This window comes from Nonomuraea ferruginea (assembly GCF_039540635.1).
GTDB classification, from domain to species: domain Bacteria; phylum Actinomycetota; class Actinomycetes; order Streptosporangiales; family Streptosporangiaceae; genus Nonomuraea; species Nonomuraea ferruginea.
Genome location: NZ_BAABFD010000026.1, coordinates 1 through 56,493 on the forward strand (window position 1 = coordinate 1; position 56,493 = coordinate 56,493).

Below are 56,493 nucleotides of genomic sequence, written 5' to 3' on the forward strand. Positions count from 1 at the left end.
GGCCGCTGGCGAACCCTCCAGCACATCACCGTCAGCCCCAGCCGAATCGGCGACATCGCCCGCGCGGCACTTGTCCTCACCCGTTTCGAGCACGACTACCTGCCGGCAATTCGCTGAGATCACGTCACTGATCGCGAAAGCGTACCATTCGCGTGAGCGAGTCTGCGGAGTTGAAGAACTCGAATCATTTGCCGTCTTCGCCTTCGCTTCGATTCCGCTAGGCCACACCGTTTTTCAGGAGCGGAACCCTCAGCTCAGTCAGTCACGGCAAAAGACCTGCACTCGTCCTGGCGTGCGGCGAGCAGGCCGGCCGCGAGCCCACTGCAACCGGCAAGAAGCAGCAGCCCGGACAGGTACATCGCCCACGGGCTGATGCCGCTGCCGACGAACTCCACCGCGAGCCACACCCACAGCACCGGGCCGACCCATCGCGGATGCACGTGCGAACGGAAGTGGGCGATCGACAGCAGCAGCATGCCCACCACGGTGCCGACCACACCGATCAGGAGGAACGGGACGATCAGGGCCGACTGCTCCTGCGCGGCGATCAGCTGGGAGTAGGCGTCACGGTGGGCGGGCTCATCGGCCATCACGACCTGGGTGAGCGTCCAACCGCCGGCTACGGTGTGGCCGAACGCGCCGAGCACCCCGAACACGCCACCGATGATCGTGAGTCGCGGGAACCTCGGCCGCAGCCAGGCGACCAGCCCCACGACCGCGACCGCGAACGGCAGTTGGGACCAGAGGAACATCTGGGCGGCGGCCGACGCGCCCGCACGCGCGTCGGCGATCGTGGCGAGCCACTGCGCCCGGTCATCGGGCAGCTCGGGCTGTAGGGCCATGAAGCCGACGCTGAGCAGGGCAAACGCGAGGAGGCAGACCGCTATGAGAATGCGAAGGTGTCGTGTCATGTGCGACAGTCAAGTCTGAGCGGCTCGTCACTGTAGTCGGCCGAGAGTGGTCAGCGGTGTCAACTTCGGGCTGATGTCTTCGACCTGCTCGTCCCCTACAGTTGACCCCCATGGACGTGTGGTGGCGCCGGACCGCCGATGTCGGCCTGTGTCTGGCCGTACTCGTCACGGGCCTCACCGAGATATGGCTTCCGCTCGGATCGCGGCAGGGCGACGGGGATCCGCTCGCGACGAGCGTGCAGGTGCTGGTCGTCACGGCTTCGCTGTGGTGGCGGCGCACCCACCCGATCCCGACGACCGCCGTGACGATTGTCGGGCTGTGCGCCTCGGCCCAGCTTGGGTTCCTGCTGTTCTTCGGGCAGTTCGTGCCGTTCCTGATCGCCGTGTTCTCGGTGGCGCGCCATGGCAAGGGACGCGAGCCGTGGATCGGTGCGGCCATGGCCGGTGCGGCCCTCATCTACGCCGACCTGTTCATCGATCTGCTCGGCGGGTTCGGCGAAATGCTGTACCACTGGGGTGTCGTGGGCGTCTGCTTCGCCTTCGGCCGCTGGCAGTCGATCATGGCCAGTCACGCCCGGTCCTCTCAGCGGCGGGCGGTGGCGGCCGAGGTCGCCGCAGCCGAACAGGCGGCACAGGCCGTCATCGAGGAACGCACCCGCATCGCCCGCGAACTGCATGACATCGTCGCACACGCGGTGAGCGTGATGGTGGTACAGGCAGGCGCGGCCGAACAGATGGTCACCGACGACCCCGACCGGGTGCGCCGTACTCTCGCCACTATCCGACGCACCGGCAACGGCGCCCTCGCTGAAATGCGACGGGTAGTCACCATGCTTCGCGACACCGACGAGGTCGGCCTGCTCTCACCCCAGCCCGGACTGTCGGGCCTGCAGACACTGGTCGACGACGCTCGGAAATCCGGGCTTCCCGTGGAGTTCACCGTGGCCGGGGCGCCGCGGGCGCTGCCCGCCGGCCTCGACCTCGCAGCATTCCGGATCGTGCAGGAGGCACTGACCAACGCGCGCCGCCACGCCAACGCCGCCACCGAGGTCAGCGTGGGAGTGACATTCAGCGCCGACGAGCTGCGCATCGACGTACGTGACGACGGCTGCGGACGCCCGGGCACCGCCGGAACCGGACACGGCCTGATCGGAATGCGGGAACGGGCGGCGCTGTACGGTGGAACGCTGCAAGCCGCCCCACTGCCCGACCGCGGGTTCGCCGTCGCCGCTGTCCTTCCCCTGGAACCGGCATGACCCGCGTGTTGATCGTCGACGACCAGGCGCTTCTACGGGAAGGCTTCCGACTCATCCTCGAAAGAGGCGGCCTGGAGGTCGTCGCCGAGGCCAGAGACGGAGTCGAAGCCGTCACCGCCTGTGCCGAACACCGCCCCGACGTCGTCCTCATGGACGTACGGATGCCCCGGCTGGACGGCATCGAAGCCACCCGGCGGATCGTTGCGCGGCAGCCCGGCGTCCGCGTGATGGCGCTGACCACCTTCGATCTCGATGAATATGTGTACGGCGCCCTGCGGGCGGGCGCCAGCGGGTTCCTCCTCAAAGACGTCCCTCCCGATGACCTGGTGCACGCGGTGCGCGTCGTGGCCCGGGGCGAGGCGATGCTCGCTCCCAAGCTCACCCGCCGGCTACTCGACCGGTTCGCCACAGCGCCTTCCACCAGCCCAGCTCCGCTGCCCAACGTGACCGAACGAGAAGCGGCCGTGCTGCGGCAGGTCGCACGAGGTCGATCGAACGCCGAGATCGCCGGCGCACTGTTCCTCACCGAGGCCACGGTCAAGACCTACGTCTCCCGTCTGCTGACCAAGCTGAACCTCCGCGACCGTGTGCAACTCGCAGTCCTCGCGTACGAATCAGGCCTGGTCCAAGCCGGCGACCGAGGCTGGGACGCATAGCCCGTCACATCGGGCTCGTTTCACAGCGCGATCGCCTCCGGCCCGAGCAACGCCTTGACGTCGGCGGCGAAGCTGGGCTCGGCCGTCTTCGTCGTAGCCTCCGAGAAGACGATTCGCCAAGGCCCACCGCCACGCTGCCTGACGACTCGCTCCCACGCCGGGCCAGATGCTCAGTTGCCACGCCGGCCGCCCGGGCTGGACTGACCACACGCCCCACGTTCTGCGTCCTTGGGCGCCTGCCCTCGGGCGAGCAGCGCGATCCCCCAACGATCATGTACAAACAGCCGCAGAGCCATCGAGCACAGCAGAACCACCTACACGCGGACCCGCTTCGCGTGCTCCAGGGCGATTGCCGCGAGCCACAGCCAGGCGAGGACCGCCGCCACGTAGAAGGCGACCCCCGTCGGGATCAGCACCGCCATGCCCGAGACGATGAGCACGGGCAGGGCCACGCCGGTCGCGATCGAGACGACCTGCCAGAGGCGGGCGCGCTCGCGGCCGTACGCCCGCCCGAACACGAACGTCGCGGCGATCAGCGAGCCGAACGCGAGGTTGAAGGCGACGGAGTGCATGATCGCGGTGGTGGTCATCACCGGCTGCAGATCCTGAGGAGTGCCCTCGGGGAAGCCGAGGCCCGCGGGTGCGGGGAAGATCCCGGCCAAGATCAGGCCGGCGCCGAAGATCGCGGTGAGGACGGGACCGGCGACCGTGCGCGGCCGGCCGGCCCGCGCCTCGCGCAGCCCGATCGCCAGCGCGATGACCGCGATCCCGCTGATGACGAAGGTGCTCGCCATCAGCCAGCCGCGGTCGCCGAGGCTGAGCATGCTGATCGCGTGTCTGGTCAGATCGAAGGCCGGCCGGGAGATCGCTTCGACTGTCGCGACGGCCATGAACAGGGCGGCCGCGAACGGTCCGAGGGCGAGGGGGAAGCGGGCGCTGGTCATGGGTCGATCCCTTCGGGGTGGATGGTGAAGGTCCTGTGCGATCACCGACATTTATTTTTGTCCATAAGATGATTGTTGTCTAGACAAAAACTTCATGTCGCTGCAGACTGTCCGCCATGAGATCGGAGCTCGCCCATGAGTAGGGACTTTCGGATCGAGCGGGAGAGCGAACTGCCCGCTGAGCCAGAGGACGTCTGGCACGCGGTGACGCGCGACTCCGCCGCCTGGTCGATCCCGCTGGACCTGTCCCGGAGCACCGTCGTGGTGTGGGAACCGCCCAGCCGGGGGGTGCTGCGGACGGAGATCGGCGACTGGTTCAACCAGATCGCGTTCGACATCACCCCGTCCCCGGGCGGCTCGTACCTCCGGTACGTGCACAGCGGCATCTTCGTCGACGACTGGGAGAGCGAGTACGAAGGGGCGCGCCGCCACACCGAGCTGTACACGCACACCCTCAGCCAGTACCTCAGGTACTTCCGTGGCCGGAGCTTCCGACGTTTCGAGGCGCTCGCGCCGAAGTCGTCGATCACCGCCGACGCCCTCGACAGGATCCGCTCCGCCTGGGGTATCGCGGCGGACACGCCCACCGGCTCCGAGCTCACCCTGCCCGTGCCCGGCGCCGCCGCCAAGGCCGGGGTGCTCGACTTCCACGACGACGCCTTCATCGGCGTGCGCACCGAGGACGCCCTCTACCGCGCCTTCGGCCGCAACCGCTTCGGCTCCCCGGTGGCCGTCGGCGTGTACGAGTACGGCGTTCAGACCCGCTCCGAGCGAGAATCGTCCCACGCGTGGACCGTCTGGCTGCGTGATCTCTACGGAGCGGCAGCCGCACCATGAGCCTTCACTCACGCGGTGCACCTCGTGGGGCTGGATCGCCGCCGTCGTGTTCCTCGGGCGCGCCTCACTCTGCGGCACCGGACCGCCGAACACGGTCGATGACCGGGGCGCCCCGGCCGGTGGGGCGGGCCTGACATCCCGGGGTGCTGTGTCGTCGGACTGGTGACAAGCCCAGATCCCACGATGGGGAGTGATGAGTGACGATGGCCGCGCACCGTGAGGTAGACGAAGCCGAGATCGAGCGGCTGGTCGAGACGATCGTCGAAGGAATCCGGGCCAAGGATCTCGAGACCCTGAGGCGGCTTTACGCGACGGACGTCGTCTCCTTCGACGTCGAGCCGCCGCTGCAGCATGTGGGGATCGAGGCGAAGATGGCGAACTGGACGAAGGCGTTCACGTTCTTCCGGGATGTGGATTACGAGCTTCGCGACCTGACGCTCACCGTTGGCGATGACGTGGCGTTCGGCCACGCTTTCGGTCGGCTCAGCGGCACGCTGGAGAACGGGACGGCGACGAAGGGCATGTGGGTCCGGGCCACGTTCTGCTTCCGGAAGACCGACGACCATTGGGTCGTCGCGCACGACCAGGTCTCTGTGCCGTTCGACGTCGCCAGCGGCAGAGCCGCGGCCGACCTTGAGCCCTGACGAGTCGCCGAAGCGCACCTGTCCGTGCAGGCGGACGCGCCCGGCCGGATGGTGAAGGGTTCGTGGCGGCACGATGAGACCTGGCCGCGGGACCAGAGTGCCCGGCGCCGGTGTGGCGCCGGGCACTCTCCGGGGCGGCGACGTCTCGCACGCCTGCGGTGACGGCTTCTGTGGCTCAGAATCCGATGGTCTCGCGGAGCAGCAGGACGGTGCCGCGTCCGGGCTGGGGTTCCGCGTTGAGGATGAGCAGGCGGTTGGGGGCGCTGGGCGCGCCGTAGGCCTTCATGGCGCGGTCGTTCTCCAGCGGGAGGCAGTGGTCTTCGACGCGGCGCAGCGCGGTGGGCAGGTCGGACACCACCTTCTGCGCCCCGACGATCCAGATCGCGTGGGCTGCGGCGCCGGCGTAGCCGGGCAGCTGGCTTCCGGTGGCCGAGGCGACCACGAGGGAGCCGGTTTCGGTGACCGCGGCGACACTGCCCACGATGACGTCGGGGGTGGACATGAGCCGCCAGATCTCGCGCATCTGGGTGGCGCGGTCCATGGCCAGGCCGCGTGGCTTGACGGCGTCGTAGCGCCCGCTGGTGTTGATGTCCTCCTCGATGCCGGACAGGCGGAGCGTCTCGCTGGCCCCGGTGAACACGCTGGCGCCCTCGGGTATCAGCTCTTTGACGCGGGTACGCGCGGCGGCGCCGTCGTCGAGGATTTCCACGGTGAAGCCGTGGTCCGTCAGCGCGGCGGCCGCCCGCTCCAGGCGCTGCGCGGATGCCGGGTGGGTGAACGGTGCTGCCGGCGTTGAGGTGGTCATGAAGCTTCCTGTTCGCTGGATGACGTGTTCGTCTCGGCAGTACGACGACGCAGTCCCCGCGAATGTGAGGTGACGTGCCGACCTCACAGTTCGGCGCGCTGTCTCGTCGAACAATGAGGGCAGCTGCGACCGAGGGAGCCGTCGACACCATGACCACCCGATCCGAGCCAGGACACGGCCTGAGTGCGCTCATGAGCGAGCGGCGTCAGTTGATCAACCTCGCCTACCGGCTCCTGGGCTCCCTGGCCGAGGCGGAGGATGTCGTACAGGAGACCTACGCCCGCTGGTACGCCATGTCCCGGCAGCAGCAGGACGCCATCGAGTCCCCCGGCGCCTGGCTGACGAGGGTCGCCGGGCGCATCTGCCTGGACGTGCTCGGCTCGGCGCGCGCGAGGCGGGAGCGGTATGTGGGCGAGTGGATCCCCGAGCCGCTGCCCGAGCGTACGGAGTGGATCAGCGGGCGGCCGGGCGGTGCGACCGTCGACCCGGCCGACCGGGTCACCCTGGACGAGTCGGTCAACATGGCCTTCATGGTCGTGCTCGAATCGATGACCCCGGCCGAACGCGTCTCGTTCATCCTGCACGATGTCTTCTGCCACTCCTTCGCCGAAGTGGCCGAGATCGTCGGCCGGACTCCGGCGGCATGCCGCCAGCTGGCCTCCTCCGCCCGCCGCCGCATTCGCGAATCGCGGAGCCCCGCGAGTCCGACAGCCCAGCAGGCCGGCATCGTCAAGGACTTCAAGCAGGCGTGGGAGGCCAAGGACATCGACGCCCTGATCCGCCTGCTCGACCCCGACGCCACGGCGATCGCCGACGGCGGCGGCCTCGCCACCACCTTCCTGCATCCCATCGAAGGCGGCGGGCAGGTCGCGCGCGCCTTGGTCGAGATCGCCGATCAGAAGCCCGGCGACGTGACGATCCTGGAGCGTACGGTCAACGGTCAGCCCGGTCTGGTGGCTCAGCAAAACGGCGTCACCGTGACGGTGTTCGCGTTCGAGGTCGCGGGCGACCGGATCAAGCGGATCTGGGCCGTACGCAACCCCCAGAAACTCCGTCACTGGACGAGCTGAGGCGCGTCTCGGCCAGGGCGGCGGGGCCCTGGACGGTTCACTTGCCGTCGATCAAAAGCTGGGCGGACGTGACCGGTGTGATCTCCTTCAGGTATTTGTTCGCCAGCAGCCAGCTCACCGGGACCTCGTCGTCCGTCTGCGGGAGTTCGGGGAAGTATCTGCTGATCACGTGATACTGCGTGCCGCCGCCCGGCATCTGGAACGCGGGCGCGGCCGGGCCCACCTCGACGCGGAACGACTTGAGAACTCGGAACGCGTGATAGTTGCACAGGTGCTGGGGGTCATCGGGGTTGGTGTTCAGGTTACGCGGCGGCAGCCCTCGCCTGATGTACAGGTCGCCCATCGGCGCCAGGAACGACCCCGAATAGCCGCCGAACCGGTCGAGTTTCATGCCGGCCTGCAGGAAGGTCGTCTTACGCAGCAGCCGGCCGTTCGGGAAATCGCCGGAACGGCCGAAGCCGGCGTCGGGCGGGAAGCGGTAGTTGTTCGTGGTGTAGTCCCAGTAGCGCGAGAGGAAATGCTGCGGGGAAAGCTCGCCCAGCGGCACGTAGCCGCGCAGGATCGCGCCCAGATGACCGGTCCTCGGGAGGACGGTCGGCCCGAGGTCGGGGTCGCCGGTGATGTAAGGAGGTCCGCAGACCCGGTGGCCGGCCGGGGGACGGGAATCGTCCTTGCCCGGGGGCGGCGACGGGCGGACCAGCCGGGTCTCGGACTGGACGGCGCTCTCGGCGTGCGCGGCCACGCCGCCCATGCCGCCCATGGCGCCCAACATCGTGCATATCGCGGCGGCCAGCATGGCGCCCCGTCGGTTGTACCGCATGACTTTCCCGTCGATCCTGGATGGCGAACGAATGAGAACTGATCACCAGCGAATCGACGACGCACCGGATCGCGGCGCGGCACAGCTCATTTCTGTTTGGCTGACTGCTACGGCGGTCTTCGGCTGTCCGCATATAGTGATCGGCTTCTACATTCCCGCCATCGTCGGAATCGGAATCTCGGGCAGCATCATGAGAAAGGCAAAGAATGATCCGATAAAAGCGACAAGACTGCCATATAAAGAAATTCTCGACATGCGATGGTTTGTCTGCAATGTCTTGATATGCACCGGCCAGGCTGCGAACTCAAGGATCCGGCCGGCATTCTCCGAAATTCAGCGGCCGGATTGAGCGGCGGCCATGATGCCGTGCACGGCCTGGCTGATGCGGGCGGCGGCCTGGTCGGGGTCCGGGCGGCCGGCGTCGAGCCAGGTGATGACGGCTTCCAGGGTGAAGGCAGGGATCAGGTTCGCTGCCCAGTCGAGCCACGGCCCCGCGGGGATAGCTCGGGCGAGGTTGCGGTGGGCGATCTCGCGGGAGGCGGCCTGGATGGTGTCGATCAGCTCGCGGAAGTCGGGCTCGCGGGCGGCGTGGCGGAACAGCAGCCGGAATCCGTCGGGGTCCGCCTCGGCGGCGCGCAGCAGGGCGGGGATGGAGCTTTCGTCGAAGTGGTCGGCGCCGGTGGCCTCGGCCAGTCGCGCGCACGCGCGGTCCAGCACGGCCCAATAGAGGTCGGCCTTGGAGTCGAAGTGCCGATACAGCATCGCCCGGGTCAGCTCGGCCTCGGCGGCGATGTCGTCCAGGCCGGTGGCGACATATCCGGCGCGAGCGAAGGCGCGGGTGGCCGCGTCCAGGATCTGCTCACGCCGCTCCGCGCGGCGCAACCTGCGCACCGGCCGAGCCGGCCCGGCGTCATGGTCGCTCATCCCACCTCCACTTGTATAAGGCAGAGTATACATCTAGCTTAATAGACACCGGAGTATACAAAGCTGCGTTTACCTCATGGAGGAGTCATGTCGTCCGCCCCCGCTCAGCTCCCCTACGACCAGCCCGGCCCTCTACGACCGCCACCGCTGCTGCGCCGGCTGCAGGCCTCGGGCCCCATCCACGCCATCCGCACCGCCGTCGGCGACCCCGGCTGGCAGGTGACCGGGTACGAGGAGGTACGCGCCCTGCTGGACGACCCCCGACTGGGCCGTGCCCACCCCGAGCCCGAACACGCCTCCCGCACCGGCGAATCAGAGCTGTTCGGCGGCCCCCTCGGCGGCTTCGACACCGAGCAGGCCGACCACCGCAGGATGCGCTCGCTGCTGCAGCCGCACTTCTCGCCCAGGCGGATGCGCGCACTGCGCGGCCGAGTCGAGACGCTCACCACCCGGCTGCTCGACGAGCTGGCCGCCGCCGGGCCGCCCGCCGACCTGCACGCCGCGCTGGCGCTGCCGCTGCCGATCACGGTCATCTGTGAGCTGCTCGGCGTCCCGTACGAAGAGCGCGAGCAGTTTCGCGGCTGGACGCAGGAAGCCGCTGACATCACCGACCGGGCCCGCTCGGCTCAGGGGCTGGGCTCGTTGTTCACCTACGGGCGGCAGTTGGTGGCCCGCAAGCGCGCCACCGGTGATGCGGACGCGGACGTGATCTCCCGGCTGGCCGCCACCGACGGGGTGAGCGACGACGAGGCCGCCGCGATGGGCATGTTCCTGCTGTTCGCCGGGCACGAGACCACGGTCACCGCGATCGGCCGGGGCGTGCTGTGGATGCTGTCCACGCCCGGCCAGTGGCGGGCCCTGGTAGATGACCCGTCCCGGATCGACGCCGCGGTGGAGGAGATCCTGCGCGCCCCGAACCTCGGCGGCGGCGGCATCCCCCGCTACGCCCGGGAGGACCTGGACATCTCCGGCGTCCACGTCCGGGCCGGGGACCTGGTGCTGCTGGACACCGGCGCGGCCAACCACGACCCTGCTGTCTTCGCCGACCCTGACCGGTTCGATCTCCACCGGCCCGCGGTGCCGCACCTGACCTTCGGCCACGGCGCCCGCTACTGCGTCGGCGCGCCGCTCGCCCGGATCGAGCTGCAGGTGGTCTTCTCCCAGCTCGCCGCTCGCTTCCCCACCCTGGAGCTGGGCTGCCCGGTGGCGGAGCTGACCTTCGACACCCGCACGCTGACCGGCGGGCTGACCGCTCTGCCGGTGGCCTGGTGACCGGCATGAGCGCGGCGAAGGCCATGGACGAGCGCGGCATGACCGAACGCCGCCGCGAGCTGCTGGCCGGCCTCGGCGGCGAGGTGGTCGAGGTCGGCGCCGGGCACGGCGTCAACTTCACGCACTACCCGGCCGAGGTGACGCGGGTGGTGGCGGTGGAGCCGGAGCCGCGCCTGCGCGAGCGGGCCGCCGCTGCCGAGACGGCCGTCCCCGTGGACGTGGTGCCCGGCGTCGCCGGGCACCTGCCGGTGGCCGACGCGAGTGTGGACGGCGTGGTGTTCTGCATGGTGCTGTGCTCGCTGCCCGACGTCGGTGCGGCGCTGACCGAGGCGCGGCGGGTGCTCAAGCCCGGCGGGCAGTTGCGTTTCCTGGAGCATGAGCGCGCCGGCACGTCCGGCCTGGCCAGGGTGCAGGACGTGCTGGATGCCACCATCTGGCCGCTCATGGTCGGCGGCTGCCATCTTGGCCGGGACGCCGAGGCCGCGATCCGGCGGGCCGGGTTCCGCGTCGATCGTCTGGATCGTTTCCTGTTCCCTCCGGCGCGTACTCCGTTCTCCTTCCACCTCCTCGGTACGGCCGTGCGGGCGGGCGATGAGTGAGCGGTGTGCGCAAGGTCGTCATCGGTACGGGCGAGCTTCAGTGATCCAGCGGGCGGCGAGCAGGCCGGAGGCGGCGGTGAGGATGGCGGCGGCGATGACGGTGGCGTTCAGGCCGAAGGCGTCGGCCAGGAGGCCGGCGAGCAGGGCGCCGGCGGCGTAGCCGATGTCGCGCCAGAACCGGTAGGTGCCCAGGGCATTGGCGCGCCAGGCGGGATGGGCGTGGTCGGAGACGGAGGCGATCAGCGCCGGGTAGACCATGGCGGTGCCCAGCCCGAGCGCGACAGCGGACAGGATCCCGGCCAGCAAGGGACGTTCGAGCAGGACCAGGGCGAGGACGAACCCAGCCGCCTGGACGAGCATGCCGGACACGATGAGGGGTTTGCGGCCGATGCGGTCGGCCAGATGTCCGGTGGGTATCTGGCCGAGGCCCCACAGGATCGGATACAGGCCCTTGATCAGGCCGACGGCGGCCAGGCCGAGACCGTGCTCGGTGAACAGCAGCGGGAACACGCCCCAGGTCAGGCCGTCGTTGAGGTTGTTGACCAGCCCGGCCTGGCTGGCGCCGCGCAGCGAGCGCTCGCGCCAGGAGGTGCGGGCGAACGTGGCGACCGGCCCGATGCGCTCTCCGTCCGGCAGCGGCTTGGGGTGCTGAGCGAGCTCCAGGGCGACGTGCGCGGCGGTGTCGCGGACGACCACCGACAACGCCAGGCCGGCGACGACGAAGACGACGCCGATCAGCTCGGGTGCCGGACGCAGCCCGTAGACGGTGGCCAGGTAGCCGGTCAGCAGCGCGGTGACGCCGACCGCGGTGTAGCCGGCGGCCTCGTTCAGCCCGGTGGCCAGGCCGCGGCGGGCCGGGCCGACCAGGTCGATCTTCATGTTGACCGTCATCGACCAGGCCAGTCCCTGGTTGAGGCCGAGCAGCAGGTTCGCCGCCACGATCCACCACCACGACGGCCCCCACGCCAGCATGAACGGCACCGGCGTGCCGATCAGCCATCCGGCGACCAGGAGTTGTTTGCGGGAGAAGCGCGCGGTCAGCGCACCGGCGGCCAGGTTCGTGGCCGCCTTGGTCAGGCCGAAGGCGATGATGAAGGAGAACACCGCCAGGTCACTGGTCAGGCCGAAAACCTCGGTGCCGATCAGTGGCACGGTGGTGCGCTCCAGCCCGACCAGCCCGCCGACGCAGACGTTGACGATCACGAGCAGGGTGAACTGCAACCAGTTCTCGGCCAGCCCGAGCCGCACTGGGGGGATGGTGCCGGTGCTCACCGAGCACCGGCGGCGTCAACGGTGTCGAGCCGCAGGCCGTGGGCGGCGGCATACTCGGCCGGGCCTCCGTCCAGGACGGTCACACCGGTGTGGCCGGCTCGTTCCAGCAGGCTCGCGGCCGTCATGGCGCGCTCGCCGTGCCCGCAGGCCACCACCGCGCCGGCCGGGGCGTCCGCGGCGTGCTCGGCGAGTTCGCCGAGTTCGAGGTGCAGGGCACCGGGCACGTGCCCGGCGGCGTACTCGGCCTCCTGCCGGACATCGAGGTAAGGGCCGTCCGGCGCCTGGTCGGCGGTGACGAACGCGGTGCCGACGGCCTGCCCGCCTGCCTCCAGCCAGGCGGGCAGGCCGCCGCTGAGGTGTCCGGCCAGCCGCTCGTAGCCGATCTTGTATGCCTGCCAGACGACCTCGGCGGGGTCCTGTCCGTCATCGATGACGAAGGCCAGGGGCGCGGTGTCGGGCAGCAGCCAGCCCAGCCAGGTGGCGAACTGCTCGCGCAGCGGGATGGACAGCGATCCGGGGATGTGACCTGCCGCGAACTCGGCGGCGGGGCGGCCGGCCAGCAGTCGCTTGACGAAGGTGTTCTCGTCGGGCGCGGCCAGCAGCGGGTTGGTGCGTTTCTGGGCGCCGATGGTGGTGGTGCGCTCGGTGCCGGGCGGGGCCGAGCAGAACGAGCCCGCGCCGTGGGTGAGCCATACCGCGGTCGCCTCCGGCAGAGCCGCCAGCCGCCGCATCGAGTGGTACTGGGCGCGCGCCAGTTCCTCGGTGCGGTCGGCGCCCAGCAGGTCGGTGCGGGCGGCGGAGTTCACGATCAGCGACCCGCCGGTGAACACGCCGAGCTCCTGGCCGCCGTCCAGGAGCAGGAACGACAGGTGCTCGTCGGTGTGGCCGGGCGTGGCCAGGGCACGCAACCGCAACCCGCCCAGATCGACCTCGTCACCGTCAGCCAGGCCACGGTGCGGGAACGCGCGCTGCCCTGAGGCCGAGGCCAGCACGATGGCACCGGCATCATGGCCGAGTTGTACGGCGCCGGACAGGAAGTCGGCATGCAGGTGCGTATCGGCCGCGAAGGCGACCGTCAGGTCGCGCCGACGGGCCGCGGCATACAGCGCGCGCAGGTCACGACAGGCGTCCACGGCCAGCGCGCGCCCGTCGCCCAGGTCGACCAGGTAGGCGCTGTTGCCCAGCCCGTGGTCCACCAGTGGTATCAAATGATCTTCGGTGAGACCCACGATGTCCTCCATGGCCCATTGACCTGTTGTACCGTATTCCATAGATTAATGGAGGAGTGGACGATGGACGCAACCCCGGCCCAGGCCAAGGCTCGGCTGTATGACGCGTTCGCGGCCAGCGGCAAGGCGCTGGCCAGCGGAAAACGGCTGGAACTGCTCGACCTGCTCGCCCAGGGAGAACGCACCGTGGAGGCCCTGGCCAAGGCCGCCGGGCTGAACCTGACCACCGCCTCGGCCCACCTGCAGACGCTCAAGCAGGCCGGATTCGTCGCCACCCGTCGCGACGGCGTGCGTATCCACTACCGGCTCGCCGGCGACGACGTCGCCCGGTTGTTCGCGCTGCTGCGCAAGGTCGCCGAGAACCATCAGGCCGCCGTCCCCCCGACCCGGGACGCCTACCTCGGCCGGGACGGTGCGGCGGAGGTCACTCGCGCGGAGCTGCGCGCCCGCCTCCAGGCAGGAGGCGTCGTGGTGCTCGATGTCCGGCCGGTGGAGGAATACCTGGCCGGCCACATCCCCGGGGCCGTCTCCATCCCCGTCGCCGAACTGGCCGACCGGATGAACGAGCTGCCCGAGGGCTGCGAGATCGTCGTTTATTGCCGCGGCGAATACTGCGTGTTCGCCTACGACGCAGTCCGCCTGCTGACCGACCGCGGACGGCACGCGGTCCGCCTGGCCGACGGCATGCTCGAATGGCGGCTGGCCGAGATGCCCGTCGACGCCGGGGAGCTGACATGAGCGAAGCGCCCGGACCGCACGAGCACGCGAACGCCGCCCCGGTGGTGCTGGACGGCGGTGACCGCCGCTGCGTCCACCTGCTGATCGAGCTGAGCCGCCTGGTGGCCGGCCTGCCCTCGGGCCGCGTCGTCCACCTGATCGCCACCGACCCGGCCGCCCCGATCGATCTGCCTGCCTGGTGCCACTTGACCGGTCATCGCTACCTCGGCGCTCTCACCAGCCGCGGTCGTCCCGCCTACGCCATCAGCGTCCGCGCCGACGCCCGCCGTACCGAGCCGCATGCCCCGTGGCGGTCGGCCACAGCCCCACGGTCAGGAGCGTCGCCGGGTGAGACGCCGGCCCTTGAGGAACAAGAGCGTGCCGACCGGGGTGAACACCAGGCCCAGTGCGCCGGTGATCAGCGGGGCCAGGAACGCCGACCAGAACGAGGAGATCCGCGCGTCGGACGGGTCGGCCGGGTCGTAGGCGACGGGCACGCTCTCGCCCTCCGCGTAGGCCGGTGGGTTGCTGCCCGTGGAGCTCTGGAACGAGTACTGCCTGCCGTCGACCGTGAACTCCACGGTCGGAAACCAGGTGGTGCTGCGGCGGATGTAACCGTCGGAGTTCCGGGTCGTGCTGGTCCGTGCGGTCAGCTCCACCACGGTCCCGTCCGTTCGCTGGGCCGAGGCCAGGAAGCTCGCCGTGGAGGCGGCCAGCGCGATGGTGACGCAGAGCAGGACCAGACCGATCAGGCCGAAGATTCCGCCGACGAGAGTGAAGAGCCGTCCGTTGTGCATGGGACGAGTGTGCCAATACCGGTGCCGGGCGCGCTGCCCCCTGTTGTCGCAGTCGGGCAGCGCCACATGGCCGGCTAGCGTTGCGGGCGCCGGCCCAGCTTGTCGGTCCAGCCGAACTCCTCGAAGGTGACACGGACCGTGTCCTCGTCCTTCTCCGCCACCGAGTACTCCAGCAGTTCCGCCGTGTCCTCGTCGACGACGAGCTGGAACTCGTACCCGTCGTCGCTCTCGACCGCCAGGCCGACCCCCGCGCGCCCGGTGGCGTCCGCGACCTCGCCGTGGGAGGTGATGCCGGGCTGGTCGGCGAGGATACGGAAGATGGCCGCCCGGGTGCCGGGTGTGGTCGGGGCGGTCATCAGGTCGACGGTGGTCTGCCACAGGTAGAGGTCGAACTCCTTGTGGGGGTCCGGCAGTTTCGCGAACTGGGCGCGCAGGCGGCCGGCCAGCGCCTTCTTCGACGTGGGCAGGTCGCCGACGTTCTGCATGGTGATGTCCATGTTGGGGATCGACAGGGGCCGCGGAAGGTTGTCGTCGACGCTCTTGGGCTTGTCCTCCGCCAGTTTCGGCGAGCCCTCCTCCTTCCACTTGGCCTCGTCCTGCGGTGAGGGGAAGACGACCTCGCGGTCACTGCTCTTCACGCGGTGGGTGCCGCCGATCCGCTTCGGCCGCCACCGTTCCTCGGACTCGACGATGTACGCCCGGTACGGGGGCCCGTCGGGCTGGATGCTCTTGCGCAGGTTCTCCAGCTTCTTGTTGTACTTCTCGTTGATCGCCACCAGCTCGTCGTCCTCGGCGCCGGTCCTGTCGACCTCCGCCTGCTCCTGGAGCTGGAGCTTCCGCGCCTCGGTCCAGAACTCCTCCGGCAGGTGGGCGGTGGGATGGGTCGTACGCTGTCGCACGTACCAGTAGTCGCCGGTCGCGGCGGGCTCGCGCAGTGCGGTGGCCGCGGCGGCGAGCAGGAAGGATCGGGCGTCGATCCGGGTGGCCGGCGACGCCCCCGTGCCGCCGGTCGTGCTCTCCGGGGTGCTCGAAGCCGCGACCGGAGGGGTGTCGCCGGCGGGCGTGCCGGACAGCACGCCGGTGGAGACGACGACCGCTCCGGCGGCGACCGCGGCGACCGCGCCGGTGGCCAGGAGGAACAGGGGACGTCTCGGCGCGGGTGCCGGGTTCCGGGTGCTGCTGAACGTTCGGGCGAGGTCCTCGCGGCGGCGCCGCCGGTAGCTCGCCTCGGCGAGTTCGTCCAGCTCATCGGGCCTGAGCCGGGCGACCATACGGTCGGTCATGTCTTCCCCCACGGGTGTCAGCTCTCCTCGGCGAAGTGGCCGCGCGTCTGTCGCATCGGCCGTCGCGCGGCTCCCATTTCCTGGCGCAGCCTGCTGTCGAGCCGCTTGCGCGCCCGGTGCAGCCGGACGTTGAACGCTCGCGCCGAGCAGCCCATGACCGTCGCGGCCTGGTCGGGCGTCAGGCCGTACCAGGTGGCCAGGATCATCGCCTCCACGTCCTTCTCGGGAAGGGCGCGCAAGGCGGAGATGGCCTGCTCCCGGTCCACCACGTGCTCGGCGACGTCCCAGGCGACGTGCTCCTGCTCACTGGTCAGCTTGGCGATCCGCTCGACCAGGTCCTCGCGCCGGTACCGCACGTCACGCTGCTTGGCGAGTTTGTTGCGGGCGACGCCGAGCAGCCACGGCAGCACCTGCTCGGGCAACTCGTCGAGCCGCCGCCAGGCCACGAGGAACGTCTCGCTGCACACGTCCTCGGCCACGCCCTGTTCGACGCGGAGCAGCACATAGCCCAGCACGTTCCGGTAGTACCGGTCGTACAGCAGGGTGAATCGTTCTTCGGGATCGTCCACACCCAGTAGTCCCGCCGGCCGCCGCTCGATTACCGCCGGGCCCGGACTTGTTCCAGCCGCCTGATCATTCGCTCGTGGAGATGTCGAGAACGGCGCCGTCCGGGGTGTGCGCCTTGACGCGGAACTCGGTGGTCTTCCCGCCGGTCATGCCGAAACGGCCGGTGCCTCCCGCGCCGATGACCATGTAGCCGGTATCCCGGACGATCGACAGTCCGTTGTCCGCAGCGGAGAGCAGGTATCTTCCACCATTGACGGAGACCATGACCGGCTTGGACACCTTGATCTGGCACGTGCCGTCCCGGCAGGCGGCGAGGTCTCCGCCGTCCTCGGCGGACGGCAGAGGAGTGGCGCCGGGTTCACCGGACGAGGTCAGCGGCTCGCACTGAGGAGCCAGATCGTAAGAGGCGAGGAGTTCCGGATGACCGGCGACCAGATCGGGCAGGTCCGCCGCGGGCTCCAGCCCGGCCGTCGCCCGGGACACCTGCCTGACCTGCTTCTTCAGCTGACCGACGGGGAGCTGCATCAGGAAGAACCGGTCCCCTTCGGGTAGTTTCGCGCGCGCTTTCTTGACTCTGGAGGCCAGGCTCGCGCGGTACTCGTCCACGGCCGGGATGCCGGTGGCGGGGACTTCGGCGAGCGCGTCCCGCGTCCGGTCCAGACGCGTCCCGGCGGAGGAGATGTACTCCGCCAATCGTGACCCGAGGAACGGGGCGAATCGCGGATCCCCTGTCAGCGGATCGTCGAACGGATCCGCCCGCAGGGACGCCATGGAATCCCTGATGGGGCACATTCTGGCGGCCCAGCCGACCAGCGCCCGGGTCGGCGCGGAGACGTTCGCCTTCGACGGGGTGGACGGCGTCAACGGTGTGCAACCTGGCGCGAGGTCATGGGAGACGGCCAACGCCTGATCGCTCTTGACCACCTGAGTGAGAATGGTCGCTTGCGGGGGGATCGCGCCCACCGCCGCGGCCAGCCGCTCGGCCGTGGACAGCTTCTTCTTGTCCGCGGCCTTCGTGATCGCGTCGATGTCCTCGGGCAGTTGCCCCTGTATCTCCTTGAGCACTTTCAGCAGCCGCGCGGATTCCGCGTCCGCCGCACCGTTGCCTGACGGGGACATGGACTCGACCGCCTGGATCGCGCCGCCGACCGTGGAGCTCACGCTGCTGAGGTACCAATCGGCCTCGAAGACCTCCATGTCCTCCTCGTGTCCCTCCCGTAACGGGCCGTCCACCTGCTGGGTGGTGAGGCACATCGTCTCCGCCCAGCCGACCAGCGCCCGGGCCGGCTCAGGCGAAGGACGAGGCGAAGGCGGAGGAGAGGAGGGCGCCGCCGCTGGAGGACCACCGGCGCCGCACCCCACGCTGACGATCAGTCCTGTCCCGAGCGCCAGCACCGTGCGCCGGCGTCTCCGTGGCACCACGCTCATCATGTCCGCCCTTCCGCTCGGAAGGATGAGCCTATGCAGGCTCCTTCGGGAGGGGTCCCGGCGTGTGTTTCACGAGCCGGTGGGGTTGATCGTGAAGAACGGGGCGAGTTCGGCCTCGTCCGGGGACTCCAGCAGCCTTCGCAGCAGTTTGCCGTCGAAAGCCACCACGCGAACCTCGTCATGGGCGCCGTTGTCGTTCTCCCAGCAGTAGAGATGCGACTCGTCGTACCAGCCGAGGACCTTGTCGCAGTCAGAGGAGAACCTGTGCACCTGCTTGCCGGTGGCGGCGTCCCAGAGGCAGTGGTCGCTTTCGTCGTCACCCGGGCAGTCGGTCACGAACACCCTGCCCGAGGGCGAGAAGAGGTCGACGGTGCCGGAGGCCAGCGGCCCCACGCCCGGCAGGTCGCGCGTGCGTTCGCCGGCGGCGTCGAAGAAGCGCAACCCCTCGTCCTCGCCGTAGACGATGACGACGCCCTGATCGGCGCCGTCCCAGCCGAAGTCGCTGTCACGGATCGACTCGTCGGCCACGTCGACCACCCGGACCTTGCTCTGGGCCACGTCGTTCCCGGCCACGTCGACGACGGCGAAGCCCAGGGTGGTCCAGACGTTCTTGCCCTGCTTCCTGTTGAGGTTCAGGAGGACCTTCGAACTGTCCTTCGACCAGGCGCGGATGCTGGTGTCCAATGGTTTCCGTACGGTTTTGACCCGGAAACTGGAGCCCGCCTGCCGATCGGTGATGAGGATCGAGTCGTAGCCGTCCGAGGTGTAGTCGTCCGGCCTTCCCACGAGATAGCGGCCGTCTGGGGACACCCGCGACTCCAGGTTGCCCGGATACTTGTCGAACTTCCCGCGCAGCGACTGCCTGGCATAGTTGACGTCGTCGTCGAGTTTCTTGTCGTAGGCCTCGTACGACGTCAGCGTGATCGGGTCGGACGGGCTCTCGTTGAGCGTGATCGGCCCGCCCGGCAGCGTGGTCGGCGACGGCGCAGCCGTGGACTCCCTCGCGGTCGGTGGGGGTGTGGGCGTGCCCGTCCGCAGCGAGCCGACCAGCACTGTCGCGGCCACCACAGCGGCCGCGACGACCAGGGCCGCGGCGGCGACGACGAACGGCCTGCGCGACGTCCTGCCACCGTCAGTTGGCGGAGCGCCGTCCGGGGCGGCCTGCCTGGTTCCCTCCACGAGCGGGTCGGCGCCGAGCTCCGGATTGCGCAGCAGGCGCGTGATCACGTCCATGGCCGTCGGCCGGCGCTCCGGCTCCTTGGCCAGGCACTGCCGCACCAACTCGCCCAGCCGTTCGTCGAGCGCGCCCAGATCGGGCTCCCCCGTGAGCACGCGGTTCATCACGGCGTGCGTCCCGTCGTTGCCGAACGGCGCCCGCCCGCAGGACGCGAAGACGATCGTGCCGGCCCAGGAGAACAGGTCGGCCGCCGATCCGATTCCGAGCCCCCTGATCTGCTCGGGAGCCATGTACGCGGGGGTCCCGATCTGCGTGCTGCTCGTCATGGTGGCCGGGCCGAGCGTGCGCGCGATGCCGAAGTCGATCACACGGGGGCCGTCGGCGCCTATGATGACGTTGCCGGGTTTGAAATCCCGGTGCACCACGCCGGCATCGTGGATCGCGGCGAGCGCGGTGGCGGTGCCGATGGCCAGCCGCTCCAGGTCACCGCCGGAGAGCGGGCCGTCCTCCCTGACGATCCGCTCCAGCGAGCGGCCCTCGACGTACTCGCTGACGATGTACGGCCGGCCCTGCTCGACACCCGTGCTGAGCACAGCCGCGGTGCAGAACGTCGCCACCCGCCGGGAGAGCGTCGCCTCCTGCATGAAGCGCGCCATGCTCTCCTCGTCGGACGGGTGCAGCCATTTGACGGCCACGCGCGCGTTCATCGGGGTCATGGCGAGGTAGACGACACCCTGTCCGCCTTGGCCCAGCCTGCCGAGGAGTTTGAGACCGCCTAACTCCTCGGGGTCGCCGGAAGTCAGCGGCATGTAATCAACCATGTGGTAATTGTGATCCTTCGGAGTGGATCTACCATAGCCTTACCGGGCGGCGAACGTACCCGAACTTCCCTCTGTCAGGTCTGCCGGGCTCGTGAAAGGTTAGCGGCATGGCATCGGCGAAACACGGCCCCCGCAGCAAGGTGGACCTCTTGCCGAAGGAGTCCGTCTCCGGCGGACTTCCGGCGGACATGCCGGGCAGCCTGTACGTCCGGGGGACCAACGGCGGGATCCGCGTCGCGCCGGACGCCGGGTTCGACGTGGTGTTCGGGCGCTGCGAGCCGGATGTCCACGTCTGTGTCGGACTGGACGACCCGTACGTCAGCCGGCAGCACGGATTCATCACCTACGAGAACGCGCGATGGGTCCTGTGCAACCTCGGCAACCTGCCCATCCGCCTTCCGGGCGGGCGGCTGGTGCTCACCGGACACCGCGCGCCGCTGCCGGTGGCCCACACACCGCTGTTCATCGTCGCCCCCCGGCAGGAGCACCTGTTCGAAACACGGATCGTCATGGCATCGCACCCGGCGACGCGGGTCCCCCAGGAGGCCGACACCCGCGACCCGAACGGATGGCCACTCAGCACCGTCGAGCGCCTGGTCCTGGTCTGCCTGGGCCAGCGGTATCTCCGGCCCGAGCCCTGGCCCCAGCCGTTGACCTGGGCCCAGGTCGCCGACGAGCTCGGCCGCCTCCGTCCCGCGGACAAGTGGACCGCGAAGCGGGCCGCCCACATCGTCACCCAGACGCGTAAGCGGCTCAGCGCCAAGGTGCCCGGGCTGCTGGAGGAGGAGATCCCGCCGCCGCTGGGCAACACGCTCAACCACAACCTGATCATGGCGCTGCTGGTCTCCGCCACGATCGGCCCCTCCGACCTCCGGCTCCTCGACGAACCGGCCGGCCCGCCTCCCGGCACGGTCGATCCCATCCCGTGAAGCCCGGGACCCCTCCCGGACGGCGGCCTGTAGGAACAGACCATGAAACGGTTCTCCATCACCGCCATCGCCCTCGCGTGCGCACTCGCCGTGGCGCCGGCCCTCGCCGCGCAGCCGGCCGACGCCGCGGCCAAGCCGAACCTGCGGAGTTGCTACGACGGGAAGTGCACGTTCACCTTCACCAAGCCGGTGAGCTTCCGGGTCTCCGCCACGTACGGCTCCCGCAAGATCCGCGTCTCCAAGGTGGACGCCGAAACGGTGGCCGTGCGGACGACCTCCGTACGCCGGGTCAACGGCCGGGTGTTGACGACCGGCGGCGGCGTCAACCTCGGGGAAGGCGGCCGGGGATCCGTCGGCGGCCTTTCGTTCCGCGTCCTGTCGGTCACCGACCGAGGGGCGACGATCCGCTTCACCGGTTGACGCCGACCGGCCCCCGACGGTTCCAGCGCAGCGCGGTGGCGGCCCAGGTGTAGCCGGTGCCGGCGGCCAGCAGCAGCACGATGTCGTCCGGGTTGAGCCTGCCCGTGCGCGCCGCGCGGTCCAGGGCGAGGAGCGGGTCCACGCCGCTCATGTGTCCGGTGTCGTCCAGATAGAGGGCGCGGTCGGCGGGCAGTCCCAGGGCGGCGAGCAGGCCGTCGTGCATCGAGCGTTTCATGTGCAGGACGCACAGCTGGGCGACGTCGTGCAGCCCGAGGCCGGATCGTTTGAGCGCCCCTTCGGCCACCCGCACGAAGTTGGGCAGCGAGACCCGGTCCAGGCCCTCCTTCATCGAGGCCGGGTCGGACACGTCGATCAGGTGCCGGCCGTTCCTGACCGTGTGCTCGCTGGCGGGCTCGACGCTGCCCCCGGCGGGGACCCGTACCTGGTGGGAGAAGGAACCGTCGGTGATCATCTCGCTTTCAAGCAGTTCGGCGACACCGCCGTCACGGGTGAGCAGCGCCGCGGCGGCGCCGTCCCCGAAGTTGAAGGCGAAGCGGGAGCGGTTGTTGGTGTAGTCGAGCAGGTACGACTCCCGGCTGGCCGCGACCGCGAGCACCCGCCTGAGGTGCGGCTCGGCGACCATCAGGTCCCGGCAGACCCGGAAGGCCACCGGGGTGCCGCAGGAGACGTAGTCGAGCTCAAGGGCGAAGGCGCGGTGCGTGCCGAGCAGGTGGGCGATCCGCGGCGCGGCCTGCCATACGGCGTGGTCCTTCCAGGTCGAGCCGAAGTAGACGACCGCGTCCACGTCGGCGGGGTCGGTCCCGGTCTCGGCCAGCACCTGGGCGCCCGCCTTCGCCGCCATGTCGGTGACGTGTTCGCCGGGTGGCGCGATGTGCTTGCCGCTCAGCCCGAACCGCTCGACGATCACGTCCTCCGGGATTCCGCTCAGGGCCGAGATCTCGGTCGCGGTCATCCGGTGGCGTGGCAGGTAACTCGCGGTTCCGGCGATGCGCACGCTCACGCTTCTCCTCGGGACTCGGTACGGCGGACCAGGGAGACGATGCCTCCGGGCAGGAACATGATCAGAGCGACGAAGAGCACGCCGAGGACGAACATCGGCTCGCTGAGCGGCCCGCTGACCGTGGTCGACAGATCTCCCAGCCGGTGGCTCAGGTAGGTGTAGACGAGGCCGCCGATGAGCGCGCCGGACAGCCGGCCGGATCCGCCGAGCACGACCATGACCAGCAGCCCGAGCGTGAAGGTGGAGTCGGTCACCTCCGCGTGGGCGCCACCGACGATCAGCGCGTAGACCATGCCGCCCAGGGTCGCCAGGAACGACGACAGGGTGAAGGCCATCAGCTTGAACGCGTAGGAGCGCAGGCCCAGCACGGTGACGCGGGTCTCGTTGTCGCGGATCGCCCGCCACACCCGGCCCGGCCGCGAGGCCAGCGCCCAGCGCACCACCACGACGGTCAGCACCAGGAGCGCCAGCGCCAGCCAGTAGCGGTACTTGGCGTTGACCACGCCGACCAGCACGTCGGGCAGTTGCTCGTACGGGAGCGCGAGGCCGAGTTCGCCGCCCGTCACCCGGAACGGGTCCCGCACCACGAAGATCGCTCCGGCCTGGGCGAAGGCCAGGGTCGCCATGGTGAAGGCGATGCCGCCGACCCGCAGGACGACGGCGCCGAGCACCAGCGGCACGGCCACGCCGAGCACCACCACGTAGCCGAGGGCGCCGCCGAGGCCGAGGCCGGTGTTGGTCAGCACCACCGCGGTGGTGTACATGCCGATCGCGACGTACAGCCCGTGGCCGAAGGAGAGCAGGCCGGTGAAGCCGAACAGCAGGTCGTAGGTGATCGCGATGGCGGCCATCACGCACATCAGGGACAGCAGGTGCAGCACGCCGGGGCTGGCGAGCGTCCCGTCGAAGAGCAGGGGGATCTGCACGTCGAGGGCGGGCAGCGCGGCCATCAGCAGGAGCAGTGCCAGCGAGACCGGTCTGACCCACGGGCGCGGGCCACCCAGGATGCGCGCCGTGGCCACCGCCCCGGGGCGGGTCATCTGGTCGGTCATGTGGCGACCCTTCCGAGCAGGCCCTGGGGGCGGATGAGGAGGATGGCGGCGAGCATGAGGACGACGATCAGGTCACCGGCGCCGACCAGGCCGTAGAAGTTGGCGTACTGCTGGAGCAGGCCGACCAGGATGGCGGCCAGGGCGGCGAGCGCTCCGCCGATGGCGAAGACCAGGGTGAACGCCCGGCGTACGTCGATGCCGAGCGCGGTCACCATGGCCCGGTTCTCCACCCCGGCCCGGATGATCAGGCCGTACCGGGTCCTGGCCAGGAAGGCCGACATCGCCAGGTACACGGCCACGGCGACGAGGATCAGCAGGAACCGGTTGTTGGGGATCGGGGCGCCGAAGACCTCGGTCACCTCGTTCATCCAGGCCGGGGTCGCGATCGGGTGGGCGTCGGATCCGAAGACCGACCGGATCAGCGCGGTGATCGCCAGCAGCAGTCCGACGGTCAGCAGCACCTGCGGCACGTGCGATCCGTACAGCCGTCGCAGCAGCGTCGTCTCCATCAGCGCCGCCAGCACGGTGCAGACGACGATCGCGGCCAGCACGCCGAGGGTGAAGCTGCCGGTGGCGTCCACGACGAGCCACGCGGCGTAGCCGCCCATGGTGAGGAACGCGCCGTGGGCGAAGTTCAGCACGTCCATGAGCCCGTAGATCAGCGACAGCCCGGACGCGACGAGGAAGTAGAGCGCCGCCAGGCCGAGCCCGGTGATCGTCAAGAGGATGAAGGTGCTCATGCCCGCGCTCCGGTACGGCAGGCGGCCCGGCGGCCGGTCATCGTGCCACCCCCACTCCGAGGTAGTCGCGTGTTCGTTCGTCGTCGTTGAGCAGCCGGCCCACGTCGCCGGTCCAGACGACGCGACCCTGGTCGAGGATCACCGCGTCCCTGGCCAGGCGGCGGACCAGGTTCAGGTTCTGCTCGACCAGCACGACGGTGACCAGGGTGGCGACGCGCGTGAGGGCGTCGGCCAGGTGGGTCACCAGGTGCGGGGCCAGGCCCTGGCTGGGTTCGTCGATCAGCAGGAGGCGGTTGTCGTTGAGCAGGGCGCGGGCCAGGGCCAGCATCTGCTGCTCGCCGCCGGACATCGTCCCGGCCCGCTGGCGCAGCCGTTCGCGGAGCCGCGGGAAGAGCTCGTACACCAGGTCGTAGTGGTGCGGGCCGCCGGGACGCTCGGCCAGGCGCAGGTTCTCCTGCACGGTGAGGCCGGCGAAGACGTCCCGGTTCTCCGGCACGTAGCCGACTCCCAGCCGGACCACCTCGTGGGTGTGCAGGCGGGAGATGTCCCTGCCCTCCAGCAGGATCTCGCCCCGGCGCTGGACCAGCCCGAGCAGACCGCGCAGGGTGGTCGTCTTGCCGACGCCGTTGCGGCCGAGCAACGCCGTGACGCCACCCGAGCGGACCTCGAACGACACGCCCTGGAGCACGTGCGACTCGCCGAGATGGACGTCGAGGCCGGAGACGGAGAGGATCGTGTCCGGCGTGGTCAAAGCGCCTCCCCGAGATAGGCGGACTGCACGACCTGGTCGGCCATCACGTTGTCGGGCGTGTCACAGGCGAGCAGGGTGCCGTGGTGCATCACGGCCATCCGGTCCGCCAGGGCGATCGCGACGTCCATCCGGTGCTCGACGAGCACGATCGTGGTGCCGTGGGTGTCGCGCACCTGCCTGATCACCTCGGTCAGTTCCGGCACGTCCTCGGCGCTCATGCCGGCCGTGGGCTCGTCGAGGATCAGTACGGCGGGATTGCCGACGATGGCGAGGGCCACCTCCAGCTTGCGTTTGCCACCGTGGGACAGGGCCGCGGCCGGGCCGTCGGCGTGATCGGCGATGCCGACCGTCCGCAGAGCCGCGCGGGCCTGGTCGAGGGCGGGGTCGGTCCGGCGGACGCGCCGCCACAGGGCGAGGCTCCCGCCGAGGTGTGCCTGCGCGGCCAGCCGTACGTTCTCCAGTACGGTCAGCGACGGGAACAGGCTGGTGATCTGGAAGCTTCTGGCCAGGCCGAGCCGCGCCCGGCGGAAGACGGGTTCGTCCGTGATGTCCCGGCCCTGCAGGTGGATGCGCCCGCTGGTCGGCCGGCGCAGGCCGGTGAGCATGTTGAAGAGGGTCGTCTTGCCGGCGCCGTTCGGCCCCAGCACGGCCATGATCTCGCCGCGCCGCACCGACAGGGAGACGTCGCTGAGGATCTGGACCCCGCCGATCGCGACGCCGAGCTCCCGGGTCTCGAGAATGGGCTGCCCGTCGGGGAGCGCGGTCCCGGGCCGCGCTCCCCTCGCCTCATCTGTGGTCACCGGGCTAGCGCTTGATCGGGGTGGTGGGCGGGGCCGCCTGGTCCGGCTGGAGCGTTCCGGTGAGCTGCGGCACGTCTCCGGACAGGGTGGCCTGGAACATCGGCTGGAGCAGCGCGTGGTCCTCGGCGCGGACGGTCATCTCACCCTTGGGCCCGAGGAACGTCCAGCCTTCGAGACCGCTGATCATCTTGTCGACGTCGTCACCCTGCTCGATGGCGCGTACCAGCATCTGGGCGGCGGTGAACCCGTCGGTGTGGAAGATGTCCGGCTTCTTGCCGAGCGTGGTCGCCATGGCCTTGGCGGGCTCGTTGTCGGTGGCCTCGGCGAAGTAGTGGGCCAAGAAGTTGATCTTGTCTCCGGCGGGGCCGAAGGAGCTGAACGTGGCACGGTCCGCCAGGCCCGTCACCACCTTGGTGTGCTGGAAGACGTCCTGCTGGGCGAGGGTCTGCCACATGTTCGCCGCGGTGTCACCGGCCCAGGCGACGAAGAGCAGGTCGGGCTCGGCGTCCACGATCTGCCGGGCGAACGGGGTGAAGTCGGCGGTCTTCAGCGGCACCAGCACCGGGGTGACGGTCGCGCCGCCCGCCTCGCCGAGCACGGCCTGAACGGCGGCCACGTTGGCCTGGCCGAAGGCGTAGTCCTGGGCGAAGACGACGACCTTCTTGCCCTGCACACCGTCCACCACGGCCTCGGCCACCCGCACGTCCTGCCAGGTCTGGCGGCCGGAGCGGAAGGTGTAGGCGTTGATGCCGGTGACGGTGTCGGCGGCGGCCGCGCCGCTGATGTAGAGGACCTTGTTCTGCGCGGCCAGCGGGGCGAGCTGCATGGCCACGCCGGAGGAGACCGTACCCGCGAGGATCTTGTAGCCCTTGCCGATCAGGTCGGTGGCGACGGCGGTGGCCTTGGCCGGATCGCTGGCGTCGTCGTGGTAGGTCACCTCGACGGCCGTGTCACCGACCTTGCCGGTGCCCTTGGTGGCATAGTCCAACCCGGCCTTGAATCCCTCGGTGAACTGCTGGCCGTAGCCGGCGACCAGCCCGCTGGTGGAGGTCACGAGCCCGACCTTCACCGCCCCTTCCGCCGGGCCGGCGCCCGAGGTGGCGCCTCCGCAGGCCGTGAGGCCGAGGACGAGTAACGCGGCTACTGCGATGCCGGATCGCTTCATGGAGATCTCCTCTTCAAGGGGGGTTAGAGGGCGAACTGGCGGGCCATGACGAGCGCCTCGCCCTGGCACACCACGCGCGTTCCGATCGTCGCGACGGTGCGCAGATCGACCAGTGCCTTCTCAGGGCGGACGGCGCTGATGGTCACTTCGGCTCGCAGGGCGTCGCCCGGCCTGGCATGGCCGTCGAAGCGCAGCTCCTGCTTGAGATACATGGTTCCGTTGCCCGGCAGGTCGGTGCCGAGCAGCGCGGAGAACAGCCCCGCGATCAACGGCTCGGGCACGGCGTCTTCGGCGGTGTCCCCGCTCAGGCTCCGGTATCCGGCGAGATCCTCCTCGGTGAAGGTCCGCTCCAGGTGCGCGCGGCGTCCGACCGCCTGGTCCGGGTCCGCCGACGCGTTCCGGACCGTTCCCGCCGGCGCGGGCCGGGTCTCCGGGGCGGCCGATCGCTTCCCGATGGTCGTGACGGCCTCGCACACGGTCGTGCCGTCGGCCCGGGTCACGGTGAGGTCCAGCTCGTCGGCCGACGCGCGCGCGGTGACCGTGACCCGTTCCCCGGCCCGCGCCGGCGCGGGGAACGTCAGGCGCTGCGTGAGCAGTTCGGCCCCGGGGTGATGGCGGCGCACGGCGGTGCGGATCAGGGCGAACAGGAGCATGCCGTGGGCGACGGTGCCGCCGAACCGGGTCGTCGCGGCGTAGCCGGGGTCCACGTGGAGGGGGTTGTCGTCCCCGGTCAGCGCGGCGAACCGGTCGAAGTCCCGCTGGCCGACGGTGAACGTCTCGCTCCAGGTGACGACCCGCAGCCGGTCCTTGAGTATCTTGCCGGCGGCGTTGCGCGGCAGGGCCTCGACCACCTCGACGTACGCGGGCACCTTGTAGCCGGCCAGCCGTTCGCGGCAGAACGCGCGCACCTCGTCGGGCTCGATCTCCGCTCCCTGCCTGAGGACGAGGTGGGCCTTGCCGGTCTCGCCCCAGCGCGCGTCCGGCACGCCCACCACGGCGGCCTCCGCCACCGCGGGATGGTCGAACAGCACGCGCTCGACCTCGGCCGGGTAGACGTTCTCGCCGCCCGAGATGTACATGTCCTTGACCCGGTCGACGATCGTGTAATAGCCGTCCGCGTCCCGCCGGGCGACATCGCCGGAGCGCAGCCAGCCGTCCTCGGTGAAGGCGGCGGCGGTGACCTCGGGCTGGTTCCAGTAGCCGGGGGTGATGCCCGGGCCGCGGATCAGCAGCTCGCCCTCGTCCGCGGCGTGGCCGTCCTGGTCGATCAGCTTCACCTCGGCGAACAGCTGCGGTTTGCCCACCGAGCCCGCCTTGGACAGGGCGTGGGCCTCGTCGATGAGGAACAGGGTGGGGCCGGTCTCGGTCATGCCCATGCCCTGCCGTACCACGATGCCCAGGCCGGCGAGCTCGCGCAGCAGCGGCACCGGCAGGGCCGCGCCCCCGCAGGCCCAGGACCGCACGCCGGACAGGTCGGTGGCGGCGAAGTCCGGGTGGTCGCGCAGGAGCTGGTACATGGTGGGCACGCCGAAGAAGGCGGTGCCGCGCTCGGCCAGCAGCCGCAGCGCGAGCGCCGGGTCGAACTCGTGCTGCACGATCGCGGCGCCGCCGGCCAGCAGCGTGGGCAGCGTGTAGAGGTTGATGCCGCCGGTGTGGAAGGTCGGCAGCACGTTCAGCGTGGTGTCGGCCGAGGTCAGGCCGATGGCGGTGCCGATGTTGAGATGGTTGGCCACGGCCATGCCGAAGGTCTGGATGACGCCCTTGGGACGGCCGGTGGTGCCGGAGGTGTAGAGCAGGTACCACGGATCGTGCTCGTCGTTCCAGGACCGCCCGGACAGCGGCTCCACGTCGGCGAGGGCCCGCTCGTACGAGGCGCCGAACCGTACGACCTTGGCGTCGAGCCGCTCGGCCGCCTCCGCACGGGCGTCGTCGCAGAGCACCACGGCGGCACCGCAGTCGTCCAGGATGCCGGCCAGCTCGGGCACCGACAGCCGCCAGTTCAGCGGGACCAGCAGCGCGCCGATCCGCCCGCAGGCGATCAGCAGCTCGATCACCCCGACCCGGTTGCCGCTCAGCACGGCCACCCGCTCGCCGGGCCGCACGCCGAGCCCGTCACGCAGGTGCCGGGCCATCCGGCCGGCGCGGTCGGAGGCCGTGGCGTAGTCGAACTCACGCCCGCTGAGCGTGTCGACCAGCGCGGTCGCGCCGGGGCTCAGCTCGGCGCGGGCGCCGAGCACATCGGGCACTTTCACATCCGCTCCCTCGTAAATCGCATCGCTCAGCTCGCGGAGAGAACCTCCGGCCCTCTCAACATGAGACGTGATTCACGTACAAGCTAGGGTTGTCCCTCGTACGGGTCAATAGCTACATGAGAGATGATTCAGCTAATATGTTGAGACCATGACGGACACCGAGACCGACGTGACCGCTTCCCCCGAGATCCTCACGAGCGCGCGTGGCACGCCACTGTCCAAGCGCGGGGAGCGCACACGCAGAAAGCTGCTCGACGCGGCGGAGCAGGTCTTCGCCGCGCTCGGCTACTACGACGCCTCCATCGTGAAGATCACCGAGGCGGCCGGGGTGTCACAGGGCACCTTCTACATCTACTTCGAGGGCAAGCAGCAGATCTTCGACGAGCTGGTCGCCGATCTCAACCGCCGGGTCAGGCACGCGATGTCCGAAGCGGCCGCGCAGGGCCACAGCCGTGCCGAGCGTGAGCGGCTGGGCTTCGGCGGATACTTCCGGTTCACCGCCGAGCACCCCGCCCTCTACCGGATCATCCGGCAGGCCGAGTTCGTCTCCCCCGACGCGATGCACCAGCACTACGCGAAGATCGCCGAAGGCTACATGGAGGGGCTCCGTCACGCGATGGACACCGGCGAGGTCGTCCGCGCCGATCCCGAGGTCCTGGCCTGGGCGCTGATGGGCGTGGGCGAGCTGATCGGCATGCGCTGGATCCTGTGGGACGGCCCTGAGCCGAAGCGAATCCCGGAGGACGTCTTCGCGGAGATGTACGCCTTCATCACCCGCGGCCTCGGCACCCCCTCCGAACCGATCCCGGGATGAGCGACCCCGCGTGGCGCGCTAGGCGCGTGGCTTGTCCAGGCCGGTCAAGCGGGTCAGGGTCGCGAGGCCGTCGTCGGTGCCCGGCCAGTGCCGGCGGACCGCCTCCAGGCCGGCGCGGCGGACCACCGAGCGCAGCACCATGGTGACGACGATGACGTCGTCGGCATAGCCCAGCACGGGGATGAAGTCGGGCACCAGATCCAGGGGCAGGGCCAGGTAGGCCAGCAGCAGCGCCAGCCGTACGCGCACGCCGCGCGGCAGGCCGGGGTCGGCGGCCAGGCGGCGCACCAGGCGCAGCACGTCGGGCAGCAGCCGCAGCGCCTCGCGCAGCAGGCCGCCCCGGGGACGGACGATCGCCAGCGTGGCGATCAGCGCCAGCCAGGCGACCAGGAGCGCGGCCACGATCCCGATCAGCAGGTCCCATCCCCACGATCCGGTCATGTCCGCTCGCCTTCCCCCGAATCCGGCTCGGCGACACCCTCGGCCGATCCTAGCCACGGGACCGGCGGCCGGCCGCCCCCGGCCCGGGGGCGGCCGGCTTCCGATCAGTTACTCGTGGCCGGCTTCACGATCTCCAGCTGGTGCAGCCGAACCCGCTCGCGCAGACTCGGTGCCGGTCGTCGCCGGTGTTGCGGTTCATCTCGGTGCGAGTGGTGCCCTTCTTGGACAGGTCCGCCACGACCCATTCCTCGCCGTTCTTGTACCAGCCGTACGGCGTCTTCACCTGCCTCGTCTCGGTCAACGTCACCTTGCCCGCGGAGCCGGTGGTGCTGACCTTGAAGGCTCCCCATCGGGCCGCGCACGCCGCCGAGTGGACGAGCTGGAACTCCAGATAGGAGTCGATCCGTACGCGCTCCAGGATGGTCTGGTCCGCGGTGCAGCCCATCGTGGAGGGGTTCTTGCCCACGCAGGACGCCCCGGAACAGCCTGCGGCGGCCTGGGCGGAGGTGGCGGCGACGCCGCCGAGCGCGGTGACGGCGAGGGCCGTCGCGAGTGCGGCGCGGCCGAGTGTGAGCAGCTTCATCATGACTTCCAAGAGGTGCAGACGTAGTAGCAGGCCTGGTGGCGGTCGCCACTGGTGTTCTGGTTCATCGGGGTCCACTTCGTGCCGGCGCCGTTGGAGTGGCTGACGGTCTGGACCCGCTGGTTGTACCAGCCGTACGTGGTCTTGATCTGCCGGACGGCCTTCACCACCGAGGAGCCGCAGCACGAGCTCTCGTCGACCCCGACGGCCCAGTAGGCGGAGCACTTGGCGGACCTCATCAGGCGGACGCTCTTGCTCCAGTCGCCGGTCGAGGCGATGGCCATGCGCTCGGCGTCGTCGTCGCAGCCGTAGGTGGCCGGGTTCTTGCCGACGCAGGTGGCTCCCTTGCAGGACAGCGCCGTGGTGGCGCCCGATGGTCCGCCGGTGAAGGCGAGGGTCGTGCACGCCAACGCCATCGCGGCGAGCGCGCGTCCGATCGTGGTGCCGGTGGGCATGGTGTCTCCTTATTGTCAGCGGTTGATGTCGCGCAGGGCCTGGTCGAACACGTTGCGGTACAGGACCGAACTGCCTTCCTTCGTGGGGTGGAAGGACTGCTGGGAGATCACGGACTCGTCCGGGCTCTCGCCCTGCGTACGGTCCGCGATCACGCGGTGGATGGCCTCCGGCTCCCCGCACACCCCGCGGCCCGCGAACTCCTCACGGGGGTCGGCGAAGGACACGACCGCGCCGGTACTGGCGGAGGCGGCGGCCGCGGCCCCGCGCAGGGTGTCGTTCAGGACGCCGGCCATCTCGCCGAGCCAGAGGGCGGTGGGCAGGCCGATGCGGGGGAAGCAGTCGCCGTCGAACAGCCGCGGGTAGCCCATCAGGACGATGGCCGCGTTCGGGGCCTTACGGTGGATCGCCAGCAGGGTGTCGCGGACGGCGGGGCCGACGACGTCGTTGATCTGCCGGGGAACGGATTCGCCGAGCGGGACGCCGCCGTCCTCCTCCAGGGCGGTCTCCTTACAGGGATCCAGACTGAGCCGGGAGATGCAGTGGGTGAGGATCGCGCTGAAGCGGGCGTCGTTGCCGCCGACGGACAGGGTGACGAGCGTGGTGTTCTCGTCCAGATAGCCCTTGTCGAGCTGGGCCGGCTCGCGGAACTGCCCCTCGTCGGTCAGGTTGCCGGTGACCGCGCCTGAGCAGGCGTGGAACTGGTGCTCCAGGCTCGGGTCCCAGGTGTCGTGCCGCTCGCCGATGCTCAGGGCCGGACGGTCGGTGAGACTGCCCGCTCGCGACCAGGCGTACGTGGAGCGGTGACAGGCGTTGCCGTACTTCCAGAGGTAGTCGGGGTCCTTGTAGACGCCCTCGACGCCGCCGCCGTCGCTGTCGGTCTCGGTGTAGTAGTCGTGCTGCGCCGCCGTCGAGGCTCCTTCGCCGGAGGCGTAGGAGTCGCCCAGCGAGACGATCTGGTGCCTGGGCTTGGAGCTCAGGGGCTGGAAGGCGATGGCGTCCCAGGCGATCCGCTGTTCGCCGTCGCCGTCATCGGTGAGGTTGGACAGGGAGACGGAGGGCACGCCGCCGAAGTCGAAGACGCCGAGGGAGACCCAGCGGTGCTGCCGGACGCGTTGCAGGACCGCGCGTTCCCGCCGGCCGTCCCCGGTGTCGACCGTGTAGACGGCCTGCTGGGTGGCGGCGTTGTGGTCGGGGATGTGCACCATCACCCGCGCCCACTGGCGGAGTGTGCGGCCGAGGGTCCAGGTGCCGGTGACGCGGTAGGAGCCTTCGGAGGGCGGGCGGGTGTTGGCGAACCAGAAGTGGCCGCCGAGCCCGCCTCCGGCCTGATGGAAGTCGATCTTCGAGCGCTCCTGCCCTTCGCCGTCCTTGGCGAAGTTCAGCGCGAACGAGCCCGCGTTGGTGAAGCGACGGCCGCAGCCGGGCCGCACCGAGGCGACCGTGTCGGGCACGTCGTCGATGATCAGCGAATCGGCCGGGACGGCGTTGCTCCCGTTGAATCCGGTGGTGAAGGGGTCGCAGTTGGGCCGGAAGTGCTCCACCGGCATCTTCTTCTCCTCGACCTCGCCTGGATGGAGGGCGAACTCCGGTTCGGGATAGTCGGTCGGGAAGCGCATGTTCTCGTTGCCGCACTCGACGTCGCAGTGCTCCTTCCAGGTAGCCGGCTTGTGCCACCAGCAGCGGAAGTCCGTCCTCAGGCAGGGCTGGGCGGCGGGGGCGCAGGAGTTGCTGCTGTCGCAGAACAGGGTCCGGGGCGGCTTCACGCGCTCGCGCACGGGCTGGGTGACCCACCACGCCTGGTTGTATCCCGAGTGCGTCGAGTCATCGCGGAAGTCGTACTTGACGATGGGGTGGGCGGCCCAGCCCATGACCTTCTCCGGGTACGGCCATCGCTGCGGGTTGGCGGCGTCGGACTGACTCTTCTCCAGGAACGGCTCGCGGTTGGGCGGGTAGTCGGCGTTCATCGGGTTGTTGGACCAGCCGAGGCCCCAGTTCCCGTACTGGTCGGTGCAGGTCGGGCTGGGCCGGCAGCCGGTCTCGTTGCCGAAGCGCGCGTCGGGCTGGAAGCCGCTGTTGTAGACCCACACGGCGGCGAACCAGTTCTCCAGCTTCGCCGGGTCAGCATTGTTGATCTTGATGTGGTCGTAGACCTGGTTCCACTTGTCCTGGAGGATGCGCAGCCCCGCGGCGATGTTCGTGGCGTAGTCGAGGGCGATGGCCCGCTGGGTGGTCTCGGCCTGGTCGCCCTTGCGCATGCCGGTGGTGACCTGCGCGACGCCGTACCCGCAGTCGGCCTCCCGCCAGCGGATGCTCCAGCCGTCGTCGGAGGCGCGCCTGCCGTAGTAGTCGCCGATCAGCGGGTTGCCGGTGACCCCTTCCAGGGCGTGCCAGGACGCCTGCCACAGGTTGGACTCCTGGGCCAGGATGCCGAGCATGATCTGCGCGGGCACCCGGCCGCCGCCCTTGAGCTGAAGGGGCGGGAGCAGGCCCTGTGGTGACCAGGACGGCAGCCCCGACTGGTTCCAGTTGGAGGGCCGCGGCGTCGTGAGCGCGCCCTGCACGGCGAGGTTGACCGCCCACTCGACCTGCTTCCAGTGCGGTTGCAGCGCTTGCCGGCGGGCGTCGTTGCGCGGGATCGCACAGGGCTCGACGGGGTCGTCGGTCTGGAGAGCGGGCCCCTCTGCCGCTCGCGCGCCGGTCCCGGTCCGCGGGCCCCCGGGGACGAGCGCGAAGTCGAGGCCGGCTCCGGTTCGGGCCACGCGCGCCTTGAGCGTCACCCGTGAGGGGGAACCCGGCGTTCCCAGGCGCGTGCCGGTCTGGGAGAGGAACAGCGCGCCGCCCGTTGAGACCTCGTCGTGCGCGCCCGCCGCGACCTGCACGACCTGGCCGGGCAACTCGCCGACCTCGGTGGGACGGCCGGTCAGGTAGGCCCTGCCGTCGGCCCCTGCTGCCAGGCCCAGCCGGGTGAGCGGGCCCTTGGCCAGTTGCTTCGGCCGCTCCCCGCCCGCGGGCAGGTGCTCGACGGTCGCCAGGTCGTCGCCGTGGGCGGCGAGGAAGGTCAGGCTGCCGTCACGGTGCGGACGCAGGTGGCTCGGCGTGCCCTCCAGACGGGCGTACGGGCGTACCTTCCCCGAACCGGAGACCTCGACCAGGCCGTCGCCCGCCACCGCCACGATCGCGTCCCCCATCGGGACCGCCGAGGTGGCCTGGCCGGGCACCTCGACCGGGGCGGCGGTCTTGCCGGTCGCCGCGTCCACCAGGTGCAGCCGGGTGGCGGTGCTCTCCTTCCCGCCCGCCTGGGCGAACACGGCGCTCTCGCCGGCGCCGCATCCCGGGCTGTGGTACGCGAGGCTCGCGTGCAGTCCCAGTTTGGTGATCCGTCCGGACTCCAGGTCCACCAGCGCGGTGAACGCGCCACGCTGGAAGAGCGCCTCGGAGTTGGTGAACTGACGTGGCGCGTAGGCCACCACCGCCCGCCTGGCCGAGCCGGTGAGGCAGACGTTGCCGATCCACCTGTCCGTGTCGAAGCCGCCCTCGGACAGCGTCGCCGCGGTCCGCCACCGGTAGCCCTCGGAGGCTCTGGCGACCAGGAGGTGGAAGCCGGTGGAGTCGCCCGTGGCGGTCCAGGCCAGGTCGTCGGAGCCGGACCAGCCCGAGCCGAGCAGCTCGTCCCGCCGGTCAGGGGGGACGGACCCGAGCGGCTTCTCGACGGCGGCCGAGGCCGGCGCCGTGAGGGGTGCGGCCGGCACGGTCAGCACCGAGGCCAGCACGGCGCCCGCGAGCGCGGTGAGCAAGAGCGGAGTACGCACCGCTACCACCGGGCGTACGTCTGGAGGCGGACACGAGTCGGGTCCATCGGGCTCCGTTCGCTGAAGGTGAGGGCGGCCGGCGCGCGCCCTGGCCTGGGCGACGACGCTCGATCCGTCCGGAGATGTGGAGGTTCGAAACCGATCTCTGCGAACCGGCCCCATCGTGACCGCGTAGTCGTGAGGATGCCGTGAGAGATCCGTGAGTCGGGCCGGGAAGGCGGTGGCGGTGCTGAGGTTCAGAGTGCTGGGCGCGGTGGAGGCGCGATGCCGGGAGGACGTCGTGCCGATGCCACCGAAGGTGCGGCGTCTCATGGCCGCGGTGCTGTCGCGGCCGAACACCGTGGTCGGGGCGACGGACCTGATCGAGGCCGTGTGGGAGTCGGCTCCGCCGGCCTCCGCCCGCGAGAGCCTGCGCATCTACGTCCACCGGCTCAACCAGGCGCTCGGCGCCTCACGGGTGACCACCGCGGCCTCCGGCTACCTGCTCACCGTCGGCGACGACGAGCTGGACTCCCTGGAGTTCGAGCGGACCGTACGGCACGGCAGGGAGCTGATCGACCGCGGCGACCTGACCACCGGGGCGGCCACGCTCGGCCGCGGCCTGCGGATGTGGCGTGGCCCGGCCTTCGCCGAGCTGCAGACGCTGGCCGTGGTGCGGGAGGAGGCGACCCGCCTGGACGAGCTGCGGCTCACCGTGACCGAGGAGCGCTTCGACGCCGAACTCACCCTGGGGCGCCACGGCGAGATCGTCGCCGAGCTGAAGCCGGTGGCTCTCGCCCACCCGTTGCGCGAGAAGCTGCGCGCCCAGCTGATGACCGCCCTGTGGGGTGACGGCCGGCAGGCCGAGGCGCTGGCCGCCTACCGCGACGCCGCCGAGTTCCTGGCACGTGAGCTCGGCCTCGATCCAGGACCCGAGCTCCGCGACCTCCAGCAGCGGATCCTCCGTCAGGAGACGTACCCGTCGCGGCCCCGTGGATCGGCGCCGGCCGTGGTACCGGCGCAGCTGGCCCCGCCGAACTCCGCCTTCACCGGACGCGCGCGAGCGGCCCGCGCGCTGGACGGACTGGTCGCCCCCGGGAGCCCGGCGCCGGTGGCGATCGTCAGCGGCATCGCCGGAGTCGGCAAGACCGCGCTGGCCCTCGACTGGGCCCACCGGAACGTGTCACGCTTCCCCGACGGCCAGCTCTTCGCCGACCTGCGCGGCTACGACCGCCTGGCCGGACCGGTCGCCCCGCACGACCTGCTGGGGCGGTTCCTGCGCGCGCTGGGCGTCAACAGCGAGCAGATCCCCGCCGACCCCGACGAGCGCGCGGCGCTCTACCGCAGCGTCCTGCACCCGCTGCGGGTGCTGATCCTGCTGGACAACGCGGCTTCGGCGGCCCAGGTCCGGCCGCTGTTGCCGGGCGCGCGGGGCTGCCGCGTGGTGGTCACGGCCAGGCCCCGGCTGGAAGACCTCCTCATCGAGTACGGCGCGGCGGCCGTCCCCCTCTCGCCCCTGGACGACCGGGAAGCCGTGGACCTGCTCGCCGGCGTGCTCGGCACCCCATGGGTCGAACGGGAACGTAAGGACGCCGAGCGGCTCGCCCGGCTGTGCGACGGCCTCCCCCTGGCTCTGCGGCTGACGGCCGCCCGGCTGACCAGCAGCAGGACCGGCACGCTCGCGGAGCTGGTCGCGCAGCTGGCTGACCGGCAACGCCGGCTCGACCTCCTGAGCGGGGAGGAGCTGCAGGTCCGCAGCGGCTTCGAGCTGTCCTGCCGCGACCTTCCCGCACCGGTGACGCGGGCCTTCCGGCTGCTGAGCCTGCTCGACGCACCCGGCGGGCTGGCGGCCTGGCATCTCGCGGCGCTGCTGGACCAGCCGGACCTGTCCGAAGCGGACGCCCTGCTGGACGAGCTGGTCGACGCGCAACTGCTGCAGCCCCTGGGCGTGGACTGCGTGGGGCAGCGGCGCTTCCGCTTCCACGATCTCGTACGGCTCTACGCCGCCGAGCGCGCCGAGGCGGACGAGCCGGAAGAGGAGCGGCACGCGGCCACCCTCCGCGCCTTCGGAGCCATGCTGGCGCTCACCGCCCACGCCGACAGAGCCTTCCGCGGCGAGGACATCGACGAGGTCCAGGGCACCTGCGCACGCTGGTTGCCCGGCGACCACGCGTCGCTCGTCCCCGAGCCGATGCTCTGGCTCGACGCCGAACGCCTCAACCTGTCCGCCATGGTCCGGCAGGCCGCCCGCGCGGGCTGGTCCGAGCCGTGCTGGGAGCTGACCGCCACCGGCTCGATGCTGCGGCAACGGCGCGGCTACCAGGACGACCAGCTCGCCGACTACGAGCTGGCCCTGGAACTGTGCCGCCGGGAGGGGAATCTCCGCGGCACGGCCGCCCTCCTCCTGAGCCACGGCGGCCTCCACCACCAGATGGGCAACCTGTCGCTCGCGGCCGCGTGCGCGAGCGAGGCCGTCGACCTGTACGAGCGCCTCGGCGACAAGCGCGGGCACGCGCTGGCCCTGGCCGACTCCGGCGTCGCCCACCGCGTGCTCGCCGACTGGGAGCCGGCTCTGGCGGCGTTCGAGCGGGCCTTCGAGATCTTCGAGGACCTCGGGGACCTGGCGTCAGCCGCGTACGTGCTGTTCCATCTGGGGGCCCTGCACCTACGACGCGATCACTTCGGCGAGGCGCAGGCCGCGGCCGAACGCGGGCTCGCCCTGTTGCCCCCGGGGATTCCCGAGCTCGAACTCCACCTGCGCCGCACGCTCGGTGATTCCTACCTGCGCCAGGGCCGGGTCGAGGAGGCCCATGACATCCTGACCGACGTCCTGGCGAGCGCCCGCGCGCGGCGCGACCTCTTCCAGGAAGCCGAAGCGCTGCTCGTCCTGGGCGAGACCGAGGTGGCGGCCGGTCGTCCCGCCCAGGGCAGGGCCACCCTCACCCTGGCTCTGGAGCAGGGCCGCCAGCTCAACGGGAAGAACTTCGAGGGGCGGGTGCACCTGGCCCTCGGCCACATCGTCGACGGCCGGCACATAGAGCATCTGGAGACGGCGGCCGAGATCTTCGCCGCGGCCAACGCCCCCGCCTGGCACGCCAAGGCCATGGCCGCCCTCACGACGCACCGGCGCTGACCTCAGGAGCGCTCGACGCGGACGGCGACTCCGTCGAGGATCAGCTCCAGCCCGAGCGAGAAGTCCGCGTCGGCGATCGTCGCGTCGGGGGTGTCGGACGGCAGCGTCTCGAACAGCGCCGAGGCGAACAGCCGGGCCGTCTCGGGGAAGCGTCCGGGGTCGACGAGCCGGACCAGCGCGCGGCCGTAGTCGCGCTCGGCGTCGGCCTGCCCCCGGCCCTCGGCGGCCCTGCCCTCGGCGAGCTCGCTGTATTGCCGCACCCACTGGACCACGTAGCCGTTGATCAGCGTCAGGATGCCGACCTTGTGCGCCCAGTCGAGGCGGGTGCGCGCCAGGATGGCGAGCCCGGCCTCCATCCAGGCGATCTGGTTGGGGCCGGAGGGCGGCCCGGAGGCGGGCACGCGCGTCAGCCACGGCCGCCGCCAGGACACCGCGCGCAGCGCGAAGGCCCAGTCGCGCAGCCCTTCGCGCCAGTCGTCGGTGTCGAGGTCCGGAGGCGTGCCCGAGGCGGCGTCGGCCATGAGCGTGAGCAGCTCGTCCTTGGACCCGACGTGGCGGTAGAGCGACATCCCCGTGAAGCCGAGGCTCTTGGCGACCTTGGGAATCGTCACGCCGCCGAGCCCGTCACGGTCGGCGATCTCCACGGCCGCGGCGACGATCAGGTCGACGTCGAGGGCCGCGGGCCGCCCGAGACGCGAGGACTCCGGCATCCGCCACAGCCTGCGCAGCGCCGCCGGTATGTAGTCCTCGCTGGTCATGGCTCCCTTGTTCACCCCCGGAGAGTCAGGCCCCATCATGCCAGAACCTTCTTTAGTATATATGTGATACTTTCTCGCTGAAACTAAATCTCGGGGAGAGGGACGTACATGAGCGTCGACGCCGCGTCGCGGACATCGAGAGGGCCGGTCCCGCGCGCCGAACGCGCCCTCGCACCGGATCTGGCCAGGGGCGCGATGCTGCTGATCATCGCGCTGGCCAACGTCGCCGGGGTCGTCTTCGCCGGGCAGCCCGGCCTCGACCCCGACCCGGAAGGCGCCGAGGCCGGGCTCACCTTCCTGCTCTTCGAATTTGTCCACGCCCGTGGGTATCCGGTCTTCGCCGTGATGTTCGGCTACGGAGTCGTCCAGCTCGCCCGCCGCCAGGACGCCTCCGGCGCCACGCCGCGGCGGGTCCGCTCGGTGCTGTTGCGCCGCAACCTCTGGCTCGTGGTCTTCGGGTTCGCACACGCCGCGCTGCTGTACTACGGCGACTTCCTCGGCGCGTACGGGGTCGTCGGGATCGTGATGACCCTGGTGCTGCTGCGCCGGGGCGACGGGTTCCACCGGATCGTGCTGGTGATCTGGGCGGTGGCGGCGGTCCAGGTCCTGGTCATGGGCGCCACCGTGGTGAGCGGCATCGTCGGGGGTCCCGGTGGGTCGGCCCCGCTGCCGGCGATCCCGATCGGCTCCCTCACCGCTCCGGGCTACCTGGAGTCCATGTCGGCTCGCCTCGGCGAATGGCCGTCGCACACGCTGACCGTCCTGCCCTTCATCCTGATCGCCTGGCTGGGCATGTGGGCCGCCCGCCGCCGCGTCCTCGAAGAGCCGGCCCGTCACAGGACCCTGCTCATATGGACCGCCGTCCTCGGGCTCGGCCTCGCCGTCGCCGGAGGTCTCCCGGCCGCCCTGGTCAGCGCCGGATGGCTGCACGTCGACGAGCCGGCCGCCGCTCTGGCGCTGACGCTCCACGGCGCCAGTGGCATGTTCGCCGGCCCGGGTTACGTGGCGGTCTTCGGTCTGATCGCCATGCGGGTCACCCGGCCCGGCCCCGTCGTCGGCGCCCTCTCGGCCCTGGGCCGGCGCTCCCTGTCGGGATACCTGTTCCAGTCGGTGGCCTGGCTCGTCCTCCTGGCGCCCTTCACGCTCGACCTCGGCGACCGTCTCGGCAGTCCCACGGTGACCGGCCTGATCATCGCGGTGGCCGTCTGGCTCGCGACCGTGCTGCTCGCCCGCCTTCTCGACGAGCGCGGACGGCCGGGCCCCGCCGAGTTCGTCCTGCGCCGCCTGACCTACGGCCCTCGGACGTAGTCGATGTCGAGGACGCTCCGGCCGCTCCGACCTACCCGCGAACAGACCAATGGTTCCAAGGAGCGGACATGTCACGGAACATCGAGACCGTCACCACCTATCTGGACGGTTTCCGTAAGAACGATCACGAACAGATCCTGTCCTGCCTGACCGACGACATCGAGTGGACCGTCTTCGGCGCCTTCCGCCTGACCGGCAAAGACGCCTACGACAAGGCCATCGACGGCCCGCCCGGGCTCATCGACCCTCCCCACCTGGAGGTGGTGCGCATGGTCGAGCAGGGCGACGTCGTGATGGCGGAGCTCACCGGGACGGTCCAGCGGGCCGCGGGCGGTGAGCTGCGCATGTCCATGGCGGAGGTGTTCGTCATGCGCGACGGCAAGATCGCCGAGCGTCGGGCCTGGGTCATCGAACTGAAGGAGAACGACCACCGCTGATGTACGTTTCACCGGTCCTCACCGGAGTGCGCTCGCGTCGTCCCTGATCAGCGGCGAGTGAGGGTCTGACGACGCCTGCGGGAAGGGAGAGATCTGGCCGCGACGGCGGCGGGCGGATACCGTCCGGTCGGGCGCGTCCAGGCACGGCACCGCGGGACGCGGGTGTCGCGAGCCCGGACGCGCTCCGACGAAGCCCCGTCACTGGAGCCGACATGCCAGCAAAGCGCCGGGCAGCCCCCGCGTCGCTCGCCTTGTCCCTGCTACTCCTCGCCCCCCTCACCGCGATCGCCCCACCGGCCACGGCCGCGACGCCGTCGTCCGTCACGGACGGCGGCGTGCCGCTCGAATCGATCAACACGACCACGACCCAGGTCGCCTTCGGACTGCGGCGCCCCACCGCGATCGCCACGCCCGACGACGGGACGGACCGGCTGCTCATCACCGAGAAGCGCGGCACCGTACGCGTCTACCACCCGGACACCGGTCTTGAGCAGACCCCGATCATCGACATCACGTCGTCCGTGGACGAGTCCGGCAACGAGCGGGGGCTGCTCGGCATCGCCCTGCCGCCCGACTTCGCCGAGAGCCAGGACCTCTACCTGGCCTACACCGCGCTGCCCGACGGCGCCGTGACCCTGGCCCGATACAGCCTGGACGAGGCGGAACTCGAACCGCTGCTGTCCCAGGAGCACGCCGAGCACAGCAACCACAACGGCGGCCAGATCACCTTCGGCACCGACGGCAACCTGTACATGAGCATCGGCGACGGCGGCGGTTCCGGCGACCCGTTCGACTCCGGGCAGCGCGTCGACACCCTGCTGGGCAAGATCCTCCGCGTCGACGTCAGCCGGAGCTGCGGCGACCTGGAGTACTGCGTCCCCGAGGACAACCCGTTCGTCGGCGTGGCGGGCGCCCGCGAGGAGATCTGGATGTACGGCGGGCGCAACCCCTGGCGCTTCTCCGTCGACCCCGCGGACGGCTCGATGTGGATCGCCGACGTCGGCCAGGGCAGGTGGGAGGAGATCAACCACGTCAAGCCCGGACGGCAGGCCGGCGCGAACCTCGGCTGGTCCTGCTACGAAGGACTGGAGGTGTTCGACGCGGACCAGTGCCGCTCCGGCGCCGCCTACACCAAGCCGGTCTTCACCTACTCCCCGTACACCGGCAGTTGCGCGGTCATCGGCGGGCAGGTGTACCACGGCGAGGAGTTCGCCGATCTGGTCGGCGGCACCTACATCGCCACGGACTACTGCTCCTCCATCGTGTGGGCGGTGCGCGAGGACGGCGCGGGCGGCTACTCCGTGGCGGAGATCGGCCAGATGCCCACGCAGGTCACGGCGTTCGGGGCCACCACGGAGGGCGAGCTGTACGTCGTCAACGACCTGCCCGGCGGCCTGCACCGCGTCTCGTTCGAGCGCGCGGAGCCGACCTGCCGGATCGGGTACACGACCCAGGTCTGGGGTGGCGGCATGACCGTCGACCTCACGATCACCAACACCGGCAGCACCCCGATCAACGGCTGGACGCTGCGGTTCTCCATGGCCCGGGGCCAGTCCGTCATCTCCGACTGGAACACCGACCTCACGCAGGGCGGCGACATCGTGACCGCGGTCAACGCCGGGCACAACGGCTCCATCGCCCCCGGCCAGAGCGTCACCATGGGCTACCTGGCGAGCCATACGGGCGACGCGTCCCTGCCGACCCGGTTCTCGCTCAACAGGGACGCCTGCGCCGTCGTCCGCCGCTGACGGGAAGGGCTACGCCCGCGACCCCAGGAGGGCCACCGTCTCGCTCCGGTCGGGCGCGCCGATGGCCGTGAACAACGCGTGCGCCCGGGTCCAGAGACGTGCGGCCTGCCCGTCGTCGCCTTCCCGGCTGCGGGCGTGGCCGAGGATCGTCAGGGCGCGGGCGTACTGCAGGCGTTGCCCCGAGCGCCGGGCCAGGCCGATGGCCCGCTCGCACGCCCGTACGCACTCCTCGCCGTCGCCCGCCGCCAGGTGGACGGCGGCGAGCAGGACGTGCGCGCGGGGCAGGTTGAGCGGGTTGGCGGTGAGCGCGCGTTCGAGCGCCTGGCCGGCCTCCTTCCGCGCGTCCTCGTACCGGCCCTGACGGAAGTGGGCGCCGGCGCGCTCCAGCAGCACCTCGTCCAGGTCGGTGCCGGTGCGCTCGGCGAGCCGCGCGGCGGCGTCGAGGTGCGCGAGCGCGTCGTCCGTCCGGCCCAGCTCCGTCTCCACGGCGGCCGTGCCGGTGAGCGAGGCGATCTGGCACCGCCTGTTCTCGACCTCCTCGGCGATGCCCAGGGCCCGGGTGAAGGCGTCGATCGCCCGCTCGTGGCGGCCGGCGTCGCGGTGGACCCAGCCGAACGTCTCGTGCGTCACCGCCTCGGCGTACCGCAGGCCCGCGGTCTGGGCCAGGGCCAGCGCCTCTTCGAGGTACGCGAGCGCGTCGGCGAGCCGGGCCTGCTTCTGGCGGACCAGGGCGAGGTTGACCAGTGTCAGCGTCCGCAGGTGCGTGTCGCCTGACCGCTCGGTCAGGGCGAGGCAGGCGAGCAGGCACTCCTCGGCGCGGTCCAGCCGGGCCAGCATGAGGTTGGCCGAGGCCAGGTTGTTGAGGCCGCGCGCCTCGCCGCGGACGGACCCGAGCTCGCGATGGATCTCCACGGCCCGCTGGTAGAGAGGGATGGCCCGGCGCGGCTCCCCGAGCTGTTTGAGCACCACGCCGCGGCTCTGCAGCACCGAGGCCTCGCCCTGGGACCAGCCGGCCAGCCGGCACAGCGCCTGCGCCCGTTCCAGGAAGCCCATCGCGCCCTTGAGGTCGGCGGTGAGCAGGCGGGCCCGGCCGATGGAGTAGCACATCGCCGCCTGCCCCCTGAGGTCGCCGTCGCGCTCGGCGGCGGCCAGCGCGGTCTCCGCCAGGCGCAGCCACTCCGCCCGGGTCCGCCGGTGCTGCAGGACGTCGGTCATGGCCTCGGCCAGCAGCCAGGCGTACGGCCGCGCCCCGGACGCGATCACCCCGGTGAGGTTGTCCCACTCGGTGTCCAGCCAGCCGAGCGCCTGCGCGGCGGTGGCGAAGGCCGTCGCGTCCCGGCCCGGCGTCTCCGGGACCTCGAAGCCGGCCACCGTCAGAGCGTCGACGGTGGTGGACAGGTAGTGGTCGAACAGCCGCCGGACGGCGGCCTCCCGTTCGGCCTCGGAGTCCTCCGCGAGAGCGCGCTGGGCCGCGTACTCCCCCACCAGATCGTGCGCGGCGAAGCGGCGCGGGCCGATCTCCTCGATCAGGTGGATCCGCGCCGCCGTGCCGAGCAGGACCTCCGCCCGCTCGCGGTCCGTGCCCGCCAGGGCGGCGACGGCCGCGGCCGAGATGCCGGCGCCCCGGGCCAGGCCGAGCAGGCGGAACACGCGCTGCGCCGGCGCGGGCAGCGCCCTGTACGACAGGTCGAGCGCGGCGCGCACGGCCACGCTCTCGTCGCCGTCCACCCGCAGGCGCACCAGCCGCCCCCGCTCCGCGAGCTCGCGCACGTAGTCGGCGATCCTCCGGTGTTCGTGGTCGCCGATCCAGGACACGGCGATGGAGAGCGCCAGCGGGGAGTGGTCGCAGAGCGCCACGAGCTCCCGCGCGGCCTCCGGCTCCCGGCGCAGCCGCTCCTCGCCGACGCCCGCGGAGATCAGCCGCAGCGCCTCCCCGGGCTCCAGCACGCCGAGCGTGAGCCGTTCGACGCCGTCCAGGGCCACCAGGCCGCCCAGGCGGTGGCGGCTGGTGATGACGACCCGGCATCCGGGGTCACCCGGCAGCAGCGGGCGGATCTGGTCCGGCTCGGCGACGTCGTCCAGCACCAGCAGCACGCGCCGGCCCGCGAGCAGCGAGCGGTACAGCGCGATCTGCGCGTCCAGCTCGACCGGGATGTCCTTCGCCGCCTGGCCGAGCCCCTGCAGCAGCAGCGGCAGCGCCTCCGACGGCGGCATCGGCGCGCGCCGGTCGAAGCCCCGCAGGTCGAGGAAGAGCTGCCCGTCCGGGAAGAGCCCGGCCCGCCGGTGCGCCCAGTGGAGCGCCAGCGCGGTCTTCCCGACGCCGGCGGGGCCGACCAGGAGCGTCACCCGGCCCGCGTCCATCCGCGGCAGCTCCGCCTCGCGGCCGACGAAACGGCCGGTGTCGGGAGGCAACTGCCGGGGAACCGGCGCCGGCCGCGCGGCGGGGTCCTCTTCGAGGATGCTCTGGTGCAGCGACTGCAGGTCGCGGCCCGGTTCGACGCCGAGTTCGCGTACGAGCCGGTCACGGAACTCCCGGTAGACCCGCAGCGCCTCGGGAAGGCGTCCGCCCCGGTGCAGCGCCAGCATGAGCAGGCCGTGCGGGCGCTCCCGCAGCGGCTGCTCGGCCACGACCCTCGCCAGCCCGGCGATGACCGCCTGATGACGCCCCACCGCCAGCTGGGCGTCCGCCCGGCCCTCGATCGCCTCGGTCCTCAGCTCGTCGAGCCGGTGCCGCTCCGCCTCGGCGACGGGTCCGCCCAGATCCGGGTACGGGTCGCCGCGCCACAGTTCGAGGGCCCGGTCGTACGTGGTGATCGCCTCGGCGTGCAGGCCGTCGCCCGCCTCCCTCCGCGCCGTCGCGACCAGGGCGGCGAACTCGTCGGCGTCCACGTCGACGGCCCCGGCGGGGACCAGATAACCGGGGCTCCGGGTCACGATGACCTCAGCCGCCCCGAGCGCCCGGCGCAGCTCCGCGATCAGGGCGCGTACCCTGGCCGCCGCCGACGGCGGCAGATCCTCGCCCCAGAGGCGTCCGGCCAGCCGCTCCACCGACACCACGCGACCGGCGTCGAGCAGGAGGCCCGCCAGCAGCGCGCGCTGCCTGCCGGTCAGGCGCACCGCCCGGCCGTCCACGACGACCTCCAGGGGACCGAGGAGGAGGACGCGGGCACCCTTCCGACGCACACCGGCAGACGCTAGTGCAGCGCCCACGCGAGAGCAATCTCGCCTGTGGCCGATCCGTGCGGGATCCATGCGCCGGCCATGCGGGCGGGTGTCATCGTCTGTCCAGAGTTCCCCGCGAAGATTGGCGCTGACGAACGGATGAGGCCGCGACTGAAGACCCTGGCGTGGGAGCGGGCCGGAGACGAGCTGCGGCTCGTGTACGACCCCCGCGACCGGCTGGTGCTCCCCGACCCCGACGGCACGGTGGAGAAGCTCCTCCACCTGCTGCGGGAGGGCGGCCGGACCGTCGCGGAGCTCGCCGGCGAGCTGTCGCTGCCGGTCGCCGACGTCTCGGCCGCCGTGGCCGCGCTGGACGCCGAGCGGCTGCTGGAGGACGGCGACCGCCTGGGCGAGCTCGGACCGGGCGACGCCGAACGCCACTTCAGCAACCTGGCCTTCCTCGAGTCGTTCGGCACCCTCGGAAGCAGCCGCGAGGACCTGCTGCGGCGGCTCCGCGAGTCGCACGTGCTGGTGCTCGGCACCGGCGGGCTGAACTCCAACACCATCCCCCACCTCGCCGGGCTGGGCGTCGGCAGGATGACGCTCCTCGACCGGGACACCGTGGACCCGCGCAACTTCGCGCGGCAGTACCTCTACCGCTGGGACGACGTCGGCTCCCGCAAGGTGGCGCGCGCCGCGGACTGGGTCCGCGCCTTCGACCCGTCCATCGAGGTCGAGGCGATCGACCTGGGCGTCGAGAGCCCGGAGCAGCTGGACGAGCTCGTCGGGCGTACCCGGCCCGACGTCGTGGCCTCCGGCATCGACCGGCCGAACGAGATCGACCTGTGGGTCAACGCGGCCTGCGTGCGGCACGGGGTGCCGTTCGTCAGGGGCGGCATGTGGGTCACCTCGGGCACGGTCTGGTCGGTCGCGCCGGGGGTCAGCGCCTGCCGCGCCTGCGTGCCGCCGACCGCCGATCCCGACGCGCCGGACCTGGCCGCGATCCGCCTCTACCGCGACGGGGCCCGGCCGAACCGCGGCATCGGCCCGGTCGCCGGCCTCCTGGGCGCGTACGGCGCGTTCGAGGTCCTGCGCTATCTGACCGGATTCGAGCCACCGGCGTACGCCGGTCGGCCGCTCATCGTCGACTTCGCGGGCGGTTGCGCCACGAGTCGTACCGAGTGGCCCCGCAATCCCGACTGTGACGTGTGCGGAGGGAGGTGACCTGAATGAAGATCGAGATCGTGCGGATCGAGAACACCCGCCTGACCGTGGACGCGGACCCGGGGTCGGACTCCTGATGATCCGGGGCCGCGCTCCACTCCGGGGAGCGCGGCCCCCCTCAGATGTGAAGGCGGAGAAGAATGACCGCGTCCTTGGACGCTGACCTGCGCGAACGGGCCGCACGGCTGACGGTCGCCTTCGACGGCTCGGCCTGGGTCCTGGGCCGGCCGGACCTGGGCGTCTTCGTCGCGGTGCCGGAGCCGGGCGCGGTCTTCGTCACCACCTTGCAGGAGACGGGCTCGGCGGCCGAGGCGACGGCCCGGGCGAGCGAGGCGGCCGGCGAACCGGTCGACGGAGGCGACTTCATCGACGGCCTCACGGCTGCGGGCCTGCTCGACCCGGCCGCGGCGCCGGACGACACCGTCGCGCCCGCCGGCCGGCGGGTCAAGTGGATCGAGGGGATCAGCCCCCGGGCGGCGGCCCGCCTCTTCGGGCGTACCGGCTGGTCGTTCTACACGGTGGCGCTCCTGTTCGCGCTCGCCGTCCTCGTGGCGCGGCCCGATCTGCGCCCTTCCTGGCAGGACGCGTGGTTCCTGCCCAGTCCCGGGCTGTCCGTGTTCGGATGGCTGGTGCTGGGCATCGCGTTCGGCGCGCTGCACGAGGCCTGGCACTGGCTCGCCGGACGGGCGATCGGCGTCCCCGCGACCTTCCGGGTGAGCTACCGGGGCATGTACATCGTCTACGAGACCGACCTGACCCAGATCGTCGCGGTGCCGCGCGACCGGCGTCACGGGGTGTACCTGGCCGGGATGGCCGTCGAGACCGTGGTCGTGGCGGCCGCGCTGGGCCTGCGGATGCTCGTCCCGCCCGGCGCCCTGGACGACCTGCTCGCCGCCGTGGTCCTGTTCAGGATCGTCGCCATCGTGTGGCAGTGGGCCGCCCTGCCGCTGCGCAGCGACTCGTACGCCCTGCTCGCCAACGCCCTGCGCTGCCACAACCTCTACCGGGTCACCTGGCTGACCGTGAAGAACCGGATCTTCCGCCTCACCGAACCTGAAACGGCCGAACTGGCCGGGGCGGGCGCGCGGGACCGCGCGATGGCCCGCTGGTTCGCGCTGCTCTACGTCGCGGGCATCGCCGTCATGGCCTGGGTGTTCCTCACCGTCATGCTGCCGCTGATGGTCTCGCTGGCCCAGTGGGGCGTGGCCCAGTTCGCCGAGGGACAGGTCGGCTCGGCCGGCTTCTGGGAGGCCCTCGTCGTGACCGCGTACGTGGGGCTGCGGCTCGGTCTGCCCCCGCTGCTCGCGCTCCGTGAACGACGGCTGCGGCGCGCGGGGGCGCTCCTCTGAGCCCATCCCGCCGGATCCACGAAAAATCTCCCCATCTATGCAGAGGAACGTATAGGGTCCCTTTTCGGGATGCCGACGGGGGAATGTGTGGAATTACGGACGCCGTAACGCCGGTTATTTCGGCGTAAATCAGGGTCCGGCGCGTTTCTCCAGGTCACCAGCTTTTCGCGTGGCGACGTGGGATGGGAGATGCGGAGCTTCATGACGGCCCGTGGCGACACACCGCAGTCTCCGTTACCCCTCGCGGACGCGGAGCACCCCGCCCCCTCCCGATGGGCCCCGCACCTGTGGTGGATGGCCCTCCTCGCGGGGACGCTCGGCTTCGCGTTCGCCTGGCTGGCCACCCCGCACGGCCGGGAGATCGGCGCCGCCTGGGAGCTCGGCGTCAAACTGCTCGCCTTCGCTTTCCTGTGCTGCGCGATCGCGTTCTTCCCATGGGTGTCGGAACGCCTGCACTGGCTGCTGTGCGTCCCGTTCGTGTTCTTCACCGCGTACGTGATCCCGCGCGTCAGTTACTTCTATTACGGGGACGTCGGGCGCGTCGAGGGCGACAGCTTCTACACCCATCTTTACCTGCTGCTCTATCCCGGGCTCGTGCTCACCGTCGCCGCCGCCTACCGCATCGGCGGCGGCAGCCCCGGGCGCTGCCTGAAGATCGCGATCAGCGGCATCGTCATCGTGTTCTCCGGGCTCCTCGACGTCATGTGGCAGGTCGTGAACCCGGTCGACATCCCCGAGGTCATCGACGCGCCGCACATCAACGTGATCACCGGCGGGCCGATCTCCTTCGCCGGGGCGGTGCTGTTCACGCTGGCGCACGTGCCGATCGTCGTCGGGATCAACCTGCTCCCGCTGGACCGCTGGATCGCCCGCCTGCTGGGAAGCACGCCAGGCCGTCACTGAGGAGGCGAAGCTGGACACCCACGACGTACCGCCGACCGTCGGCATCTCGGTGGCGGCGCCCGCCTACAACGAGGCGGCGAACATCGCGGCGGCGGTGACCGAATGGCGCGACTACCTGGCCGGGCACCCGGCGATCGGCGCCTGGGAGATCGTCGTCTGCGACGACGGCAGCACCGACGCGACCGGCGAGATCCTCGCGGACCTGCGGGAGCACTGCCCCGAGCTGGTCGTCGTCACCTTCGCCCGGAACCGGGGCGCCGGCGCGGCCATCGCCGCCGCCATCGCGCACACCCGGATGGACTGGGTGGTGCTGCTCGACTCCGACGGGCAGTTCCCGATCTCCGCCCTGGACGCCTTCCTGGACCGGGTACGGGCGGGCGAGGCGGACGCCTTCTCCGGCGCCCGGATCAGGAAGGCCGACGGCGTCGCGTACCGGTGGGGCTCGGCGGCCAGCGGCGCCGTCAGCAACCTCACGCACGGCACCCGGTACCGCGACTACAACTCGATCTTCAAGGTGGTACGCGGCCCGCTGCTGCGCGCCCTGCACCTGGAGTCGAGCGGGATGAACTGCTCGACGGAGATCACCGCCAGGGTCGCGGAGCTCGGCCACACCTGGGTCGAGATCCCGATCGAGCACCGGGAGCGCGGCGGCGGCGCCCGGGGGTGGCGGTTCTGGCGCGGCGCGCGGGACCGCGCCCTGTTCGTGGGCTATCTCGGCTATCGCCGGTGGCTGTTACGCCGGGGCGTGCTCCGCCTCCCGGAGGCGTCGGAACCGGCGCGCGGGATGACGGAGCGGGCCCGATGAGCGGCCGCACCGCCGTCACCCTCTTCAGCGGCGGGCGCGGCGGGGCCGGCATCGCGCGCGGCCTCTTACGCACCCCCGGGGTCGACCTCACACTGGTGATCAACGGCTACGACAACGGGCGGTCCACCGGCGCCCTCCGGCGCTACCTCCCCGGCATGCTCGGCCCCTCGGACTTCCGCAAGAACCTCCTGGTCCACCTCGACGACCGCGACCCCCGTCAGGCCGCCCTCCGCTCAGTCCTGGAACACCGGCTCACCGCCGGCGCGAAGGAACTCACCGCCCTGGCCCACGCGATAAGCAGCCCGTCATCCCCTGCACGCACCGCGGACGCGCCCGACCCAGTCGCCCTCCGCTCGGTGCTGGAGCACCGGCTCACCGCCGGCAAGGAGGAGCTCGCCGACGCGATAGGCGGTCCGGCCTCGCCCTCGACGCGTACCACGAACGCGCCGGACCCAGCCGCCTTGCCGCCGTCGGCGCGTACCGCGAGCGCGCTGGACCCAGCGGCTCTCTCGCCGCAGGCGCGTGCCGCGATCGGGCGGGACCTGGCCGCGTTTCTGTGCTGGATCGACAGTCACCCCGACGGGCTCGACCTGACCGAGTGCGCGCTCGGCAACCTGGTGTTCGCCGGTGCGTACCTGCGGCTGGGCGAGGACTTCAACGCCGCGGTACGCGCGTGCGCGCGGACGTTCGAGTCACCGCTCGGCCTGGTGAACGTCACCGGCGGCGAGAACGCGTTCCTGGTCGCGCTCAAGCAGGACGGCCGGCTCCTGGCCGACGAGGCGGACATCGTCGCACCGCAGGACGCCGCCGCGATCACCGACCTGTTCCTGCTCCGCGAGCCGCTGACCTTCGAGCGCCGGGCCGAACTGGCGGCCAGACCCGTCCAGGAGGTGCGGCGGATCCTGACGGATCTGCGCGCCACGGTCTCGCTCAACCCGGAGGCCGGGGACGCGATCAGGAACGCCGACCTTCTCCTGTACGGACCCGGCACCCCGCACTCGTCACTGCTGCCCAGCTACCTGACGCCGGGGGCCGCGGACGCGATCGCGGAGAGCCGGGCCGCGGCCAAGGTGTTCGTCGTCAACACCCGCGACGACCACGACGTCCAGGGGCTGAGCGCACCCGAGCTGGTCGGCCGTACCCTTTCCTACCTCGGCGACCCGGGCAACGAGCGCGGCACCGTCACGCACGTCCTCAGCCACCGCGCCCCGGACGCGCCGGGCGTCCCGTCCGACGTCGTCGCCGGCGGCGTCTGGGCGGGCGCCCGATGGGTCACCGCCGACCTGGCCGACGCCGACCGCCCCGGCGTCCACTGCGGCCCCCGCACCGTACGCGCCCTGATGGACATCGCCGACGAGGCCGCCCTGACGAGGACCCCATGACCCCGGCGGACGGTCGGCGCGGGTACGAGGACCCGATAAGCCCGACGGCGGACGGCCGGCTGCGCCGCGAGGGCCCGGCGGCGGGTGGTCGGCTGGGCCGCAAGGGTCCGATGAGCCCGGCGGACGGCCGGCTGGGCCACGAGGGTCTGGCGGCGATGGTCGCCGGGCGGCGGGTCTGGCTCTGTGATCTGGATGGCACGCTCGTCGACTCCGCGCCCGTGCACGCGGCGGCGTTCCGCGCCGCGATCGGGGAGCTCGCGCCGTCCGCGCTCGGTTCCTTCCGGTACGACGCGCACGCCGGGGCGACCACGCGCGAGGTGGTGGCCGGGCTGGGCGTCGGCGGTGACGTGGCCGAACGGCTGGTCCGGCGCAAGCAGCGGCTCTACCGGGAGTACGTGGAAGCGGGCAGGGTGGCGTCATTCCCCGGCGCCGGGCGGCTGCTCGACCGCCTGACCAGCGGCGGCCGCACCGCCTACCTGGTCACCAGCGGCAGCAGGGGCTCGGTCGAACGGGTCCTGGCGGCCTGCTCGCTGGGCGGCTACTTCAGCGGCGTGCTCACCGGCGACGACGCCCCGTCAGGCAAGCCGGACCCGGCGTTCTACCGGCACGCCTGCGAGCGCTGGTCCGTCGACCCGGACGACGCCGTGGCCCTGGAGGACTCCGAGCACGGCGTCGCCTCCGCCGTCGGCGCCGGGCTGGTGACGTTGCAGGTCAACGCGGCGGAACCGGCAGCGGGAGCGACCCAGGTGCGGGATCTGGACGAGATCGTGGACTTCCTCGGCAGGGGAGTGAATGGCAGTGAGTGACCAGCGCGTCTGCGCGGTGATCCCGGCGGCCGGGAGCGGGACCAGGCTCGGCCTCGGCATCCCGAAGATCATGCTGGAGATCGCGGACGGCGTCACCGTGTGGCACCTGCTGCACCGGCGGCTGAGCCCCTGGGTGGAGCACGTCCACGTGGTGGTCTCCCCCGCCGGCGAGATCCCGTTCCGCCGCCTGGCCGCTGAGGAGATCGAGCGAGGCGCCGTCTCGGTGAGCGTCCAGGCGCGGCCGACGGGCATGGGTGACGCGATCTTCGGAGCCGTCGCGCACTGGGAGGGGTACGACCGGATCCTCGTGGTCTGGGGTGACCAGGTGAACCTGTCCCCGGCGACCGTGCGGCAGGTGGTGCGGGCTTGCCATGACGGCCTCACACTCCCGCTGGTGCCGATGCCCGCGCCGTACGTCGAGTACGAGCTGGACGGGCCGGCCCTGGTCAGGGTGCGGATGTCCCGCGAGGGGGACGACTGCCGGCCCGGCGGGCTCAGCGACGTCGGCGTCTTCTGCCTCGGCACGGACAGGCTGGCGGAGGCGTGGGCGGGCTACCTGCTCGACGCCGCCCCCGGTGCGGCCACCGGTGAGGTCAACTTCCTGCCGTTCCTGCCGTACCTGTCGCAGGTCCGCGGCAGGCCGGTGACGGTGGTGCCGGTCACCGACCCTTCCGAGGCCCGCGGCGTCAACACCCCGGACGACCTCGACTTCGCCCGCCAGGCGTTCCAGCGGTGCCCGGACTGACCCGGCCGCGCCGCTGCCACGTCGTCTGCACCGAGGTCCCGCCGAACGTCGTCGGCGGTCTGGGACGGTACGCCGAGCGGATGCTCCCCGCCCTGCGCGCCGCCGGCGTCCCCATCGAGGTGTACGGCGCGGTAGGCCGGCACACGCGGGCCCGGACCGAACAGACCGGCGACGTCACCCTGCACCGCCTGCCCACCGCCGGACAGCCCACCCACCCACACCCCCCCAAACCCACCGACCCACGCGAGAACACCCGCCCGACCGAGGACGCCCGAGCGCGCGAGAACGCTGGCCCCGGTGGGGGTGCAGGCCCGCGTGGAGGTGCCGAACGGCGCGAGGACGCCCGCTCGTCCGAGGACGCCCAGCCGCGTGCGGACGCCCGTTCGCGTGGGGGTGTCCGGTCGCTGGTCAGGGTTGCCGGGTTGGTCGTTTTCAACGTGCGGGTCGCGGCGCGGATCCTGCGGGGTGGTGGGCGGCGGTCCGGGGCGGTGGTGGCGGTGCACGACTGGATGGGGTGCATCGCCGGGATCCTGTGCCGGGTGGTCGGGCGGATGCCGGTGGTGTTCCACGTGCACACCTGTGAGCACAACACCGCCCCGTGGGCGCGCCGCACCGCCGTGACCGCCGGCATCACCGCGCTGGAGAACGCCCAGGCCCGGCTGGCGAACCTGATCGTGGTGCCGAGCGCGGGCATGCGGGACGAGCTGGTGGCGCGCGGCTGGCCGCCGGGGCGGCTGCGGGTCGTGCCGCACGGGTTCGAGGATCCCGAGCTGGTGCGGCTGGCCGGGCTGTCCCCCGCCGAGCGCGACCGGCTCCGCGCGGAGGTCAGGGCCCGCTACCTGCCCGGCGGCGCAGGAAGGCTGGTCGTCTTCGCCGGTCGCCTGTCGCCGCACAAGGGCGTGCGCACGCTGATCGAAGCGGTGCCCTTGCTCCGCGACCGCGGCGACCTGCGGGTGGTGCTCATCGGCAGCGGCGACGACGCGGAGGTGGCCCGGCTGATCCAGCGGGAGGGCGTCGGCGGGCACGTGGTCGCCGGCTACCGGTTCCTGGACCCACCCGAGGTGTTCGCGCACTTCCTGGCCGCCGACGTGTGCGCCTTCCCTTCGTCGTACGAGCCGTTCGGGCTGGTCGCCGTGGAGGCGATGGCGCTGGGACGGCCGGTCGTGGTGGGGCCGGGCTACTCGCCGGAGGTGGTCGGCGACGGGGCGGTCCGCTGCCGTACCGGAGAGCCGGAGGAACTGGCCGCGGCCCTGTCGCGCTGCCTGGACGACCCGGAGCACGCTGCCGGGCTCGCCCGGCGCGGCGCCGAGCACGTCCGCGCGCGATACTCCTGGACGCGCACCGCCGAAACCACGCTCGCGGCGTACGCGGAGGTGACCCCGTGACGTCCGGCCCGGTCCGCGACCGGATGGCGCGCCTGCTCGGCGGCCGGAACAGAGCCGGACGCGACCACGCGACCAGGCTCGCCGGTGGACGGGGCTGGGCCGTCCGCGACCACGTGGCCAGGTTGGTCGGCGGGCGGGGGTGGGCCGTGTGGCCGACGCTGGTGGGGATCGCCGCCAGCGGGACGGCGGCGGCGACGACGCTCGTCATCGCCTGGGGGATCGGCGCGGCGGCGTTCGGCCGGTTCACCCTGGTGCTGACGATCGCGTTGATCGTCACCGTCGGCATGCTGCTCAACCTGAACTACGTCATGTTCCAGGAGCTGCCGAGGGCCGAGCCGCAGGACCGGCCGGCCCTGGTGACGACGGCGCTGTTCACCACGCTGGCGCTGGGCGGCGGACTGGTCGCCGCCGGGCTGCTGGCCGCCCCGGCGCTGACCCGCCTGCTCGGCGTGGACGTCCGTACGCTCTGCTTCGCGCTGGCGCTGGCCCTGTCGATGACGGTGAACCAGCTGACCGAGAGCTTCCTGCGCGGGCTGAAGAAGTTCGCGTTCGTGGCGGGGCTCAAGCTCGCCGTCGCCGCCGTCTACCTGGCCACGGCCGCCTACTGCCTGCTGGTCGCGGGCATCAGGGACGCCGAGGTCTACCTGGTCGCGCTGATCGTCACGAACGTCGTGTTCGCCCTCGTGGCCGTGATCGGCTTCGATATCGTCCCGCGCTCCTGGTCCGCGTCCCTGGCGCGCTCGCTGCTCCGGCACGGCGCCTACATGAGCGTCATCGCCGCCTTCACCGCCGTGCTGTTCGGGGTGGACGTGATCTTCCTCAACCACTGGGCCTCCGGGAGCGACGTCGGCGTCTACTCGATCTACAACGGCTTCCCGAAGAGGCTGCTCGGCGTGGTGTTCACCGAGGGGATCGGGCTCGTGCTGCTGCCGGTGCTGGCGACGGCCGACAAGGTCGCGGCGCTGCGGCGGATCGGCCGCCTCGCGCCGGCGATCGCGGTGGCCACCGCCGTCTTCTCCTTCGCCGCGAGCGCGCTGTTCTTCCTGGTGCTGCGGGCGGAGTATCCGTACTCGCCCGGACTGATGGCGTTGTCCGCGGTGGGGATCGGCGTCCACACGGTGTTCAACCTCTACCTCTTCGCCCTGTCGATGGACGGGGTGCGGGGCGCCAAGGTGCTCATCGCCTGCCTCGCCGTCGGGTCGCCCCTCGCGCTCGCCTGCCAGGCCGTGTTCATCTCCTGGCAGGGCCTGACCGGGGGCCTGATGGGGTTCGCACTGACCAATCTCGTCCTGGTAGCCGTCGTGGCCGTCGCCGCGGCCCGGGTGTACCGGGCCCGTCCTCCGGAGGTCGAACGATGAAGGTCGTCCACGTCATCAACCAGTTCCCGCCCAACATCACCGCAGGGCTCGGCCGCTACGTCGAGGAGATCACGCCGCACCTGGCGCGCGACCTGGAGATGGCCGTGTTCACGCTGAACGACGGGCGCCTGCCGGTGCACGAGCGGCGCGACGGCGTCACCGTCTACCGGCCGCTCGGCCGCCTGCTCGGCGCGATCAGCCGCCGCCGCAGGCTCAACCGGACGCGCCGGGCCGAGTTCGTCCTGCTGGCGGTGAACGTCGTGGTGAGCAACTGGCGGTACTTCCTGCGGCTGCGCCGGCTGGCCCCTGGTGAGCGGCCCGACCTGGTCGCCGTGCACGACTCGACGAACTTCCTGGCCGCCCTGCTGTGCCACTACGTGCTGCGCCTGCCGGTCGTCTTCCACGTGCACACCACCGAGTACGGCGTCGCGCCGCAGCGCAGCATCACCGACCCGGTCGGCGTGTTCGCCGCCCTGGAGCGGTGGCTGGGACGGATCGCCCGCCGGGTCGTGGTCGCCACCCCGGAGGTGCGCGAGCAGCTCGCCGCCGCCGGGTGGAACCGGGACACGATCGACGTGGTCTGTCTGGGCGGCACGTTCGAACGGCGGCTCGCCGGTGTCGACAGGGCCGCGCTCCGCTCCGGCGCCGCCGCGCTGCGCGCCCGTCTCGGCATCGCGGACGGCGACCCTGTCCTGCTCTTCGTCGGCCGCGTCGAACGGCAGAAGGGGATCTACCAGTTGCTGGAGGCG

General features: G+C 71.3%; 51 protein-coding genes (1 of these 51 only partly in view). 26 read left to right on the forward strand and 25 right to left on the reverse strand.

From position 1 onward, the window contains the following. Positions 1-254 precede the first annotated feature (254 nt). On the reverse strand, positions 255-842 hold the full coding sequence (locus ABD999_RS37370; RefSeq protein ID WP_271280133.1) for a hypothetical protein: 588 nt from the start codon (positions 840-842) through the stop codon (positions 255-257). A 179-nt stretch (positions 843-1,021) separates the two neighbouring features. Here ABD999_RS37370 and ABD999_RS37375 point away from each other — a divergent pair, with 179 nt between their 5' ends. Then, positions 1,022-2,167 carry a sensor histidine kinase gene (locus ABD999_RS37375; protein ID WP_271280134.1) on the forward strand — a complete coding sequence of 382 codons (1,146 nt, stop codon included), beginning with the start codon at positions 1,022-1,024 and terminating at the stop codon, positions 2,165-2,167. Continuing rightward, on the forward strand, positions 2,164-2,823 hold the full coding sequence (locus ABD999_RS37380) for a response regulator transcription factor (protein ID WP_148035694.1): 660 nt from the start codon (positions 2,164-2,166) through the stop codon (positions 2,821-2,823). The genes ABD999_RS37375 and ABD999_RS37380 overlap by 4 nt, the downstream gene beginning before the upstream one ends. Before the next feature lie 314 nt (positions 2,824-3,137). Here the strand turns inward: ABD999_RS37380 and ABD999_RS37385 are convergent, their stop codons facing one another. Continuing rightward, positions 3,138-3,767, reverse strand: coding sequence for a DUF998 domain-containing protein (locus ABD999_RS37385; RefSeq protein WP_219551492.1), 630 nt, complete (start codon positions 3,765-3,767; stop codon positions 3,138-3,140). Positions 3,768-3,902: 135 nt separating this feature from the next. On the opposite strand from ABD999_RS37385, the gene ABD999_RS37390 reads away from it, so the two are divergent. After that, a complete protein-coding gene (locus tag ABD999_RS37390) occupies positions 3,903-4,604 on the forward strand; it encodes a hypothetical protein (protein ID WP_271280135.1) in 702 nt (233 codons plus the stop codon). 203 nt (positions 4,605-4,807) lie between these two features. Then, positions 4,808-5,248, forward strand: a complete 441-nt coding sequence (locus ABD999_RS37395) for a YybH family protein (protein ID WP_271280142.1) — start codon at positions 4,808-4,810, stop codon at positions 5,246-5,248. A 175-nt stretch (positions 5,249-5,423) separates the two neighbouring features. On the opposite strand, the gene ABD999_RS37400 is transcribed toward ABD999_RS37395, so the two are convergent. After that, positions 5,424-6,053, reverse strand: a complete 630-nt coding sequence (locus tag ABD999_RS37400) for an LUD domain-containing protein (RefSeq protein ID WP_271280136.1) — start codon at positions 6,051-6,053, stop codon at positions 5,424-5,426. 149 nt (positions 6,054-6,202) lie between these two features. Here ABD999_RS37400 and sigJ point away from each other — a divergent pair, with 149 nt between their 5' ends. Beyond that, positions 6,203-7,123, forward strand: a complete 921-nt coding sequence (sigJ, locus tag ABD999_RS37405; protein ID WP_345483129.1) for an RNA polymerase sigma factor SigJ — start codon at positions 6,203-6,205, stop codon at positions 7,121-7,123. Between the two features lie 37 nt (positions 7,124-7,160). Here sigJ and ABD999_RS37410 read toward each other — a convergent pair whose 3' ends face one another. Further along, complete coding sequence (locus ABD999_RS37410) at positions 7,161-7,895, reverse strand: TNT domain-containing protein (RefSeq protein WP_271280138.1); 735 nt, start codon at positions 7,893-7,895, stop codon at positions 7,161-7,163. Here ABD999_RS37410 and ABD999_RS37415 point away from each other — a divergent pair. Further along, positions 7,882-8,292, forward strand: coding sequence for a hypothetical protein (locus ABD999_RS37415; RefSeq protein ID WP_271280139.1), 411 nt, complete (start codon positions 7,882-7,884; stop codon positions 8,290-8,292). The two genes, ABD999_RS37410 and ABD999_RS37415, sit on opposite strands and share 14 nt — an antisense overlap. On the opposite strand, the gene ABD999_RS37420 is transcribed toward ABD999_RS37415, so the two are convergent. Beyond that, positions 8,277-8,867, reverse strand: a complete 591-nt coding sequence (locus ABD999_RS37420; protein WP_271280140.1) for a TetR/AcrR family transcriptional regulator — start codon at positions 8,865-8,867, stop codon at positions 8,277-8,279. The genes ABD999_RS37415 and ABD999_RS37420 overlap by 16 nt on opposite strands. Positions 8,868-8,954: 87 nt before the next feature. On the opposite strand from ABD999_RS37420, the gene ABD999_RS37425 reads away from it, so the two are divergent. Both ABD999_RS37425 and ABD999_RS37430 read left to right on the forward strand, forming a co-directional pair. Then, positions 8,955-10,139 (forward strand): cytochrome P450, encoded by a 1,185-nt coding sequence (locus tag ABD999_RS37425; protein WP_271280141.1) that lies wholly within the window; start codon positions 8,955-8,957, stop codon positions 10,137-10,139. A gap of 5 nt (positions 10,140-10,144) precedes the next feature. After that, positions 10,145-10,738, forward strand: a complete 594-nt coding sequence (locus ABD999_RS37430) for a class I SAM-dependent methyltransferase (protein ID WP_345483130.1) — start codon at positions 10,145-10,147, stop codon at positions 10,736-10,738. Positions 10,739-10,756: 18 nt separating this feature from the next. Here the strand turns inward: ABD999_RS37430 and ABD999_RS37435 are convergent, their stop codons facing one another. Further along, complete coding sequence (locus ABD999_RS37435; protein ID WP_271279279.1) at positions 10,757-11,986, reverse strand: MFS transporter; 1,230 nt, start codon at positions 11,984-11,986, stop codon at positions 10,757-10,759. A 20-nt stretch (positions 11,987-12,006) separates the two neighbouring features. Then, positions 12,007-13,239, reverse strand: a complete 1,233-nt coding sequence (locus ABD999_RS37440) for an MBL fold metallo-hydrolase (RefSeq protein WP_271279280.1) — start codon at positions 13,237-13,239, stop codon at positions 12,007-12,009. A gap of 63 nt (positions 13,240-13,302) precedes the next feature. On the opposite strand from ABD999_RS37440, the gene ABD999_RS37445 reads away from it, so the two are divergent. After that, positions 13,303-13,977 (forward strand): ArsR/SmtB family transcription factor, encoded by a 675-nt coding sequence (locus ABD999_RS37445; RefSeq protein ID WP_271279281.1) that lies wholly within the window; start codon positions 13,303-13,305, stop codon positions 13,975-13,977. Positions 13,978-14,288: 311 nt separating this feature from the next. Here ABD999_RS37445 and ABD999_RS37450 read toward each other — a convergent pair whose 3' ends face one another. The 5 genes from ABD999_RS37450 to ABD999_RS37470 all read right to left on the reverse strand — a co-directional run bounded on the left by ABD999_RS37450 (position 14,289) and on the right by ABD999_RS37470 (position 20,029). Further along, on the reverse strand, positions 14,289-14,753 hold the full coding sequence (locus tag ABD999_RS37450; RefSeq protein ID WP_271279282.1) for a DUF3592 domain-containing protein: 465 nt from the start codon (positions 14,751-14,753) through the stop codon (positions 14,289-14,291). 74 nt (positions 14,754-14,827) lie between these two features. Continuing rightward, positions 14,828-16,036: a CU044_5270 family protein gene (locus ABD999_RS37455; RefSeq protein WP_271279283.1), complete on the reverse strand. Its 1,209-nt coding sequence runs from the start codon at positions 16,034-16,036 to the stop codon at positions 14,828-14,830. Between the two features lie 17 nt (positions 16,037-16,053). Next, positions 16,054-16,605: an RNA polymerase sigma factor gene (locus tag ABD999_RS37460; RefSeq protein WP_187281533.1), complete on the reverse strand. Its 552-nt coding sequence runs from the start codon at positions 16,603-16,605 to the stop codon at positions 16,054-16,056. 64 nt (positions 16,606-16,669) lie between these two features. Then, positions 16,670-17,800, reverse strand: coding sequence for a hypothetical protein (locus ABD999_RS37465; RefSeq protein ID WP_271279284.1), 1,131 nt, complete (start codon positions 17,798-17,800; stop codon positions 16,670-16,672). A 300-nt stretch (positions 17,801-18,100) separates the two neighbouring features. Further along, a complete protein-coding gene (locus tag ABD999_RS37470) occupies positions 18,101-20,029 on the reverse strand; it encodes a serine/threonine-protein kinase (protein ID WP_271279285.1) in 1,929 nt (642 codons plus the stop codon). Between the two features lie 149 nt (positions 20,030-20,178). Here ABD999_RS37470 and ABD999_RS37475 point away from each other — a divergent pair, with 149 nt between their 5' ends. Both ABD999_RS37475 and ABD999_RS37480 read left to right on the forward strand, forming a co-directional pair. Beyond that, the gene (locus ABD999_RS37475; RefSeq protein ID WP_345483132.1) at positions 20,179-20,958 is read left to right on the forward strand and encodes an FHA domain-containing protein; all 780 of its coding nucleotides are present in this window, start codon (positions 20,179-20,181) and stop codon (positions 20,956-20,958) included. 42 nt (positions 20,959-21,000) lie between these two features. Then, positions 21,001-21,378: a hypothetical protein gene (locus tag ABD999_RS37480; protein ID WP_148035708.1), complete on the forward strand. Its 378-nt coding sequence runs from the start codon at positions 21,001-21,003 to the stop codon at positions 21,376-21,378. Here ABD999_RS37480 and ABD999_RS37485 read toward each other — a convergent pair. Genes ABD999_RS37485 through ABD999_RS37515 form a run of 7 tightly spaced genes read right to left on the reverse strand, consistent with a single transcriptional unit; the run spans position 21,368 to position 29,159 of the window. Further along, positions 21,368-22,399, reverse strand: a complete 1,032-nt coding sequence (locus ABD999_RS37485) for a 3-oxoacyl-ACP synthase (RefSeq protein WP_271279287.1) — start codon at positions 22,397-22,399, stop codon at positions 21,368-21,370. The genes ABD999_RS37480 and ABD999_RS37485 overlap by 11 nt on opposite strands. Beyond that, on the reverse strand, positions 22,396-23,451 hold the full coding sequence (locus ABD999_RS37490; protein WP_148035710.1) for a branched-chain amino acid ABC transporter permease: 1,056 nt from the start codon (positions 23,449-23,451) through the stop codon (positions 22,396-22,398). The genes ABD999_RS37485 and ABD999_RS37490 overlap by 4 nt, the downstream gene beginning before the upstream one ends. Continuing rightward, positions 23,448-24,191 carry a branched-chain amino acid ABC transporter permease gene (locus tag ABD999_RS37495; protein ID WP_271279288.1) on the reverse strand — a complete coding sequence of 248 codons (744 nt, stop codon included), beginning with the start codon at positions 24,189-24,191 and terminating at the stop codon, positions 23,448-23,450. Before ABD999_RS37495 ends, ABD999_RS37490 begins: the two co-directional genes overlap by 4 nt. A 37-nt stretch (positions 24,192-24,228) precedes the next feature. Next, entirely contained in the window at positions 24,229-24,942 is a 714-nt protein-coding gene (locus ABD999_RS37500; RefSeq protein ID WP_271279289.1) for an ABC transporter ATP-binding protein, read from the reverse strand. After that, positions 24,939-25,742, reverse strand: coding sequence for an ABC transporter ATP-binding protein (locus ABD999_RS37505; RefSeq protein ID WP_271279290.1), 804 nt, complete (start codon positions 25,740-25,742; stop codon positions 24,939-24,941). The genes ABD999_RS37500 and ABD999_RS37505 overlap by 4 nt, the downstream gene beginning before the upstream one ends. Before the next feature lie 4 nt (positions 25,743-25,746). Continuing rightward, the gene (locus ABD999_RS37510) at positions 25,747-26,907 is read right to left on the reverse strand and encodes a substrate-binding domain-containing protein (RefSeq protein ID WP_271279291.1); all 1,161 of its coding nucleotides are present in this window, start codon (positions 26,905-26,907) and stop codon (positions 25,747-25,749) included. 23 nt (positions 26,908-26,930) lie between these two features. Further along, entirely contained in the window at positions 26,931-29,159 is a 2,229-nt protein-coding gene (locus ABD999_RS37515; RefSeq protein ID WP_271279292.1) for an AMP-binding protein, read from the reverse strand. A 148-nt stretch (positions 29,160-29,307) separates the two neighbouring features. Here ABD999_RS37515 and ABD999_RS37520 point away from each other — a divergent pair, with 148 nt between their 5' ends. After that, a complete protein-coding gene (locus ABD999_RS37520; RefSeq protein WP_271279293.1) occupies positions 29,308-29,973 on the forward strand; it encodes a TetR/AcrR family transcriptional regulator in 666 nt (221 codons plus the stop codon). 18 nt (positions 29,974-29,991) lie between these two features. Here ABD999_RS37520 and ABD999_RS37525 read toward each other — a convergent pair whose 3' ends face one another. From ABD999_RS37525 to ABD999_RS37540, 4 genes are all read right to left on the reverse strand, one after another. Beyond that, on the reverse strand, positions 29,992-30,414 hold the full coding sequence (locus ABD999_RS37525; protein ID WP_219549627.1) for a YkvA family protein: 423 nt from the start codon (positions 30,412-30,414) through the stop codon (positions 29,992-29,994). Positions 30,415-30,538: 124 nt separating this feature from the next. Then, complete coding sequence (locus ABD999_RS37530; protein ID WP_148035715.1) at positions 30,539-31,000, reverse strand: DUF2690 domain-containing protein; 462 nt, start codon at positions 30,998-31,000, stop codon at positions 30,539-30,541. Next, complete coding sequence (locus tag ABD999_RS37535; RefSeq protein WP_271275500.1) at positions 30,997-31,452, reverse strand: hypothetical protein; 456 nt, start codon at positions 31,450-31,452, stop codon at positions 30,997-30,999. Before ABD999_RS37535 ends, ABD999_RS37530 begins: the two co-directional genes overlap by 4 nt. Before the next feature lie 15 nt (positions 31,453-31,467). Then, entirely contained in the window at positions 31,468-35,262 is a 3,795-nt protein-coding gene (locus ABD999_RS37540) for a golvesin C-terminal-like domain-containing protein (protein WP_271275501.1), read from the reverse strand. A 226-nt stretch (positions 35,263-35,488) separates the two neighbouring features. On the opposite strand from ABD999_RS37540, the gene ABD999_RS37545 reads away from it, so the two are divergent. After that, on the forward strand, positions 35,489-38,374 hold the full coding sequence (locus ABD999_RS37545) for an AfsR/SARP family transcriptional regulator (RefSeq protein ID WP_271275502.1): 2,886 nt from the start codon (positions 35,489-35,491) through the stop codon (positions 38,372-38,374). 2 nt (positions 38,375-38,376) lie between these two features. On the opposite strand, the gene ABD999_RS37550 is transcribed toward ABD999_RS37545, so the two are convergent. Continuing rightward, positions 38,377-39,132, reverse strand: a complete 756-nt coding sequence (locus ABD999_RS37550; protein ID WP_271275503.1) for a TetR/AcrR family transcriptional regulator — start codon at positions 39,130-39,132, stop codon at positions 38,377-38,379. Between the two features lie 108 nt (positions 39,133-39,240). Here ABD999_RS37550 and ABD999_RS37555 point away from each other — a divergent pair, with 108 nt between their 5' ends. The 3 genes from ABD999_RS37555 to ABD999_RS37565 all read left to right on the forward strand — a co-directional run bounded on the left by ABD999_RS37555 (position 39,241) and on the right by ABD999_RS37565 (position 42,625). Continuing rightward, positions 39,241-40,440 carry a DUF418 domain-containing protein gene (locus ABD999_RS37555; RefSeq protein ID WP_271275504.1) on the forward strand — a complete coding sequence of 400 codons (1,200 nt, stop codon included), beginning with the start codon at positions 39,241-39,243 and terminating at the stop codon, positions 40,438-40,440. 68 nt (positions 40,441-40,508) lie between these two features. After that, entirely contained in the window at positions 40,509-40,877 is a 369-nt protein-coding gene (locus ABD999_RS37560; RefSeq protein WP_271275505.1) for a nuclear transport factor 2 family protein, read from the forward strand. A gap of 212 nt (positions 40,878-41,089) precedes the next feature. Beyond that, positions 41,090-42,625: a PQQ-dependent sugar dehydrogenase gene (locus tag ABD999_RS37565; RefSeq protein ID WP_271275506.1), complete on the forward strand. Its 1,536-nt coding sequence runs from the start codon at positions 41,090-41,092 to the stop codon at positions 42,623-42,625. A 9-nt stretch (positions 42,626-42,634) separates the two neighbouring features. On the opposite strand, the gene ABD999_RS37570 is transcribed toward ABD999_RS37565, so the two are convergent. Next, the gene (locus ABD999_RS37570; protein WP_271275507.1) at positions 42,635-45,808 is read right to left on the reverse strand and encodes an AfsR/SARP family transcriptional regulator; all 3,174 of its coding nucleotides are present in this window, start codon (positions 45,806-45,808) and stop codon (positions 42,635-42,637) included. A gap of 138 nt (positions 45,809-45,946) precedes the next feature. Here ABD999_RS37570 and ABD999_RS37575 point away from each other — a divergent pair, with 138 nt between their 5' ends. The 10 genes from ABD999_RS37575 to ABD999_RS37620 form a co-directional block, all read left to right on the forward strand. Further along, positions 45,947-47,011, forward strand: a complete 1,065-nt coding sequence (locus ABD999_RS37575) for a HesA/MoeB/ThiF family protein (RefSeq protein WP_271275508.1) — start codon at positions 45,947-45,949, stop codon at positions 47,009-47,011. A gap of 140 nt (positions 47,012-47,151) precedes the next feature. Continuing rightward, positions 47,152-48,360: a hypothetical protein gene (locus ABD999_RS37580; protein WP_271275509.1), complete on the forward strand. Its 1,209-nt coding sequence runs from the start codon at positions 47,152-47,154 to the stop codon at positions 48,358-48,360. A 294-nt stretch (positions 48,361-48,654) separates the two neighbouring features. After that, positions 48,655-49,263 carry a hypothetical protein gene (locus tag ABD999_RS37585; protein WP_219549639.1) on the forward strand — a complete coding sequence of 203 codons (609 nt, stop codon included), beginning with the start codon at positions 48,655-48,657 and terminating at the stop codon, positions 49,261-49,263. Between the two features lie 49 nt (positions 49,264-49,312). Then, the gene (locus tag ABD999_RS37590; protein ID WP_271275510.1) at positions 49,313-50,068 is read left to right on the forward strand and encodes a glycosyltransferase family 2 protein; all 756 of its coding nucleotides are present in this window, start codon (positions 49,313-49,315) and stop codon (positions 50,066-50,068) included. Beyond that, positions 50,065-51,450: a 2-phospho-L-lactate transferase CofD family protein gene (locus tag ABD999_RS37595; protein ID WP_271275511.1), complete on the forward strand. Its 1,386-nt coding sequence runs from the start codon at positions 50,065-50,067 to the stop codon at positions 51,448-51,450. Before ABD999_RS37590 ends, ABD999_RS37595 begins: the two co-directional genes overlap by 4 nt. Further along, on the forward strand, positions 51,447-52,256 hold the full coding sequence (locus ABD999_RS37600) for an HAD family hydrolase (RefSeq protein ID WP_271275512.1): 810 nt from the start codon (positions 51,447-51,449) through the stop codon (positions 52,254-52,256). The genes ABD999_RS37595 and ABD999_RS37600 overlap by 4 nt, the downstream gene beginning before the upstream one ends. Continuing rightward, the gene (locus ABD999_RS37605) at positions 52,249-53,001 is read left to right on the forward strand and encodes an NTP transferase domain-containing protein (RefSeq protein ID WP_271275513.1); all 753 of its coding nucleotides are present in this window, start codon (positions 52,249-52,251) and stop codon (positions 52,999-53,001) included. Before ABD999_RS37600 ends, ABD999_RS37605 begins: the two co-directional genes overlap by 8 nt. Next, positions 52,989-54,386 (forward strand): glycosyltransferase family 4 protein, encoded by a 1,398-nt coding sequence (locus ABD999_RS37610; protein ID WP_271275514.1) that lies wholly within the window; start codon positions 52,989-52,991, stop codon positions 54,384-54,386. Before ABD999_RS37605 ends, ABD999_RS37610 begins: the two co-directional genes overlap by 13 nt. Further along, positions 54,383-55,744, forward strand: a complete 1,362-nt coding sequence (locus ABD999_RS37615; protein WP_271275515.1) for a lipopolysaccharide biosynthesis protein — start codon at positions 54,383-54,385, stop codon at positions 55,742-55,744. The genes ABD999_RS37610 and ABD999_RS37615 overlap by 4 nt, the downstream gene beginning before the upstream one ends. Beyond that, on the forward strand, positions 55,741-56,493 hold the 5' portion of the coding sequence (locus tag ABD999_RS37620; RefSeq protein ID WP_271275516.1) for a glycosyltransferase family 4 protein. It continues 486 nt past the right edge of the window; only the first 753 of its 1,239 coding nucleotides appear in the window; it begins with the start codon at positions 55,741-55,743; its stop codon lies beyond the right edge, outside the window. Before ABD999_RS37615 ends, ABD999_RS37620 begins: the two co-directional genes overlap by 4 nt.

Coding starts and splice junctions, on each gene's coding strand:
- ABD999_RS37370 (WP_271280133.1), bottom strand. CDS start 842: ATGGCCCTACAGCCCGAGCTGCCCGATGACCGGGCGCAGTGGCTCGCC.
- ABD999_RS37375 (WP_271280134.1), top strand. CDS start 1,022: ATGGACGTGTGGTGGCGCCGGACCGCCGATGTCGGCCTGTGTCTGGCC.
- ABD999_RS37380 (WP_148035694.1), top strand. CDS start 2,164: ATGACCCGCGTGTTGATCGTCGACGACCAGGCGCTTCTACGGGAAGGC.
- ABD999_RS37385 (WP_219551492.1), bottom strand. CDS start 3,767: ATGACCAGCGCCCGCTTCCCCCTCGCCCTCGGACCGTTCGCGGCCGCC.
- ABD999_RS37390 (WP_271280135.1), top strand. CDS start 3,903: ATGAGTAGGGACTTTCGGATCGAGCGGGAGAGCGAACTGCCCGCTGAG.
- ABD999_RS37395 (WP_271280142.1), top strand. CDS start 4,808: ATGGCCGCGCACCGTGAGGTAGACGAAGCCGAGATCGAGCGGCTGGTC.
- ABD999_RS37400 (WP_271280136.1), bottom strand. CDS start 6,053: ATGACCACCTCAACGCCGGCAGCACCGTTCACCCACCCGGCATCCGCG.
- sigJ (WP_345483129.1), top strand. CDS start 6,203: ATGACCACCCGATCCGAGCCAGGACACGGCCTGAGTGCGCTCATGAGC.
- ABD999_RS37415 (WP_271280139.1), top strand. CDS start 7,882: ATGGCGCCCAACATCGTGCATATCGCGGCGGCCAGCATGGCGCCCCGT.
- ABD999_RS37410 (WP_271280138.1), bottom strand. CDS start 7,895: ATGTTGGGCGCCATGGGCGGCATGGGCGGCGTGGCCGCGCACGCCGAG.
- ABD999_RS37420 (WP_271280140.1), bottom strand. CDS start 8,867: ATGAGCGACCATGACGCCGGGCCGGCTCGGCCGGTGCGCAGGTTGCGC.
- ABD999_RS37425 (WP_271280141.1), top strand. CDS start 8,955: ATGTCGTCCGCCCCCGCTCAGCTCCCCTACGACCAGCCCGGCCCTCTA.
- ABD999_RS37430 (WP_345483130.1), top strand. CDS start 10,145: ATGAGCGCGGCGAAGGCCATGGACGAGCGCGGCATGACCGAACGCCGC.
- ABD999_RS37445 (WP_271279281.1), top strand. CDS start 13,303: ATGGACGCAACCCCGGCCCAGGCCAAGGCTCGGCTGTATGACGCGTTC.
- ABD999_RS37450 (WP_271279282.1), bottom strand. CDS start 14,753: ATGCACAACGGACGGCTCTTCACTCTCGTCGGCGGAATCTTCGGCCTG.
- ABD999_RS37455 (WP_271279283.1), bottom strand. CDS start 16,036: ATGACCGACCGTATGGTCGCCCGGCTCAGGCCCGATGAGCTGGACGAA.
- ABD999_RS37465 (WP_271279284.1), bottom strand. CDS start 17,800: ATGGAGGTCTTCGAGGCCGATTGGTACCTCAGCAGCGTGAGCTCCACG.
- ABD999_RS37470 (WP_271279285.1), bottom strand. CDS start 20,029: ATGGTTGATTACATGCCGCTGACTTCCGGCGACCCCGAGGAGTTAGGC.
- ABD999_RS37480 (WP_148035708.1), top strand. CDS start 21,001: ATGAAACGGTTCTCCATCACCGCCATCGCCCTCGCGTGCGCACTCGCC.
- ABD999_RS37490 (WP_148035710.1), bottom strand. CDS start 23,451: ATGACCGACCAGATGACCCGCCCCGGGGCGGTGGCCACGGCGCGCATC.
- ABD999_RS37495 (WP_271279288.1), bottom strand. CDS start 24,191: ATGAGCACCTTCATCCTCTTGACGATCACCGGGCTCGGCCTGGCGGCG.
- ABD999_RS37510 (WP_271279291.1), bottom strand. CDS start 26,907: ATGAAGCGATCCGGCATCGCAGTAGCCGCGTTACTCGTCCTCGGCCTC.
- ABD999_RS37520 (WP_271279293.1), top strand. CDS start 29,308: ATGACGGACACCGAGACCGACGTGACCGCTTCCCCCGAGATCCTCACG.
- ABD999_RS37525 (WP_219549627.1), bottom strand. CDS start 30,414: ATGACCGGATCGTGGGGATGGGACCTGCTGATCGGGATCGTGGCCGCG.
- ABD999_RS37530 (WP_148035715.1), bottom strand. CDS start 31,000: ATGATGAAGCTGCTCACACTCGGCCGCGCCGCACTCGCGACGGCCCTC.
- ABD999_RS37535 (WP_271275500.1), bottom strand. CDS start 31,452: ATGCCCACCGGCACCACGATCGGACGCGCGCTCGCCGCGATGGCGTTG.
- ABD999_RS37550 (WP_271275503.1), bottom strand. CDS start 39,132: ATGACCAGCGAGGACTACATACCGGCGGCGCTGCGCAGGCTGTGGCGG.
- ABD999_RS37555 (WP_271275504.1), top strand. CDS start 39,241: ATGAGCGTCGACGCCGCGTCGCGGACATCGAGAGGGCCGGTCCCGCGC.
- ABD999_RS37560 (WP_271275505.1), top strand. CDS start 40,509: ATGTCACGGAACATCGAGACCGTCACCACCTATCTGGACGGTTTCCGT.
- ABD999_RS37565 (WP_271275506.1), top strand. CDS start 41,090: ATGCCAGCAAAGCGCCGGGCAGCCCCCGCGTCGCTCGCCTTGTCCCTG.
- ABD999_RS37575 (WP_271275508.1), top strand. CDS start 45,947: ATGAGGCCGCGACTGAAGACCCTGGCGTGGGAGCGGGCCGGAGACGAG.
- ABD999_RS37580 (WP_271275509.1), top strand. CDS start 47,152: ATGACCGCGTCCTTGGACGCTGACCTGCGCGAACGGGCCGCACGGCTG.
- ABD999_RS37585 (WP_219549639.1), top strand. CDS start 48,655: ATGGCCCTCCTCGCGGGGACGCTCGGCTTCGCGTTCGCCTGGCTGGCC.
- ABD999_RS37595 (WP_271275511.1), top strand. CDS start 50,065: ATGAGCGGCCGCACCGCCGTCACCCTCTTCAGCGGCGGGCGCGGCGGG.
- ABD999_RS37600 (WP_271275512.1), top strand. CDS start 51,447: ATGACCCCGGCGGACGGTCGGCGCGGGTACGAGGACCCGATAAGCCCG.